The organism is Anaerococcus sp. C0059F3, from assembly GCF_056590475.1.
On record NZ_JBWPWE010000006.1, the window covers coordinates 57,672 to 115,342 of the forward strand.

General features: G+C 37.0%; 53 protein-coding genes, 1 pseudogene and 1 riboswitch (2 of these 55 cut by a window edge). Of the genes and pseudogenes, 42 read left to right on the plus strand and 12 right to left on the minus strand.

Annotated elements, in window-relative coordinates; genetic code table 11:
• A protein-coding gene (locus tag AC1EJ5_RS05160) for a sodium-dependent transporter (RefSeq protein WP_479814967.1) crosses the window boundary here: on the minus strand, nucleotides 1-1,220 show its 5' portion. Its footprint begins 97 nt before the window's first position; only the first 1,220 of its 1,317 coding nucleotides appear in the window; it begins with the start codon at nucleotides 1,218-1,220; its stop codon lies beyond the left edge, outside the window.
• 173 nt (nucleotides 1,221-1,393) lie between these two features.
• On the opposite strand from AC1EJ5_RS05160, the gene AC1EJ5_RS05165 reads away from it, so the two are divergent.
• The 3 genes from AC1EJ5_RS05165 (at nucleotide 1,394) to AC1EJ5_RS05175 (ending at nucleotide 6,646) form a co-directional block, all read left to right on the plus strand.
• Nucleotides 1,394-2,689, plus strand: coding sequence for an LCP family protein (locus tag AC1EJ5_RS05165; protein WP_223419158.1), 1,296 nt, complete (start codon nucleotides 1,394-1,396; stop codon nucleotides 2,687-2,689).
• Nucleotides 2,690-2,701: 12 nt separating this feature from the next.
• Nucleotides 2,702-3,715, plus strand: coding sequence for a type 2 isopentenyl-diphosphate Delta-isomerase (gene fni, locus AC1EJ5_RS05170; protein ID WP_479814969.1), 1,014 nt, complete (start codon nucleotides 2,702-2,704; stop codon nucleotides 3,713-3,715).
• Between the two features lie 129 nt (nucleotides 3,716-3,844).
• Nucleotides 3,845-6,646, plus strand: a complete 2,802-nt coding sequence (locus tag AC1EJ5_RS05175) for an InlB B-repeat-containing protein (RefSeq protein ID WP_479814971.1) — start codon at nucleotides 3,845-3,847, stop codon at nucleotides 6,644-6,646.
• 155 nt (nucleotides 6,647-6,801) lie between these two features.
• Here AC1EJ5_RS05175 and mgtA read toward each other — a convergent pair.
• A pseudogene (mgtA, locus tag AC1EJ5_RS05180) lies at nucleotides 6,802-9,333 on the minus strand (magnesium-translocating P-type ATPase).
• Between the two features lie 136 nt (nucleotides 9,334-9,469).
• Complete coding sequence (gene msrB / locus AC1EJ5_RS05185; protein ID WP_479814973.1) at nucleotides 9,470-9,907, minus strand: peptide-methionine (R)-S-oxide reductase MsrB; 438 nt, start codon at nucleotides 9,905-9,907, stop codon at nucleotides 9,470-9,472.
• Nucleotides 9,908-10,012: 105 nt separating this feature from the next.
• On the opposite strand from msrB, the gene AC1EJ5_RS05190 reads away from it, so the two are divergent.
• The 3 genes from AC1EJ5_RS05190 to groL all read left to right on the plus strand — a co-directional run bounded on the left by AC1EJ5_RS05190 (nucleotide 10,013) and on the right by groL (nucleotide 13,270).
• Complete coding sequence (locus AC1EJ5_RS05190; RefSeq protein ID WP_479814975.1) at nucleotides 10,013-11,233, plus strand: pyridoxal phosphate-dependent aminotransferase; 1,221 nt, start codon at nucleotides 10,013-10,015, stop codon at nucleotides 11,231-11,233.
• A gap of 125 nt (nucleotides 11,234-11,358) precedes the next feature.
• The gene (locus AC1EJ5_RS05195; protein WP_479814977.1) at nucleotides 11,359-11,643 is read left to right on the plus strand and encodes a co-chaperone GroES; all 285 of its coding nucleotides are present in this window, start codon (nucleotides 11,359-11,361) and stop codon (nucleotides 11,641-11,643) included.
• Nucleotides 11,644-11,653: 10 nt separating this feature from the next.
• Nucleotides 11,654-13,270: a chaperonin GroEL gene (gene groL, locus AC1EJ5_RS05200; protein WP_479814979.1), complete on the plus strand. Its 1,617-nt coding sequence runs from the start codon at nucleotides 11,654-11,656 to the stop codon at nucleotides 13,268-13,270.
• A gap of 569 nt (nucleotides 13,271-13,839) precedes the next feature.
• On the opposite strand, the gene AC1EJ5_RS05205 is transcribed toward groL, so the two are convergent.
• Nucleotides 13,840-14,760, minus strand: coding sequence for a lactate/malate family dehydrogenase (locus AC1EJ5_RS05205; RefSeq protein WP_479814981.1), 921 nt, complete (start codon nucleotides 14,758-14,760; stop codon nucleotides 13,840-13,842).
• Between the two features lie 180 nt (nucleotides 14,761-14,940).
• Between AC1EJ5_RS05205 and AC1EJ5_RS05210 the strand changes: the two genes are divergently transcribed.
• The 7 genes from AC1EJ5_RS05210 (at nucleotide 14,941) to AC1EJ5_RS05240 (ending at nucleotide 21,250) form a co-directional block, all read left to right on the plus strand.
• The gene (locus tag AC1EJ5_RS05210) at nucleotides 14,941-15,318 is read left to right on the plus strand and encodes a GntR family transcriptional regulator (RefSeq protein ID WP_479814983.1); all 378 of its coding nucleotides are present in this window, start codon (nucleotides 14,941-14,943) and stop codon (nucleotides 15,316-15,318) included.
• Nucleotides 15,311-16,405 carry a DUF1648 domain-containing protein gene (locus AC1EJ5_RS05215; protein WP_479814985.1) on the plus strand — a complete coding sequence of 365 codons (1,095 nt, stop codon included), beginning with the start codon at nucleotides 15,311-15,313 and terminating at the stop codon, nucleotides 16,403-16,405. Before AC1EJ5_RS05210 ends, AC1EJ5_RS05215 begins: the two co-directional genes overlap by 8 nt.
• 162 nt (nucleotides 16,406-16,567) lie before the next feature.
• Nucleotides 16,568-17,722 (plus strand): NAD(P)-dependent malic enzyme, encoded by a 1,155-nt coding sequence (locus AC1EJ5_RS05220; protein WP_479814987.1) that lies wholly within the window; start codon nucleotides 16,568-16,570, stop codon nucleotides 17,720-17,722.
• A 250-nt stretch (nucleotides 17,723-17,972) separates the two neighbouring features.
• Nucleotides 17,973-18,788 (plus strand): Cof-type HAD-IIB family hydrolase, encoded by an 816-nt coding sequence (locus tag AC1EJ5_RS05225; protein WP_479814989.1) that lies wholly within the window; start codon nucleotides 17,973-17,975, stop codon nucleotides 18,786-18,788.
• On the plus strand, nucleotides 18,781-19,572 hold the full coding sequence (locus tag AC1EJ5_RS05230; protein ID WP_223419188.1) for an MBL fold metallo-hydrolase: 792 nt from the start codon (nucleotides 18,781-18,783) through the stop codon (nucleotides 19,570-19,572). Before AC1EJ5_RS05225 ends, AC1EJ5_RS05230 begins: the two co-directional genes overlap by 8 nt.
• Entirely contained in the window at nucleotides 19,569-20,381 is an 813-nt protein-coding gene (locus AC1EJ5_RS05235) for a tRNA 2-thiocytidine biosynthesis TtcA family protein (RefSeq protein ID WP_479814991.1), read from the plus strand. The genes AC1EJ5_RS05230 and AC1EJ5_RS05235 overlap by 4 nt, the downstream gene beginning before the upstream one ends.
• Nucleotides 20,378-21,250, plus strand: coding sequence for an undecaprenyl-diphosphate phosphatase (locus AC1EJ5_RS05240; RefSeq protein ID WP_479814993.1), 873 nt, complete (start codon nucleotides 20,378-20,380; stop codon nucleotides 21,248-21,250). Before AC1EJ5_RS05235 ends, AC1EJ5_RS05240 begins: the two co-directional genes overlap by 4 nt.
• A 138-nt stretch (nucleotides 21,251-21,388) precedes the next feature.
• Here AC1EJ5_RS05240 and AC1EJ5_RS05245 read toward each other — a convergent pair whose 3' ends face one another.
• A complete protein-coding gene (locus tag AC1EJ5_RS05245) occupies nucleotides 21,389-22,402 on the minus strand; it encodes a threonine aldolase family protein (protein WP_479814995.1) in 1,014 nt (337 codons plus the stop codon).
• 232 nt (nucleotides 22,403-22,634) lie between these two features.
• Here AC1EJ5_RS05245 and AC1EJ5_RS05250 point away from each other — a divergent pair, with 232 nt between their 5' ends.
• From AC1EJ5_RS05250 to AC1EJ5_RS05295, 10 genes are all read left to right on the plus strand, one after another.
• Complete coding sequence (locus tag AC1EJ5_RS05250) at nucleotides 22,635-22,856, plus strand: FeoA family protein (protein WP_209774891.1); 222 nt, start codon at nucleotides 22,635-22,637, stop codon at nucleotides 22,854-22,856.
• Nucleotides 22,856-23,083, plus strand: coding sequence for a FeoA family protein (locus AC1EJ5_RS05255; RefSeq protein WP_209774890.1), 228 nt, complete (start codon nucleotides 22,856-22,858; stop codon nucleotides 23,081-23,083). Before AC1EJ5_RS05250 ends, AC1EJ5_RS05255 begins: the two co-directional genes overlap by 1 nt.
• Complete coding sequence (gene feoB, locus AC1EJ5_RS05260) at nucleotides 23,080-25,227, plus strand: ferrous iron transport protein B (RefSeq protein WP_479814997.1); 2,148 nt, start codon at nucleotides 23,080-23,082, stop codon at nucleotides 25,225-25,227. The genes AC1EJ5_RS05255 and feoB overlap by 4 nt, the downstream gene beginning before the upstream one ends.
• 37 nt (nucleotides 25,228-25,264) lie before the next feature.
• Nucleotides 25,265-25,414: a FeoB-associated Cys-rich membrane protein gene (locus AC1EJ5_RS05265; RefSeq protein WP_479814999.1), complete on the plus strand. Its 150-nt coding sequence runs from the start codon at nucleotides 25,265-25,267 to the stop codon at nucleotides 25,412-25,414.
• Nucleotides 25,415-25,505: 91 nt separating this feature from the next.
• Complete coding sequence (mnmL, locus tag AC1EJ5_RS05270; protein ID WP_479815001.1) at nucleotides 25,506-26,438, plus strand: tRNA modification radical SAM protein MnmL/YtqA; 933 nt, start codon at nucleotides 25,506-25,508, stop codon at nucleotides 26,436-26,438.
• Nucleotides 26,423-27,028 (plus strand): isochorismatase family protein, encoded by a 606-nt coding sequence (locus tag AC1EJ5_RS05275; protein WP_479815003.1) that lies wholly within the window; start codon nucleotides 26,423-26,425, stop codon nucleotides 27,026-27,028. The genes mnmL and AC1EJ5_RS05275 overlap by 16 nt, the downstream gene beginning before the upstream one ends.
• Before the next feature lie 9 nt (nucleotides 27,029-27,037).
• Complete coding sequence (locus tag AC1EJ5_RS05280) at nucleotides 27,038-27,382, plus strand: zinc ribbon domain-containing protein YjdM (RefSeq protein WP_479815005.1); 345 nt, start codon at nucleotides 27,038-27,040, stop codon at nucleotides 27,380-27,382.
• 851 nt (nucleotides 27,383-28,233) lie between these two features.
• A complete protein-coding gene (gene tkt, locus AC1EJ5_RS05285) occupies nucleotides 28,234-30,219 on the plus strand; it encodes a transketolase (RefSeq protein ID WP_479815007.1) in 1,986 nt (661 codons plus the stop codon).
• 105 nt (nucleotides 30,220-30,324) lie between these two features.
• The gene (locus tag AC1EJ5_RS05290) at nucleotides 30,325-30,906 is read left to right on the plus strand and encodes a DJ-1 family glyoxalase III (protein ID WP_308748932.1); all 582 of its coding nucleotides are present in this window, start codon (nucleotides 30,325-30,327) and stop codon (nucleotides 30,904-30,906) included.
• Between the two features lie 3 nt (nucleotides 30,907-30,909).
• A complete protein-coding gene (locus AC1EJ5_RS05295) occupies nucleotides 30,910-31,953 on the plus strand; it encodes an NAD-dependent epimerase/dehydratase family protein (protein ID WP_479815009.1) in 1,044 nt (347 codons plus the stop codon).
• Nucleotides 31,954-31,976: 23 nt separating this feature from the next.
• Here the strand turns inward: AC1EJ5_RS05295 and gltS are convergent, their stop codons facing one another.
• Nucleotides 31,977-33,155, minus strand: a complete 1,179-nt coding sequence (gene gltS / locus AC1EJ5_RS05300; RefSeq protein ID WP_479815011.1) for a sodium/glutamate symporter — start codon at nucleotides 33,153-33,155, stop codon at nucleotides 31,977-31,979.
• 145 nt (nucleotides 33,156-33,300) lie between these two features.
• Here gltS and AC1EJ5_RS05305 point away from each other — a divergent pair, with 145 nt between their 5' ends.
• The 13 genes from AC1EJ5_RS05305 to AC1EJ5_RS05365 all read left to right on the plus strand — a co-directional run bounded on the left by AC1EJ5_RS05305 (nucleotide 33,301) and on the right by AC1EJ5_RS05365 (nucleotide 43,413).
• Complete coding sequence (locus tag AC1EJ5_RS05305; RefSeq protein ID WP_479815013.1) at nucleotides 33,301-34,452, plus strand: glycosyltransferase; 1,152 nt, start codon at nucleotides 33,301-33,303, stop codon at nucleotides 34,450-34,452.
• Nucleotides 34,419-35,240, plus strand: coding sequence for a glycosyltransferase family 2 protein (locus tag AC1EJ5_RS05310; protein ID WP_479815015.1), 822 nt, complete (start codon nucleotides 34,419-34,421; stop codon nucleotides 35,238-35,240). Before AC1EJ5_RS05305 ends, AC1EJ5_RS05310 begins: the two co-directional genes overlap by 34 nt.
• The gene (locus AC1EJ5_RS05315; RefSeq protein ID WP_479815017.1) at nucleotides 35,230-36,198 is read left to right on the plus strand and encodes a YveK family protein; all 969 of its coding nucleotides are present in this window, start codon (nucleotides 35,230-35,232) and stop codon (nucleotides 36,196-36,198) included. Before AC1EJ5_RS05310 ends, AC1EJ5_RS05315 begins: the two co-directional genes overlap by 11 nt.
• Nucleotides 36,191-36,847 carry a tyrosine-protein kinase family protein gene (locus AC1EJ5_RS05320; RefSeq protein ID WP_223419221.1) on the plus strand — a complete coding sequence of 219 codons (657 nt, stop codon included), beginning with the start codon at nucleotides 36,191-36,193 and terminating at the stop codon, nucleotides 36,845-36,847. Before AC1EJ5_RS05315 ends, AC1EJ5_RS05320 begins: the two co-directional genes overlap by 8 nt.
• Complete coding sequence (locus AC1EJ5_RS05325) at nucleotides 36,847-37,263, plus strand: SH3 domain-containing protein (RefSeq protein WP_308749034.1); 417 nt, start codon at nucleotides 36,847-36,849, stop codon at nucleotides 37,261-37,263. The genes AC1EJ5_RS05320 and AC1EJ5_RS05325 overlap by 1 nt, the downstream gene beginning before the upstream one ends.
• An 81-nt stretch (nucleotides 37,264-37,344) precedes the next feature.
• Complete coding sequence (locus AC1EJ5_RS05330; protein ID WP_223419226.1) at nucleotides 37,345-37,665, plus strand: hypothetical protein; 321 nt, start codon at nucleotides 37,345-37,347, stop codon at nucleotides 37,663-37,665.
• A gap of 13 nt (nucleotides 37,666-37,678) precedes the next feature.
• On the plus strand, nucleotides 37,679-38,749 hold the full coding sequence (locus AC1EJ5_RS05335; RefSeq protein WP_479815019.1) for an ABC transporter ATP-binding protein: 1,071 nt from the start codon (nucleotides 37,679-37,681) through the stop codon (nucleotides 38,747-38,749).
• Nucleotides 38,749-39,633 carry a carbohydrate ABC transporter permease gene (locus AC1EJ5_RS05340; protein ID WP_479815021.1) on the plus strand — a complete coding sequence of 295 codons (885 nt, stop codon included), beginning with the start codon at nucleotides 38,749-38,751 and terminating at the stop codon, nucleotides 39,631-39,633. Before AC1EJ5_RS05335 ends, AC1EJ5_RS05340 begins: the two co-directional genes overlap by 1 nt.
• Nucleotides 39,634-39,636: 3 nt before the next feature.
• A complete protein-coding gene (locus AC1EJ5_RS05345) occupies nucleotides 39,637-40,455 on the plus strand; it encodes a carbohydrate ABC transporter permease (protein ID WP_308749037.1) in 819 nt (272 codons plus the stop codon).
• Between the two features lie 97 nt (nucleotides 40,456-40,552).
• Nucleotides 40,553-41,854 carry an extracellular solute-binding protein gene (locus tag AC1EJ5_RS05350; RefSeq protein ID WP_479815023.1) on the plus strand — a complete coding sequence of 434 codons (1,302 nt, stop codon included), beginning with the start codon at nucleotides 40,553-40,555 and terminating at the stop codon, nucleotides 41,852-41,854.
• 131 nt (nucleotides 41,855-41,985) lie between these two features.
• A complete protein-coding gene (locus AC1EJ5_RS05355; protein ID WP_479815025.1) occupies nucleotides 41,986-42,366 on the plus strand; it encodes an AlbA family DNA-binding domain-containing protein in 381 nt (126 codons plus the stop codon).
• A gap of 15 nt (nucleotides 42,367-42,381) precedes the next feature.
• On the plus strand, nucleotides 42,382-42,561 hold the full coding sequence (locus AC1EJ5_RS05360; RefSeq protein ID WP_479815027.1) for a hypothetical protein: 180 nt from the start codon (nucleotides 42,382-42,384) through the stop codon (nucleotides 42,559-42,561).
• Nucleotides 42,562-42,645: 84 nt separating this feature from the next.
• Nucleotides 42,646-43,413 carry an ATP-binding protein gene (locus tag AC1EJ5_RS05365; protein ID WP_479815029.1) on the plus strand — a complete coding sequence of 256 codons (768 nt, stop codon included), beginning with the start codon at nucleotides 42,646-42,648 and terminating at the stop codon, nucleotides 43,411-43,413.
• Between the two features lie 46 nt (nucleotides 43,414-43,459).
• On the opposite strand, the gene AC1EJ5_RS05370 is transcribed toward AC1EJ5_RS05365, so the two are convergent.
• From AC1EJ5_RS05370 to AC1EJ5_RS05380, 3 genes are read right to left on the minus strand one after another with little or no spacing between them, the layout of a single operon-like run.
• The gene (locus tag AC1EJ5_RS05370; RefSeq protein ID WP_479815031.1) at nucleotides 43,460-45,226 is read right to left on the minus strand and encodes an ABC transporter ATP-binding protein; all 1,767 of its coding nucleotides are present in this window, start codon (nucleotides 45,224-45,226) and stop codon (nucleotides 43,460-43,462) included.
• A complete protein-coding gene (locus AC1EJ5_RS05375; RefSeq protein WP_479815033.1) occupies nucleotides 45,216-47,084 on the minus strand; it encodes an ABC transporter ATP-binding protein in 1,869 nt (622 codons plus the stop codon). The genes AC1EJ5_RS05370 and AC1EJ5_RS05375 overlap by 11 nt, the downstream gene beginning before the upstream one ends.
• Nucleotides 47,068-48,267 (minus strand): ArsR/SmtB family transcription factor, encoded by a 1,200-nt coding sequence (locus AC1EJ5_RS05380; RefSeq protein WP_308749040.1) that lies wholly within the window; start codon nucleotides 48,265-48,267, stop codon nucleotides 47,068-47,070. Before AC1EJ5_RS05380 ends, AC1EJ5_RS05375 begins: the two co-directional genes overlap by 17 nt.
• Nucleotides 48,268-48,438: 171 nt before the next feature.
• A riboswitch (TPP riboswitch) is annotated at nucleotides 48,439-48,540 on the plus strand.
• Between the two features lie 129 nt (nucleotides 48,541-48,669).
• Between AC1EJ5_RS05380 and cytX the strand changes: the two genes are divergently transcribed.
• Entirely contained in the window at nucleotides 48,670-49,830 is a 1,161-nt protein-coding gene (gene cytX / locus AC1EJ5_RS05385; RefSeq protein WP_479815035.1) for a putative hydroxymethylpyrimidine transporter CytX, read from the plus strand.
• 49 nt (nucleotides 49,831-49,879) lie between these two features.
• On the opposite strand, the gene fic is transcribed toward cytX, so the two are convergent.
• Nucleotides 49,880-50,446 carry a protein adenylyltransferase Fic gene (gene fic, locus AC1EJ5_RS05390; RefSeq protein ID WP_479815037.1) on the minus strand — a complete coding sequence of 189 codons (567 nt, stop codon included), beginning with the start codon at nucleotides 50,444-50,446 and terminating at the stop codon, nucleotides 49,880-49,882.
• A 72-nt stretch (nucleotides 50,447-50,518) separates the two neighbouring features.
• Nucleotides 50,519-51,772, minus strand: coding sequence for a tyrosine--tRNA ligase (tyrS, locus tag AC1EJ5_RS05395; RefSeq protein WP_479815039.1), 1,254 nt, complete (start codon nucleotides 51,770-51,772; stop codon nucleotides 50,519-50,521).
• A gap of 384 nt (nucleotides 51,773-52,156) precedes the next feature.
• Here tyrS and AC1EJ5_RS05400 point away from each other — a divergent pair, with 384 nt between their 5' ends.
• Complete coding sequence (locus AC1EJ5_RS05400; RefSeq protein ID WP_479815041.1) at nucleotides 52,157-53,200, plus strand: hypothetical protein; 1,044 nt, start codon at nucleotides 52,157-52,159, stop codon at nucleotides 53,198-53,200.
• 66 nt (nucleotides 53,201-53,266) lie between these two features.
• Nucleotides 53,267-53,668: a lyase family protein gene (locus AC1EJ5_RS05405; RefSeq protein WP_479815074.1), complete on the plus strand. Its 402-nt coding sequence runs from the start codon at nucleotides 53,267-53,269 to the stop codon at nucleotides 53,666-53,668.
• A gap of 334 nt (nucleotides 53,669-54,002) precedes the next feature.
• Here AC1EJ5_RS05405 and AC1EJ5_RS05410 read toward each other — a convergent pair whose 3' ends face one another.
• Complete coding sequence (locus tag AC1EJ5_RS05410) at nucleotides 54,003-54,392, minus strand: pyridoxamine 5'-phosphate oxidase family protein (RefSeq protein ID WP_223419255.1); 390 nt, start codon at nucleotides 54,390-54,392, stop codon at nucleotides 54,003-54,005.
• 523 nt (nucleotides 54,393-54,915) lie between these two features.
• Here AC1EJ5_RS05410 and AC1EJ5_RS05415 point away from each other — a divergent pair.
• The 3 genes from AC1EJ5_RS05415 to metG form a co-directional block, all read left to right on the plus strand.
• A complete protein-coding gene (locus AC1EJ5_RS05415) occupies nucleotides 54,916-55,137 on the plus strand; it encodes a hypothetical protein (RefSeq protein ID WP_479815043.1) in 222 nt (73 codons plus the stop codon).
• 157 nt (nucleotides 55,138-55,294) lie between these two features.
• Complete coding sequence (locus AC1EJ5_RS05420) at nucleotides 55,295-56,374, plus strand: glycosyltransferase (RefSeq protein ID WP_479815045.1); 1,080 nt, start codon at nucleotides 55,295-55,297, stop codon at nucleotides 56,372-56,374.
• 120 nt (nucleotides 56,375-56,494) lie between these two features.
• Nucleotides 56,495-57,671, plus strand: partial view of a methionine--tRNA ligase gene (gene metG / locus AC1EJ5_RS05425; RefSeq protein ID WP_479815047.1) — the 5' portion only. It continues 770 nt past the right edge of the window; 1,177 of the gene's 1,947 nt are visible here — the first part of the coding sequence; it begins with the start codon at nucleotides 56,495-56,497; the stop codon falls past the right edge of the window.

Genomic DNA, 57,671 nt, shown 5'->3' on the forward strand with positions numbered 1-57,671 from the left:
TTTCCTTCTACGCTCTTGTTTACTTCGGCTAGGAGTTCTTCTTTTTTGATTACCCAGAACCAAGTGATGGCGCCGATTATTCCGCTGATTGGGAGGATGTAGATGGTTACTATGTCCATCCAAGGGCCCCATTTTGATATTGGTTCTATGAAGATACCTACTAGGTAAATTGTTGCAATTAGAGCAATTAGGACCATTTTTCTTTTAAGTTTCGGAAAGCTAAAAACTATGGCTTCAGTGATGGTTTCTAGCATGGATTGGATTGATGAAATGCCTGCAAAGACTACTGCTAGGAACAAGATTATCCCATATAGCCTTCCAAGGGGCATTTCTTTTAATGCTTGGGGTAAGACTACAAAGAGTAGTTTTGGTCCGCTTTCTGGAGAAAATCCATAGGCAAAACAGGCTGGTAGCATGACGAAAGCCGAGATCATAGCTGATAGGGTGTCGAGGCCCATGGTAATGGTTGATGCCTTGATGACGTCTTCATCGTCTGGCAGATATGACCCGTAGACTACCATTACAGTTCCAACTAGGGATAGGGAGAAAAAGGCCTGGCCCATGGCTGCAACCCAGGTTTTAACTTCCTTAAGCTTTCCTATATCCATATTAAAGATAAATTTATAACCGCCCATGGCTCCTTCTAGGAAAAACACTCTGATGGCGAGGATTAAAAATAGGATGAAGAATAGGGGCATGATAAATTTGTTGGTTTTTTCAATACCCTTTGTTTCGTAGGCTAGGGCAAAATAAACTAGGACCATCAAAATAAGATGAGGAAGGATTACCCTAAAGTCAGTTTCCGATATGGATTCAAACCAGGCTGCACTTTCTACAGTAAAAATCTCCCCTGTGATTGTGTCGATTAGGGCTTTTAGGACATAGGTAATTACAACAGCATAGCCGATTGATAAAAGACCTACACCTATCATTGGAAGCCACCTAATGATTTTGCCAAATTTTTCCATGTTTCTTTCTTTATAGGCTTCTCTATAGACAACCATTGGGCCTGACTTATATTTCCTGCCTATGGCGTTTTCTGCGGCAAGGCCTACCCTGCCAAAGATGAAAGCAAAAAGTAGGTAGGGCAATAAAAACGCCAAGCCTCCATTTGAACCTAGTTGATAGGGAAAGGCCCAAACGTTGGCAAGGCCCACAGCCGAGCCCACGCAGGCCATGATGAATCCCCATTTTGAAGAAAATTTATTTCTATTTTCCATAATAACTCCAATAAATATTTTTTTCACATTTGTGATGAATACTCTAATTATAATTAATTTTGGGAAATAATCAAGAAATTAGTGGCCTTTAGGAAATATTTTCTGGGAATATTTGTAAAAGCCTTTAAAGATAAGCAAGACTTAGGGTATAATGAATCGAGAAAAGGAAAATTATGAAGATAAAAAGATTTTTTGCCCTAATCTTTGTTTTTGCCCTATCTTTTGTAGCGAGCAAGTTCATCCTTGATTTTTTGGACCAAAGGACTAATGCACAGACTTATGCAAATGGTGGGACATTTGAAGATCAGGCTGTTAAGACAAGTAAAGATGAATATTTAATCCTAATGGTCGGTGTCGACCAGGCAGCAGGTGAGGAAGGTAACGAAGACTTCACCCGTACGGATACAATTATGCTTTTGAAAGCAAATGTCAAAGACGGGACAATCAAGCTCTTGTCAATCCCTAGGGACTCCAGGGTCCTTGTGAGAAATACCTACGACAAGGTCAACCACGCCCACGCCTTTGGCGGAATTGAGCTAACCCTCCAAAGTTTGAGGAATTTCCTAGGTCTTGATATAGACTACTATGTTCAGGTCAATTACCAGGCCCTAGTGAATATCGTTGATGCTATAGGTGGGGTTGATTATGAAGTGCCAGAGGGTGTAAACATCAAAAAATGGACTCTTGATATAAAACCAGGTATGAACCACTTTAATGGTACAGATACCATGTGGTATTTAAGGACCAGACATATTTACGATAATGGAGATATTGGTAGAGTCCACGCCCAACAAGACTTTGTCAAGGCCATGGTAGACCAGGCTGTAAAGAAATCTAGCCAAATGAATCTTTTGACTGTACTTTCTTCTTATATAAAGTATGTCAAAACCAATTTGCCAATGTCCGCTATGGTTAACCTAGTTAAGAGCATTCCAAACTTTTCATCTGATAAGGTAGAAACTTTTGTAGTTCCAGGAAATGGTGCTTATATAAACAACATCAGCTATTATATACCAGATGAAAGAGGAACTTGGGATATAGTTGATGAGGAATTTGGAGACTTCAAACTCAAAAAATGGACAGAAGCTGACTCAGGCCTTCCTGAATCAAACTACTCTTCTGTAAATTATGAAGCACCTGTGAATGTCTTCCCAAAAACAAACAATATAAATAATCAAACTTATCAACCAAATTATAATGAAAATTACAATAATAATTATGATTATGAGTATGAACACGAACAACCACAATGGGAAGAACCAGTCAAACAAAGTCCAAGCTCAAAACCAAGCCATAGGGAAAATAAGACAGAAACTCCAACAGAGACACCAGCTGAAACTCATGAAGCACAACCAACAGAAACACCAGCTTCTGAAAGTCACAAAGAACCAGCAGGAGATCCTGGAGTAATTGAGTACGAACCTGGATTAAGTATAGAACCACCGGCAGGTGGAGAAGGCGACGAATAGTTAGGAAAATTTATGATAAGCAAAAGACGTGAAAGAAAAGACGAACACATTGAAAATTACCTAAAAACATCCGACTATAACGACCCCTTATTTGGGGATATCTACCTTGACCACAACAGCCTATCAGATGTGAATTTTGATGAGATCGACACATCTATAGAATTTTTGGGCAGGAAAATATCCATGCCCCTTATGATAAACGCCATGACAGGTGGTGGAGAATTAAGTGCTGATATAAACGAAGATTTATCCTCAATCTGCAAAAACCTAAATATTCCAATGGCAGTAGGAAGCCAAACAATTGGCCTTGAAGACCCGGAGGCAGAGGAAAGCTTCTCCCTAATCAGAGAAAAAGACCTCTTAAGGATAGGAAATCTTGGCGCAGAAAGAAGCCTTGAAGACTTCAAAAATGCGGCAGGAATGATTAACGCTAACGCAATCCAAGTCCACCTAAACGTGGCTCAAGAGCTTTTTATGCCAGAAGGCGATAAGGACTTTAGGGGCTATTACGAAAATATAAAAAATATAGTCGCAAATATTGATATGCCAGTAATTGTCAAAGAAACTGGCAACGGCCTATCAAAAGAAGTTTGCCAAAAACTCATAGACGCAGGAGTAAAATACCTAGACGTGTCAGGAAGTGGCGGCACAAACTTCATAGAAATCGAAGATATGAGAGACTTTGTATCAGACTACAAGGAATTTTATGGATGGGGAATCCCAACAGCCAAGGCCATAATCGACGCAAGGAGCCTATCAGATGACGTCTTCATCATAGGATCAGGCGGAATAAAAAATGCTGTCGATATTGCTAAAGCCATTATAATTGGAGCCGACATGGCTGCAATAAGCGGTGAAGCCATAAGATACCTACTCCTAGGCAGCTACGAAGCATGCTTCGACTATCTAAAGGAAATCAACCACAGACTAAAAATAACCATGGCTCTTTTAGGAGTTAAAAATATAGAAGAGCTCAAAAAAGTGGACTATAAATTAACAGGCAGGCTAAAAGACTTGGTTGAATAAGAATTTAAACGGCAAAACCTTAATAAAAGGTGATGCCGTTTTTTTATTAGAATAAAAAACATAAAAGCCTTTACAAAGAGAGCGATTTTATAGTACTATTGAAATAGCAACTTAATTTAGGAGGATAATTTGAGAAAAGAAAAAACTTTGTCACTTATTTTGGCAGGTCTAATTGGCTTAAGTCAAATAGGTCTACTTATTAATTTTGATCAAAAAGCTTATGCTTCTATTGGTAAAGATAAAAGCGAAATTACAAGTAAAAGCGCTTATGCTTTGAGAAGTGGCAATCAAAGTGAAGAAAAAATCGACATTGATACCAATCTTAAAATAAAACTTCCAGAAATAACTAATTATCCAGAAGGAAAACTTGAAGAGACCAAGTGGATATTTACTATAAAAAATAATTCAAACAGGGACGTGTATTTGGGTGAGGTTTTAGCTCCAGGTTTCGATTATGACAAATCTCGAATTATTTCTAAAAATATTTTTATTAGAAGATTGCATATTAAGGCAAAAGATCTTTATTCAGAAAATCAGTTAAAAAATTCATTAATGGACGTTGAAATTACGGACCCTGAGGGAAAGACAGGGAAACTAGAAAAAAGAACGATGTATATTAGTAGTGCTGTTACTAAGTACGATATGATTGAATCAACGTTAAAGTTATATGAACCTTTAAGGATTCCAGCCCATAAATCATTAGATGTGGATGCTGATACTTTATTTTTTGGTACTGATTATGACAATCCATTTGATACAAAAAAATGGAGAAGAAAAGATGGTTTGACTGAAAAAGATAGTAAATTCCTTTTAAATGCTGATATAATTATGTCACTTAAAGCTAATCTTTATTATGACAGGTATGGTAAGGAGCCTATTAAAAAAGATGAGCTTCCAGAAGGTAGCAATTTCAACGACCAAGCCAGTGGAAGTTTTAAGTTTGAGGCCAAGGTTGGGGATTTGAGTTTTGGAGATGGAAGCAAGAATCCTTCTGAAATTTTGATTAAAAAACCTTCTAAAGAATTTGAAGTGGTGGCCGGAGAAGCTGAGGCTAAGACTGATGATACATTGAGATTTGTAGTTCCTGTGAAAATCTCTGATGCTAATGATGTTTTTAGAGAACCATTAACAAAGGCTGAGCAAAATCAATATCTGATTAATCCTAGCTTTTTAGTTGACAAGGAAGATGATGACGCTAGTCTTGAACAAGATTTTTATCTTAGGACAACAAAGGATGGCTCTCTAGTCCCTCTGGATAGAAAAGAAGTAAAAAAAGGAGGAAAATCTTATTATAAATTAAGTCTCTCTAAGCCTGACATTCCTAATTTTATGGAAGAATTTTATTTTGTTTATGATGTGAAATTTACAAATGATGAGAGGACCCATGGTCTTGATAAAAAGGTTAAGCTTGATTTTGATAATCCTGGAAAGGTTATAAAAACTAATACTGGTTTGACTATTGACCTAAAGGCTGCTTATCTTGAAGTGACAGAAGAATATCAAGTTAATTTTGATATGGCTAATCATGGCGAAATCAAATCGCAAAGTGTAAAAAAAGGCCAAAGACCAAGTGAGCCTTCAAAATCAGAGGCAGATGGCTATATTTTTGACGGTTGGTATGCAGATAGGGAAGGAACAAAAGTCTTTAATTTTGATGAACCTATCACAAAAGATACCACAATTTACGCTAAATGGGCCAAAGAAATAAAAATTAGCTATGAATTTATAAGCGGAAGCCCAGACAAAAAACTTCCTGATAATATCAAGCAAAAGCTTGAGGAATTAGAAGTGAAAAAAGTAAGGGAAGGTGAAGAGGTTAAGGCTCCAGAGAAGAAATTTGAAAAAGTCGAAGTTGAAAATGGTAGCTGGACCTTTGCAGGCTGGAATAAAAAAGAATTAGAAGTTTCAGAATCAAATAATAAATTTATTGGTACTTGGATTTTTGCCAAGAATGAAGAAACTGACCCACAAGCTGGCCATGGTAATGAGGATAGCAACAAAGATGAAGAAACCGATCCTTCAAAACCAGGAGAAGGAGTAGGAGAAAATACAGGTGATAAGGATGAGGAAAATGAAAATCCAGATAATCCTAAAAAGCCTGAATCCGGTGAAAATGAAGGTGAAGATAAAAAGGACGATGATAAGGACAAGCCAAGCGTAGATTCATCTGATAAAGACGAAGATGGACAAGGAAATATAGGAACAGATCCTAGCGATAAAAGGCCAAGTGGCAAAAAAGATGAGGATGAAGATGAAGATGCCACTAGTGAAAACGACAAAAAACCTAGCATAAAGCCAGTGGAAACAAAGGCTCCAAGCCAAAAGGTAATTAGGGTCAACACTGACATCTACAGTCCGATTCCAAAGGGCTATCAGAGAATTTACTTTAATCCAGGTAAGGATGGATATTTGAAATACAATCCAAGCTTTGATTATGGCGAAGTTATCGCCTTTGATGTAAAGGAAACTATGACTTTTGGACAGGCCAAGGCAGAAGACAAGGGCCTTGTTGTTCCGATTGCAATTCCAAAAGATAAGTCTTTGAAATTTACAGGTTGGAGTCCAAAACTCCAAGCAGATGGAGAATTTATAGAGGGCGTGAAGTACGTGGCCCTTTATGAAAAAATCGACAAGGATCAAGTAATTAGCGATGATAAAAAGCATAGGGAAAACTCTCATAAGAAAGGCCAAGTCCTTGTAAAATCTGATGAAATTAAGAATGATAAAGATAAAAAAGGACAAATCTTAATTTCCGATGGTGAAATTTCTCAAAAAGAAATTGCTAAAACTCAAAATTCTCTGCCAAATAAGGCAAAGGCACAAATAAAGGAAAGCAAAAACCCAAAAACTGGACTAGCTGGCCTAGACTTAGTTTCTGGAATTTTAATCTTATCAAGTGCTGGTTTATTCCTAAGCAAAAAATCCAAGTAAAAATCAAGCAAAATCTGTACTTGGATAGGTAATTGATTTTATTGGGCTGGCTAAATTTTTGCTTAGCTAAAAAGTTTTATAAAAATAAAAAATTTAAAGACGGGATTTGGGACCTCAAGCTTAAAATTTAGGCTTTGGGTCAATCCCGTCTTTTTTTATTTTCTAGAAAATGAATTGTTTTTGTAAAATTTTTTCTTTAATATTTCTGCTGTTATAGCATAGGCTAAAGATATGGCAGACATTGAAACCAAGACTTTAATTGGTAAGGCTCTCAAACCTAGATAAGTATTTATTGGGCTGTAGATGATTGCAATTAGGGCTAAGCTTACAAATATTATTGCAAGGATTAGGTTTTTGCTGACCTTGCTAGCAAAAATTGGCCTAGCGGTCCTCACAATGAGCATTACAATCATTGCAGAGATGACTGATTCTAACATCCAACCAGTTTGAAAAAGTCTTTCGTCGGCCTTAAATATTGAAAGCAAGACAAAAAATGTAAGGTAGTCGAATACTGATGATGTGATTCCAAAAATTACCATAAATTTTTTGATAAATGTCATATCCCATTTAACTGGCTTTTCTAGCCAAGTATTGTCAACAGAATCAGATGCAATTTGCAAGGATGGGAAGTCTGTAAATAGGTTGGTTAGGAGGATTTGCTTAGGCAAAAGTGGCAAAAATTTCAAAAATAGGCTGGCACCTGCCATTGAAAACATATTGCCAAAATTTGCGCTAGTGGCTATAAAGATGTATTTTAGGGTGTTGATAAAAGTCCTTCTTCCTTCTTTTATCCCGGCTAGCAAGACATTTAAGTTGTTTTGCAAAAGCACAATCGCCGCTGCATATTTGGCTGTATCAGCAGCTGTATTTACTGATATACCAACATCTGCTTGTTTGATTGCAGGCGCATCGTTAATCCCATCTCCCATGTAACCAACAATTTCACCAGCCTCCTTGTAGGCCTGATGATTTTTTCCTTTTGGTTTGGGCTTATTTCTGCAAAAATATCCACATCTAGGACTTTTTTATTAAGTTGGCTTATGGAGTAGGATTTTAGGTCTTTTCCTAATAAAATTTTATCGGGATTAAGGCCAATTTGGCTGCCAATATCTTTGGCAATTTCCTTATTATCACCAGTTATCATTTTTAGGGAAACTCCAAGTCTATCCATTTCACAAATTACATCTTTAACGTCATCTTTAAGCGGGTCTATAAAGAGGAGGAGGCCCTTAAAAATCATATCGGATGCCTTTTGATCATTGATATTGTCGCTATCGTCTAAAACCTTATAGGAAAGTCCCAATACCCTGTAGCCTTGGAGAGAATATTTATCAAAAAGGTCTCTTATTTAATCTTTTATTTCCTCGATAGGACCCTGGTTGCCGTCTGATTTTTCATAGGTCTTTGAAACTGCCAAAATATTTTCAAAAGCACCCTTGGTGACCATGATATTTTTCTTTGATGAATTGGAATTTTCCTCTACACCTATTGATAAAAGCTTGTTTTCAAAGGAATAGGGAATTTCAAAAAGTTTTTTGTAATTGGAAAAGTCAAGGGTAATTGCCTGTAAAATCGCTTCGTCAATAGGATTTTTGTAGCCTTCTTGAAAATATGAATTTATAGAAGCGAGCTTTATCAAATCATCGGACTTTTGACCTTGGTAATCGACGGCTTTGTCGACTTTGACCTTGCCAGTTGTGATGGTGCCGGTTTTGTCAGAGCACATAATAGTCATAGATCCAGAATTTTCTATAGAATTTAGTTTTTTGACAATTACGCCCTTATCAGACATTCTTTTTGCGCCTTTGGAAAAATTGACACTTATAATAGCCGGTAGCATTTGTGGAGTAAGACCAACTGAAAGGGCCAAGGCAAACATAAAGGATTCCAAAAATGACTCGTTTAAGATGATATTAAATAAAAATATTAAACAAATCAAGATAATTGTGACGTGGAGGATTAGGTTGCCAAAGTCTTTGATTCCCCTTTCAAAATCAGTATCTTCATCCTTCTGGCTTAGGGATGCGGTAATCTTTCCAAATTCTGAATTTTTTGCTAAATTTACAATTACAGCTAAGCCTGATCCGCTGATGACATGGGTGCCCATCCAAAGTGAATTTGACCTGTGGGATAGGCTGGTATCGGCGTCTAAAATATTGACGTTTTTCTCAACAGGAAAAGTTTCCCCAGTCAGGCTTGATTCGTCAGTTGCGAGGGAATTTGCTTCAATAATTAAACAATCAGCCGGTATCATGTCGCCTGTGCTGACCTTGATTATATCTCCTAGGACAAGCATTGAATTATCAATTTCTTGAAACTTACCATCCCTTAGGACTGTAGATTTTACACTTACACTCTATAGGAGTTTTTTAACCGCATCCTGGGCATGGCTTTCATTCATATAGCATAAAAGTGATGAAATCATTATAATAATTAAAATAATAAAGCCATCAGAATAATCTTTTGTGAAAATAGATAGGATTGCTGCAAAAATAAGTATCAGTGTAATTGGACTCTTAAATTGGCCTAAGAAGACCATGAATTTTGATGAAGACTTTTCTTCACCAAGTGTATTTTTTGCCGTATTTTTCAATTCTTTCTGCGGCTTCCTCGCTAGATATACCTTTTTTGCTTGTATTTAATTCTTTGAATATATCTTCTGTACTGTAAGACCAAAAATTTTTCATATGACCTCCATTTATATAGGCACTATATGTTCATGTGGGTGAATTTCAATCGTTTTTATTTGTTAAAACGACTATTAAATTACACTTATAAAGAAGAAATAAAATTAATAAAAAAAGGGACAACTGTCCCATTTTTCTATTTGAAAATTTTTAGGTATTGGCCGTAGCCTTCTTCTTCGAGTTTATCTTTTGGGATAAATCTCAAAGCTGCGCCGTTTATGCAATATCTAAGCCCTGTTGCTTCCCTTGGTCCGTCTGGAAAGACGTGGCCTAAGTGGCTGTCGGCTTCTTTGCTTCTAACCTCGATTCTTTTTCTCATAAGTTTGAAGTCGTCTTTTTCGGTAAGTTCTGTTCCCTCGATTGGTTTGGTAAAGGAAGGCCAACCGCAACCTGCATTGAACTTATCTTTTGAAGAGAAAAGTGCTTCGCCAGAGACTATATCAACATAAATCCCATCTTCATAAAAATCGTCATATTCTGATGAAAATGGCATTTCTGTCCCGCTTTCCTGAGTCACTTTGTATTGGATATCACTTAATTTTTTCTTTAAATCTTCTTTATTATATTTAGTCATAAAATCTCCTTCTTTTTTAAATTCTTACCCAATTTGCAGGGGAAAACCCAAGTCATAAGAAAAAAATTCGGTATAATAATATAAAACCTAGTAAAGGAGAAAAGTATGACAATGACTATCAAAAAAAGCGGAAATTCTGGTCCGGATCTCGCTTTTTCAATAAATGCCAAGGTTAAAGCTGCCCAAGCGAAGTTTGGCAAAGAAAACGTAATAAATGCTGTTTTAGGAACCTTAGCCGACGATGAGGGAAATATTATAGCCCTTGATTCTTTTTATAAAAGGCTTGAGACCATGGATAGGGGATTAATCGCATCCTATGCCCCAATCGAAGGGGAAAAAGCCTTTAGGGAAACTGTCCTCGACCTTCTTTTTGAAGATAATAGACCAGCTGCCTATATGGAAGTAGTTTCCACACCAGGTGGGACAGGGGCAATCAGAAATGGGATTTTTTCCTATGCAGACATAGGAGATCCTGTTATTTGCCACGATTATTTTTGGCAGCCTTACCAAAAAATGTGCATTGAATTTGATAGGGATTTTAGGACCTACAATTTCTTCACCAAAGACTTTAAATTTGACCTGGCTTCCTACAAAGCTTGCCAAGATGAGGCCCTAAAAGACCACGATAGAATGGTATCTATTATTAATTCTCCAGGCAATAACCCAACTGGCTATTCGCTTTCTGATGAGGAATGGGATGAGGTCATAAAAATTTCTAAGGAAGCTGTAGAAAAAGGCAAAAAAATCACCCTAATCATAGATGTGGCCTATATTGAATTTGCAGGTGATGGAGAACAGAAAAAATTCTTCAAGAAATTTGAGGGACTTCCTGAAAATCTCATGGTCTTAGTAGCCTTTTCTATGTCCAAGGCATACACAGCCTATGGTCTAAGAAGTGGAGCTGTGGTTGGGATTTCAAGTTCTAAAGAGGAAATTGAAGACTTTAAGGATGCCATGGCTGCATCTGCTAGGTGTAATTGGTCAAACGGGGTCCACGCTCCCCAGCTAATCTTAGTTGAACTTGCTAAGGATGAAAACAAGGGAGAATACGACAAGGAACTCGCATCTTTAAAGGCCATGCTTAAGGAAAGGGCAGATGTATTTGTAAAAGAAGCGGCTGATCACAAGATTAATATTATCCCATATTTTGGTGGGTTCTTCGCTTTTGTTCCAAGTGCCAGAGCCTTTGAGATTACAGAAAAACTTGAAAAAGAAAATATCTTCACCATCCCATCCGCCAAGGGAATAAGGATTGCCCTTTGCGCAACAAATAAAAAAGACGTGGTGAAATTAGTTGAAAGACTAGCCTTTTACATGGATAAATAAGACTTAAGCGAAAATACTCTTGAAAAAATAAATCCTATTAGTATACTATAACTAGGAGTTAGCAGTCAAAGAGTATGAGTGCTAACAAAAGCTATCATTATTTTATTTTCACAGGAGGAAATAATATGAACTTAAAACCAATCGGAGATAGAATTGTTATAAAAAAAGCTGAAGCAGAAAAAACTACAGCTTCTGGAATTGTCCTTCCAGAAAGCGCTCAAGAAAAACCACAATACGCAGAAGTAGTTGCAATCAGCGCTGATATAGAAAATGACGAAAAGAAAAAAGACAACCTAAAAGTTGGCGATAAGGTTATTTATTCACAATACGCTGGCACAGATGTTAAACTTGACGGTGATGAATTTATCGTAGTTAAATACAACGACATCTTGGCAGTAGTAGAAGGTTAAGGAGGAAAAAATGGCAAAAGATATTAAATTCGGTACAGATGCTAGAGACGGTCTCGAAAGAGGTATAGATAAACTTGCAAATGCAGTAAGGGTAACCCTTGGACCAAAGGGCAGAAATGTAGTTCTTGACAAGGCTTACGGTGCACCAACCATCACAAACGACGGTGTTACAATAGCAAGTGAAATTGAACTTGAAGACAGATTTGAAAATATGGGAGCCCAACTTGTAAAAGAAGTTGCAACCAAAACAAATGACGTAGCAGGTGACGGTACAACAACAGCTACAGTCCTCGCTCACTCAATCATCAAGGAAGGCCTAAAGAACCTTGCAGCAGGTGCAAACCCAATTGTTTTAAACAAGGGACTTAAAAAAGCAACAGACACTGTAGTTGAATATATCAAGGAAAACTCAAAAGAAGTTGAAGACAAGCAAGCGATCGAAAACGTAGGAACAATTTCTTCCCAAGATCACAACATAGGCAAGCTAATCGCTGACGCTATGGAAAAAGTTGGCAACGACGGAGTAATTACAGTTGAAGAATCAAAGACAACTGACACTTACCTTGATCTTGTAGAAGGTATGCAATTTGACAAGGGCTACCTATCACCATACATGGCAACAGACAATGAAAAGATGATAGCAGAACTTGAAGACCCATACATTCTATTAACAGATAAGAAGATTTCAAACATCCAAGAAATCCTACCACTACTAGAACAAATCGTTCAAGAATCAAGACCACTTCTAATCATAGCTGACGATGTAGACGGCGAAGCCCTCACAACACTTATCTTAAACAAATTAAGAGGAACCTTCAACGTAGTAGCAGTAAAAGCACCAGGCTATGGCGACAGAAGAAAGGCCATGCTTGAAGATATAGCCATCCTTACAGGCGGCAAGGTAGTGAGTGAAGACCTAGGAATGGACCTAAAGGAAGCTACAATTGACATGCTTGGATCTGCTAAAAAAGTCAAAGTAGACAAAGATAATACAACAATCGTAGAAGGCAAAGGCGACAAGGCTGCCCTAGCTGAAAGAGTTGAAAATATAAGAAACCAAGCAGGCAAAGAAGAAAGCGAATACGAAAAAGAAAAACTTCAAGAAAGACTTGCTAAACTTGCAGGTGGTGTTGCAGTAATAAATGTAGGTGCAGCCACAGAAACAGAAATGCAAGAGAAAAAATACAGAATTGAAGACGCCCTATCAGCAACCAGAGCGGCTGTTGAAGAGGGAATTGTAGCAGGTGGTGGAGTAGTCCTAGTAGGAGCAATTGATAAGGTAGAAGAACTTAGAGAAAGTCTAATAGGCGACGAAAAGACAGGTGCCCTAATCATAGAAAGAGCCCTAGAAGCCCCACTAAGACAAATAGTAGAAAACGCAGGACTTGACGGATCTGTAATAGTAGAAAAGGTTAAAAATAGCGACAAAGAAGAAGGCTACGACGCCTACGAAAATAAATTCGTAAACATGTTCGAAGCAGGAATCGTAGAACCAACAAAAGTAACCAGATCAGCCCTACAAAACGCAGTAAGCGTAGCAGGAATGATCCTAACAACAGAAGCCGCAGTAGCAGACATCCCAAAAGAAGAACCACCAATGGCAGCACCACAAATGCCAATGTATTAAGAGGCAGGCCCGTGCGGCCCGTAGAGCACCCTCCATGGAATGGTTCGCAGCGAAGTGAGAAAGAAGAGAGGCGCTTAGAGGGCCCCTGCGGAGCAGTCGAGCTTTAGCTCGATAGCCACCGCGGCTGAAGGAGCGGCCTCCACGCGAAGCCCTAACCCCATTTGTGTAACAAATGGTTGGTAGGACTGGTGCAGAGGCTGAGTGGTCGAGCGAAGCGAGAGAAAAAACCAGGAGATTAACTCCTGGTTTTTTAATGTTATAATTTGTCTTTATTTTAAATTATAGGAATTAAAAGAGTATAATAATTATGTTATCATCGCTCTCATTAGCATGAGAGGAGGTGAGTTCATGTGGAGAGTAATTGATTTCATTCTTGACGTTGCAGTACAAGTACTTGGTAACTACTTGTATAAATGGCTAAACGACAAGATTAATGATGATAACTAGCCAATAAAAAAGACGAGGCCCAATCCTCGTCTTTTTTTGGTAGTCCATGTAAAGTAATTGATTTCATGGTATTATTAATATACCCACTATTTGTGGATTTTCAACATTAGTAGATTTTGACTTTACTTATATTTCTCCCTATTAGCCTTCAAAACTTTTTCGGAATGTTTTAGTCTTTCTAGTTCTTCTTCTGTTAATTTTAGTTCGATGGCTTTTTCCATGCCGTTTTTGCCTAGGACGCATGGGGTGGATAGGTAGATGTCATTAAGGCCGTACATGCCTTCCATTAGGGTTGCTACTAGTATTACTTTTTTCTTGTCGTTTACTATGGCGTCTATCATGGAACATACTGTATTTCCAATGCCGCACTGGGTGTGGCCCTTGCCATCTATTACCCTCCAAGCCCTTTCCCTTACGAGGTTTTCAACGTCATCTCTTGAAAAGCTTGCTGGATTTTGTTTTAGGTATTCGTCAAATTGAAGGTTATTGATAAAGATATTTGACCAGGCTACAAATTGGCTTTCGCCATGTTCGCCAAGTACAACTCCCCTTACATCTGCTGGGTCGATTTCTAAAAGCTTGCAAAGGGTGGTGTTTAGCCTTGTTGTATCAAGTGCTGTACCAGATCCTATGACTCTTTCTTTTGGAAATCCACTTGCCCTGTAGACAAGATCTGCCATTAAATCGCAAGGATTGCCCACAACTATGAAGATGCCATCAAAACCAGCTGCCACGATTTCCTTAACATAGGCTTCTGTGGCGTCTTTGAACATTTCGTATTCTTCAAGTCTGTCGCGGATGCCGTCAAGACTGCCTGTGGCGGTTACGATTATGTCCCTGTCTGCCATGTCCTTGTAGGCTCCCCAGCTCATTTTTACATAATGTGGGTAGAAGCTTGACGCATCTTCAATATCCATGGCTTGGGCCTTGGCCCTTTCTTCGATTATATCATTGTATTTTATGTCAGAAGCTATTCCCATTCTTGCTGCTGTGTAGCCAACTGCAAAGCCTACAGCTCCTGCACCGATTATTCCTAATTTCATATTTTCACCTCGTCAATATTATAACCCAGAAACAAGAAAACGCATAATTTTTTAACAAAGTCCTTTAAACTTTGTCAGGTAATCCGATTTTTATAAAAATAAAAAAATTTTAAAAAAACTATTTACATCTTGCTAGTATTGTTATATAATATATATAACATATAGGACAAAGGAGGACTCATGTTTTTAGAAATTGATTTTAAATCTGACTTGCCTATCTATGAGCAAATCAGAAGGGGGATAATTATAGGTCTATCCAAGGGCCAAATAAAGCCAGGTGACAAACTACCTTCTGTAAGGGAGATGGCGGAAAATATTGGGATTAATCTCCACACTGTAAACAAGGCCTACAAGCTTTTGGAGGCCGACGGTGTCTTAACCATGGATCGTAGGTTTGGAAGTTTGGTTAGTGGGGAAAATCATCCTATGAAAGATTTTGACAGTGAGGAAATGGCATCAGAGCTTGACCTTTTAATTGCTATTGCCAGGCTAAAGGGCCTTAGCGAGGAAGAATTTATATCTAATATTAATAAAAAATGGGAGAATAAAAATGACTGAAGCAAGATTTATAGCAATAAATTATACATTTGTCCTTGTAATGGTTGGTATAATTCAGGTCTTTGTCCAGACTTTTTCTAAAAAAGGCTACACACTTGGAGTTTCTGTCCCAAAAGATGTAGGAGAGACAGAAACAATGAAGCAAATTCTGATAGATTATAAGATAATGACTCTGACTTTGACAATTTTTCTTGGTCTTGTCCAGTATTTTGCCTCCTACCTTACAGAGTCAGTTGGCATAATTACACTCATCTTTTTTATAAGTATTGCCCTTTTGTCTGTACCTCTAATAATTTATAATAAAAATCTCAAAAATATGACACAGGGGCTAAGCCAAGACAAGAGGAAAATCATCGCTATCGACAACAATGAAGGCAAGGCAGACTTAAGGAAAATAATGGCCATTGCCTACGGAGCATCTCTTTTATTAATAATAGGAGTAAGCTTATTTTTGTTTATAAACTACGATAAAATTGCCGATAAAATCATTATGCACACTGATTTTGAAGGAAATGTTACAGATATGAGGGATAAAACCTACCTCAATGTCTTTTATCCAAGCCTAATAAGTGCCGCAATGCTTTTGATGTTTTATTTTATAAACCTTATGGTTATCAAGGTGAGACCAAGAATCTCAAAGGAAAATCCAGAAAAATCTCTTGCTAATAATAGAAAAGCCAAGAAAGCTTGGACCTATTACTTAGGTCTAAATGCCTTTGTAATGACCTTGCTTTTTGAAATCGGAGTTAATTTCCTAGCCCTAAAAAATATTAGCCTACCTTTGTATATCTTAACTGGTCTTACAATAATATTATCAATCGGTGGTGTGATTTACCTTGGAATCAAGGTCGGCACTGACGGTTCAAGACTTGATAAGATGGAAGATTTTTCCTTTGAAGAAGATGACAAGTATTGGATTTTGGGAGCTGGTTTTTATAATAATCCCGATGATCCAGCAATTTTTGTGCCAAAAAGAGTGGGAGTTGGCTATACAATTAATATAGGTAGGCCTTTGGGAAAGTTTATATTAATTATAACCTTTGCCATCCTTATCTTTTCTCTAGTTTCCATGTTTATATTTAAATAAAATTCTAATTTCCTCCTTGCGTGTAAAGCAGGGAGGACTTTTTATTCAATAATTCATTTCCTACCAGGAATTATTCGTCTTGTTAAATATTTCATATAATTTTTCACAAATCTATGTTATAATTAGGGAAGAAAAGGATTTTATAGATAGGGAGGAAATCTTATGGACGTTTATCAAATAGCACTCAAAAAACATGAAGAATGGCAGGGCAAGGTTGCAACAGAGGTTAAGGCAAAGGTCTTAAATGCAGAAGACCTAACCTACGCCTACACACCAGGCGTGGCAGAGCCTTGCAGGAAAATCCACGAAGATGAAGCCAAGGCCTATGTCTACACCTCAAAGGCAAACACAATCGCAGTTGTTTCTGACGGTTCAGCTGTTCTTGGCCTTGGCAATATCGGACCAAAGGCAGCCATGCCAGTTATGGAGGGTAAGGCTGTACTTTTTAAGGAATTTGGCGATGTAAATGCAGTACCAATCGTTCTTGACACCCAAGATGCCGACCAAATCATAGAGACAGTTAAAAATATTGCCCCAGGTTTTGGAGGGATCAATCTCGAAGACATTTCTTCACCAAGGTGCGTTTATATAGAAAACAAACTCAAGGAAATCCTTGATATTCCAGTCTTCCACGACGACCAACACGGCACAGCCATTGTAACTGTGGCAGCTTTGATAAATGCCCTAAAGATTGTAAATAAAAAGGTAAGTGACATCAAAGTAATAATTTCTGGAGCAGGTGCGGCAGGCTATTCTATCACCAAACTTCTTCTAGATTTAGGAGTTAAAAATATCATCGCCTGTGATTCAAAAGGCACAATCAACAAAACCCACCTTGAAGGCTCAAACCCTGTTAAGGCCGAGCTTGCAAAGATAACCAACAAAGACAACCTTGTTGGCAGCCTCAAAGAAGCCATCAAGGGATGCGATGTTTTTGTTGGAGTTTCTGCCCCAGGTGTTATTGACGAGGCTGACATAAAAAATATGGCGGCTGATCCAATTGTCTTTGCCATGGCAAATCCAGTGCCTGAAATCGATCCAGCCCTCGCCAAGGAAGCAGGTGCTGCGGTTGTTGCCACAGGTAGGTCAGATTTCCCTAACCAAATCAACAACGTCCTAGCCTTCCCAGGTATTTTCAGAGGTGCTCTAGATGCCCACGCAGAAGAAATCACAGACTCCATGAAACTTGCCGCAGCAAAGGCTCTTGCAAATCTTGTAAGCGAAGAAAAACTATCAGCCGACTACGTAATTCCAGGTGCTTTCGAAGAAGGCGTTGCAGATGCAGTAGCAAAAGCTGTAAAGGCTGAAATCAAGTAGACAAAACTTTTAAAACAAGAAGGGAAATGTTCGGTTGAAATTTCCTGACACATTTCGTCACCCCCCAGCGCCCTTTCGACGACCGGAGGGAGGAGAAATCTTATAAAGCCGAGACTATGTAAAATATCGATGTTCAAATATCAGACCACCCCAAACTTGGGGTGGTTTTTATGTCCCTTTTTAAATTGAATATAGGCCTAAAACTAGTAAAATAATAGGAGTTTGAGAGAAGAAAAAGAAAGTGGATTTAATGAAAAAAGATATAAAATTAATAGCATTTGACATAGACGGAACAATTATTACCGAGGATCTCAGAGTCCTTGAAGAAACCAAAGAAATAATTAAAGATTTAAAGAAAAAGGGAATCCAAATCGTCCTTTGCACAGGAAGGACCTTTAACGGTTTTTACTGGATAAGGGAAGAGCTGGGCCTTATGGACTTTGATGATTATTCAATCACCTGCACAGGTGCCTTTGTCAGGCAAAACGCCACAGGCAAGGCCCTTATCAAAAAGACTTTATCACCAGACCAAGCACAGCAAATAGCTGCCAAGCTTGATGACGACAAGATTGACGTCACTATCCACACTAGGGACATCCTCTATAACAAGGCAAGAAAGCCAAATAAATATTTCCTAATAGATAAGTATAAGATGAGGATGCCTTGGCTTAGGTATGAGAACATGGAAGACATCCACGACGACTTGGCCAGGGTTTGTTTTGAAAGTGACATTAAAACCCTTGATGAATTTGAAAAAAGACACAAGGATGACTTCAAAGAAGACTATAAGTATATGAGAAATGACCCAACCATCATTGAAGTCTTAAACAAAGATGCTGGTAAGTCTGAAACCCTAGCGGAATTTGCGGATATGCTTGAGATCAAAATGGATGAGATTATGTATTTTGGCGACGGGGCAAATGATGTCAAATCCTTAAAGGCTGTGGGAGTCGGAGTTGCTATGGGCAATGCTGGCGAAGTTACAAAAAAAGCCGCAGATTTCGTAATCGGCACCAACGACACACCTGCCATTGCAGAATTTTTGAGAGAATATTTTAATGACTAAATTTGTAGTTTTATCGTCAGGATCTTCTGGAAATTCAGTTTTTATCGAACATGACGGGACAAAAATTTTGGTTGATGCTGGCTTTTCTGGCAGGCAAATCGAAAGACTCCTCGAAAGTGTTGGCGAATCGGCAACAAGACTTGACGGAATTTTCCTAACCCACGAGCACGCCGACCATGCCAAGGGTGCGGCAGTTCTTGCCAAGAGGTTTAAAATCCCACTTTATGCCAACAGGGGGACATGGAAGGCTATCCTTCCAAAGACCAAGAATTTCAAGGAAGAGCTCATAGGAGAATTTAAGTCCAACGAGTTTTTAAATTTTAAATCCATGGATATTTATCCGATTTCAACCTACCATGACGCCAACGAGCCGGTAGGTTTTATACTTTACTTAGGCAACAAAAAAATTACACTGCTCACAGATACAGGTGTGATTGACGATAAGATTGCCTACCAAATCAAGGGGTCTGATATTTATTACCTAGAGGCCAACCACGACCTTGAGGCCCTAAAAATTGGACCTTATCCCTACAATTTAAAACTCAGGGTCATGGGCAAGATGGGCCATTTGTCAAACGACCAGGCCGCAGAAATCCTAGGTGATGCCCTAGAAGGCAGGGGAGAAGCTGTTTTTCTTTCCCATTTGTCAACCACAAACAACACCGAAGAATTATCCAAAATCACAGTCGAGACCTATCTCAAAGGCCTAGGCCTTGACACCGACAAGGATATATCGCTTGAAGTGTCCAAAAGATACGAACCATCAAGGAAAATAATACTATGACAGACATAAAAGAAATTGAAAAATCACTTATAAAAAAATATAGAAAAGAGCTTTGGTCGCCCTTTATCAAAGCGGTCAAGGAATTTAATTTAATCGAAGAAGGTGATAAGGTAGGAGTTGCCATATCTGGTGGCAAGGATTCACTAATCTTAGCCAAACTTATCGAGGAACTTCACAAACATTCACCGGTCAAATTTGACGTAGAATACCTATGCATGAACCCTGGCTACGACGAAGAAAATTTGAATTTACTAAAAGAAAATCTCGCCTATCTTAAAATCCCAGCCAAGATTTACGACTCTAGAGTCTTTGATATTTCAGAGACCTTGGCCGATGGGGGCAATCCTTGCTATCTTTGCGCGAGGATGAGGAGGGGCTTTCTCTATGCCAAGGCAAAGGAACTTGGTTGTAACAAATTAGCCCTTGGCCACCACCTAAACGACGTAATCGAAACTATCATGATCAACGTCCTCTATGCGGGCAATTACAAGACTATGAAGCCAAAACTTACCGCCCAAAATTTTGATGACATGCTCTTAATCAGACCTCTTTATTACCTGAGGGAAGATGACATCATCAGGTGGAGGGACTTTGCGGAATTAAGGGCCCTCGATTGTGCCTGTACAGTCACCAAATCAAGCGAATCCCACACCAGAAAAAAGGTTAAAGAACTTATAGCAGACATTAGGAAGGATAATCCAAATGTGGAAATGTCTATCCTAAGATCATCAGAAAATGTCAACTGCGACATGGTCCTAGCCTACCAAATAAAGGGCGAAAAACACTCATTCATGGAGGAATTTAAATGATAATAGACCTAATCAAGGTACTAATCCTTTCTATAGTAGAAGGGGTTACAGAATTTTTGCCCGTTTCATCAACAGGCCACCTTATCCTTGTAAACCAATTTGTAAAACTCGAACCAGAAGGCTTTTCAAACGCCTTTAACGTAATCATCCAGCTAGGAGCCATCCTATCTGTAGTTGTCCTTTACTTTGAAAGGCTCAACCCTTGGACAAAATCAAAGATTAGACTTCCAAAAAATTACGAAGAATTAAACCGTCAGTCAAAGGCATATTTTATCCTAAGCCACCCAGATAAGAAAACCATTAACTTGTGGCTAAAAGTCATTGTAGGAGTCCTTCCAGCCATGGTCCTAGGCCTCTTATTTGACGATTTGATTGACCAATACCTTTTTAATCCAATGACCGTAGCAGCCATGCTCCTTGTCTGGGGTCTAATAATAATTTTCGTTGAAAAGAGAAATAAAAATATCAAATACGAATCTTTGGCAGACGTCCCATACACAACAATATTGATGATAGGATTTTTCCAATGCTTGGCCATGGTTCCAGGCACATCAAGATCAGCCGCCACAATCATCGGCGCCATGGTCCTAGGCTTATCTAGGCCTGCCGCTGCAGAATTTTCCTTCTTCCTAGCCATCCCAACCATGCTAGGAGCGACACTTTTAAAACTCGTCAAAAACCTAGGAGGATTTTCGGGAAACCAATGGTTCTTAATCCTAATCGGCATGGTCCTATCCTTTATAGTAGCCTTTGTAGTAATCAAGAAATTCCTAGCCTACGTCAAAAAACACGACTTCATCCCATTTGGAATCTACAGGATAATCCTTGCAGTAGTGGTCTTTGCCTATTTTCTAATAGTAAATAAATAAGAATAAACAAAAAACGGTATTTTTGACCTGAATTCCTCCATCCGCATCCCGGATTTTGGTTTTTAGGTCATTATTACCGTTTTTTTATTTCTATAAATTTTATCTTTACAAAGGAAGGGCTTATTATATATTATAAAGCTAAATTTCTTCCAAAAATCCCTTGATTTCCTCTTCTTTTGTTCTGAAAGTAGTTACAAGTCTTATAATTTTTTTGTCTTCTTTTTCTCCGGTTATTTCAAATTGTGCGATTTTTTGCCATTTTTCAAGTTGGTTGTCATCCAAAATTACAAAAATTTGGTTGGATTCGAAAGGATAGGCCAGGTCGTAGCCTTTTTCATCAAGGCCATCCGCTAAAATTTTTGCCATTTGGTAGGCTTTTTTGGATCCTTTTAGGTAAAAGTCTTGGTCTTTAAAGACTGTCTCCCACATAATTCCAGAAATGAAGCCTTTGGCGAGCATGGTTCCTTTTTGTTTGATGAGGTTATTCATATCTTTTTTTAATTCGTCATTTACTACCACTAGGGCTTCGCCAAATAAGAGGCCTGCCTTGGTCCCGCCAAGATAAAAGATGTCACAAAGCTTGGTCAAATCTTTTAGGCCGTAGTCGCATTTTTCTGATGCGAGGGCGGCTGCCATTCTTGCCCCGTCTATGAAAAGATAGAGGTCATTTGCCTTGCAATAGGCGCAGATTTCTTCGAGGTCTTTTTTCTTATAGAGAGTGCCTACTTCTGTGGTGTTTGAAATGTAGACCTTTTTAGGAACTGTCATGTATTCGGTTGTGAATTTTTTATGGCAATTTTCTATGGACTCTCTGGAAAGTTTGCCGTCTTCTGTGTCGATTAGTTCGATTTTAAGGCCAGTCGCTTCGATAGATCCTGCTTCGTGACCCTCAATGTGGCCTGTATTGGCGGAAAGGATTGAATCTTGTTGGCGCATGCCAGCTGCAGCCCCAATTATATTTGCTCCTGTACCTCCTGGGAGTAAGTAAATGTCTACATTTTCATCTCCTAGGGCTTTTTTTATGAGTTTTCTGGCATTTTCGCTATGGGGATCTGTCCCGTATCCAGGATTTTTTTCGTCTATGGCTTCTTTTAGGGCATCGAGGATTTGAGGATAGCATATTGAGTTATAATCATTTACAAAAAAATACATATTTCCCTCCTTTTTTTGAGTGCTTGCTACCAATATTATATCAAAAATTGTTTAAAAAATTAAAATAATTATATTATAGAACGCTTTCCAGCAGTATATGAAAAGAGATTGCCAAAATATAACAATAATTATTATCAAATAGTATTGATATTCATTATCCCCTATGATATCATATAGCTATAAAGAGAGGTTTTGACTCGATTTACATATATATGTGTGGAAAGGAGATTTTATGCCTATCACATTATGTAGTATTGGTGACTTAGTCGAGGTCATCAAAATAAAAGGTGACGATAAAGTCATCAAACACTTGCAAAACCTAGGTTTTGGCAAGGGACGACAAATTAAGGTACAAAGCTTTGACGGAGTTAATTACATATTTTCTATTGATGATAATAGGTTCGCTCTAAACAAAGATTTGGCAAAAAAAATTATAGTTAGAGAGGTTCAATAATGAGTTTTTTGAATGAAGTGCCTATAAAAAGCACTGTTAGGGTAACCAAGGTGGGCGGAGATGGCCCTACCAAGAGGAGAATTATGGATATGGGTATTACAAAAAATACTGAAATCTATATTAGAAAAGTAGCTCCTTTAGGAGACCCTATACAAATTAATTTAAGAGGATACGAACTAAGCATCAGAAAAGATGACGCAAAGAATATAAGTGTGGAAAAGATATGACATTTAGAGTAGCTTTAGCAGGTAACCCTAACTCAGGGAAAACCACCCTTTTCAACGCCCTAACAGGCTCAAATCAAAGGGTAGGTAACTGGCCAGGTGTTACCGTAGATAAAAAGGAAGGTCTTTTAAAAGGCCACAAAGACATTATTATTGAAGACTTACCAGGAATTTATTCCCTATCTCCATATACTATGGAAGAAGTTGTTTCTAGGGAATACCTCCTTAACGAAAAACCAGATTTAATCATCAACCTAGTTGACGGATCAAACTTGGTAAGAAACCTATACCTTACAAGCCAATTATCAGAGCTTGGTATTCCAATGCTTATATCCCTAAACATGATGGATATAGTTAGAAGCAAGGGAGATCAAATTGATGTTGATGCTTTATCTAAGGAAATAAATGCGCCTATAGTCGAAACTATAGCAGCTAGGGAAAAAGGTATTGACGAATTAATCAAAAAAGTCTTAGAGCTTGTAAAGGGCGGAGAAAAACCAAATACTATGGTTTTCGATGATGAACTTGAAGAAGCTTTAGGAGCAATTTCAGAAGACTTAAAACCAATAGTTGGCCAAGATTTTTCTAGGTATTATGCAATAAAGGCTTTTGAAAATGATGATGAATCAATGAACCACATCACAATTCCTAGTGATATTTTAGCAAAAATCGAAAAAATTAGATACGATTTTGAAGCAAAAGAAGACGATGATTGCGAGTCAATCATTACTACAGGTAGGTATGAGAATTTAGCTGAACTTTCTGAGAAGGTTCTAGTGAAGGCTCCTGTAAAACCATCTATAACAGATAAGGTTGATAAGATTGTAACTAGTAGAATCTTAGGTCTACCAATCTTTGCCCTTGTAATGTTTTTGGTATTTTTCGGTGCAGTTTATGAACATTCACCAGGAACTATGGGTACTGATGCAGTTAACGGCTTCTTTGAAGATACACTTACACCAGCAGTTGGTGCTTGGATGGAAGGAGCTAATATAAACCCAGTTCTCCAATCATTAGTTACTGACGGTGCACTTGCAGGTGTGGGAGCAGTACTTGGATTCTTACCACAAATGATGGTTCTATTTGCTCTATTATCAATACTTGAAGATATAGGTTATATGGCAAGGGTTGCCTTCATCATGGACAGACTTTTCAGAAGATTTGGTCTATCAGGTAAATCATTCATCCCAGCCATGGTTGCAACAGGATGTGGTGTACCAGGTGTCCAAGCATCAAGAACAATCGAAAATGAAAGAGATAGAAAGATTACAATCATGACAGCTACTTTCATGCCTTGTTCAGCAAAATTACCAGTAATTGCCCTAATCGTAGGTGCATTTTTCCCAGAACATCGAGCCTTAGTATCATTCTCATTCTATGCGATTGGTATAGCTTCAATTGTATTTTCTGGTATTATCTTAAAGAAATTTAAACAACTTGCTGATGAACCAGCACCATTTATCATGGAGCTTCCTCCATACCACGCACCAAGAGTAAAATCAGTTTTAACTGACGTTTATAACAAGTCTAAGGCCTATGTTAAGAGAGCAGGAACAATAATCTTCCTATCATCTATCATAATTTGGTTCTTAACAAACTTTAACTTCAGATTACAATTGATTGAAGAAAACTCAGAAGGATCAATCATAGCTGTATTAGGTTCTGTAATCGGTGTTATCTTTAGGCCAATAGGATTTGGAAGCTGGCAATCTACAGTTGCAACAATTTCAGGATTCGTTGCAAAAGAGAACGTAGTTTCTACAATGGGCGTTGTTTTAGGCCTTGGTAGTGATGTTGCAGAAGATACACCAGAATTGCTTCAAGCTTTCGGCGCTGCAATAGGAACACCAGTTGCAGGTTATTCATTCTTACTATTTAACATGCTTTGCATGCCATGTTTTGCAGCAGTAGGTGCTATCAAGACAGAAATGGATGACAATAAGTGGACAGCAATCACTATTGCTTATCAAATGGGCTTTGCCTATATAGTAAGCTTCATCTTCTACCAACTAGCAAGCTTCTTTGCTTATGGTAAATTTGGAATAGGCACAGTACTTGGAATAGTAGCTCTAATATTCTTCATCTACATGGTTATTAGAAAACCATACGTAAGAAAGAATATCGAATACGATAAGTCTTTAGCATAAGAGGAGAAATATTTCTCCATAGAGAAAGAAGGAAATAATGAACTTACAATCATGGATTCTCCTAGTAGTCATACTAGCAATTTGTACTTATATAGTATATACTAAATTTGTAAAGAAAAGTGACTCATGCGGATGTGGAGAATGCTCAGCTTGTTCTAGCGAGGATAAGAAATCTTGCTGTGATTAATATTTTATAAAATGTATAAAGTAAAAGGCTCTACACCCGTAGGGTCTTTTATTTTAGGGATTTTTGGACCTTTAAGGGGTATATTTATCCTATGAGGATAGAAATTAACAAGAAACGCTACAGGGATTTTGATTCCTATATGAAGGAAAAATTTAATAAAAAAATCATCAAATTGCCCTTAGATGGCGGTTTTACCTGTCCAAATAGGGATGGAACTATATCTAAAGAAGGCTGTATTTTTTGCTCAGAGGCAGGCTCTGGTGAATGGACTTTTGGGAAAAAATCAATTAGAGAACAAATTTCTCACCAAAAGGCGAGGCTCTCAAAAGAGGGAAGACCAGAGGCCTATCTTGGATATTTTCAAAATTTTACCAACACATATGGAGATCTTTCAAGGCTTAGAAAACTCTATTATGAGGCTTTGAGAGATGATGATATAATAGGCCTTGCCATAGCGACCAGGGCGGATTGTTTGTCTGATCAAGTCCTTGATTTATTAGAAGAAATCAATAACAAATATTTTCTCATAGTTGAGCTTGGTATGCAAAGTGTAAATGATAGGACCCTTGCATTGATAAATAGGGGTTACGACCATGTGACGTTTGACTCTGGCCTTAAGAAACTAAAGGCTAGGGGAATCAAAGTTCTAGTCCACATGATTGTGGGTCTACCCTTTGAAGGCTATGATGATTATATTAAGACTATTTCCTATATAAATGAAGCAGCGCCATGGGGGATTAAAATCCATAACCTCTATGTAGAGGAAAATTCCAAGTTAGAAAAGTTTTACCAGGAAAATAAGCTCACTTATGGTATGGATATGGATGAATATGTTAAAATAGTGGTAGAGATTCTTAGGAAACTAAGACCAGAGATTGTCATAAATAGATTGACAGGCGATGGGATAAATGATAAAATCGCCTTTCCAATCTGGTCTAAAAACAAGGCTAAGATTTTAACCAGCATTGATAAAATAATGAAAGATAAAAATTATAGACAGGGGGATTTATGGAAAGAAGAATAGATAAGAGATTTTTTACAAATGCACTTAGCGAAGACGGAACCTATACAGCTAAGGATAGGTCACTACTTTTGGTAGTTGATATTCAGCCAAAGCTCATGGTAACCATGGAAAAGGGCGAGAGGACAACCAGAAATACTGTCGGCCTTATCAAGGCTTTTAAAAAGTACGGTATGGCTGTTCTTGCAACAGAGCAATATCCAAAGGGCCTTGGCAGGTCTGATGAGGAAATTTTGGCAGAAATTGAAGGGGATAAGATATTTGCAAAGACAAGTTTCAACGCCCTAACTCCAGAAGTTTACGAATTTATCAAGGAAAATAAAATCGAAAAAGTCTTTGTGACAGGGGCAGAAGGCCACATTTGTATCTATCAAACCATTAGAAGCCTTTTAGATATGGGCCTTGATGTATTTTACGTTGATGATGCGATTTCGTCTTATTCTGATGAGCTTAAGAAAATTGCCAGAAAATCCCTAAGAGATATGGGAGCTGTCCTTGTAAATACAGAGCTAGTTCTATTTGACCTGGCCGTTGATAGCAAGGACCCAAATTTCAAATTTGTTTCAAACTTAGTAAAAGAATTAAGAAAGTAGGAGGAAAAAATGACAGATTTACCTAAATGCCCATCTTGTGGTGAAAATTATACCTATAAAGACGGACATATCTATGTCTGTCCGATTTGCTTCCACGAATGGTCCGACAAGGAAGAAGAGGCCGTAGAAAAGGCTAAAGTTACCAGAGATGCTGTAGGCAACATTCTAGAAGATGGCGACAATGCAAGTGTTGTAAAGGATTTGAAATTAGGATCTGAAACAATAAAGCAAGGTGCCAAGGTGACTAACATAAAAATTTTGGAAAATCCAGTAAATGGCCACGATATAGACGCCAAGGTGGAAGGCTTTGGGTCATTATATTTGAAATCTTCTGTTATAAAAAAGGTTAATTAACAAGACTACTTTGTAATACAAAGTAGAAAAACTCTCTCTCAATCTACCGCCAAGTAGGTTTGGGGGAGAGTTTTTTGTTTTATTATCCAAGATAATTTACTTTATTTTGTAAGTAAATAGATGATTAAATATTTGTTACAGTTGAATCTTCGGAATAAAGGGGACCCCAAGGGAACGTTTCGCACGTTCCCTCATCGGGTCCCCTTTAAAACCCCTTCCGTTACACCCTCCGGGCGACCCCTCTCGGGGGATAAGGTGTTTGCCTTTGGCAAACTATTGATATAGCAGTTCCGCTGTTTATGCTGAACTATTTTCTAACTTTTTTGACATTCAGTCGGCTAAAAATCTCAATCTAGTCAGACTTGTGTTGTGCTTTTAATTCTAGGTAACAGTATTTATTACATTTTAATTTTTAGGTAGCTGTCAGTGAGATTTTCTTTACGCCTTCTTCATTTACAAAATTTTTGGTCTCAAGATTTTCACTTATGTAAATATTATATTTATCAGGTTCGTTTGGATTTGTTAAACATTGCTATATAAGCAATTGGCTATAATAAAATATTTTAATTTACTAGATGTCATCCCGATAGAAGGAGCGAGCATGACCCTCGGCAGTTGGAGAGGAATGACGAGGGTTCTTATGAATTAGGGACCAGAATATTCTAAGGGATTTTTTTCTCCTACAATACAAACAAATCTTATAGATTCCAGATTAATAGCAGAATATATTTTTTTATTTTTGTTAATTTTTTGCTAACTTTTACGTTTGGAATAAGTGTCTTATAAGAGTATAATAGGCTTGAAATTTACTAACGTTTTCTTGGAAAAAATTTGTTATCAAAGGAGATTTAATGTTTAACAAAGATGATTTTAAGGCGGTTAATGCCGTTAGAACCCTTTCCGTTGCTCAAATAGAAAAGGCTAATTCTGGCCACCCTGGCCTTCCTATGGGGGCTAGTCCTATGGCTTATGCCTTATTTAACAAGGTTTTAAAGGCAAATCCTAAAAATCCTTGCTTTTTTGACAGGGATAGGTTTGTTTTATCTGCTGGTCATGGATCTGCTATGCTTTATTCACTTCTTCATTTGTCTGGTTATGACATTTCTATGGATGATTTAAAAAACTTTAGGCAAATCGGATCTATTACTCCAGGTCACCCAGAAGTTGGGATGACTCCTGGTGTTGAGGTTACAACAGGCCCACTTGGCCAAGGTATAGCCCAGGCTGTAGGTCTTGCTGCAGCTGAAAAGCATTTGGCTGCTCTTTATAATAAGGAAGATTTAAAACCAATCGACCACTACACCTACGTTCTTTGCGGTGATGGCGACCTTATGGAGGGCGTTTCCTATGAGGCAATGAGCCTTGCAGGTCATTTGACACTTGACAAGCTAATTATCCTTCATGATTCAAACGACATTTGCCTTGACGGCGATCTTGATACATCTTTTTCTGAATCTGTAAAAGACAGGGTCCTTGCCCAAAATTGGGCCTATGACAGGGTCGAAGATGGGGAAGACTTAGAAGCAATCCTTTCTGCAATCGAAAAGGCCAAAGAAAATGACAAGCCAACCTTAATAGAAGTTAAAACTGTGATTGGTTTTGGCTCTGTAAACCAAGGAACTAACAAGGTTCACGGTGCACCAATAGGAGCTGAAGACTTTGAAACAGTTAAAAAAGCCTATGACTGGAATGCTGAAGATTTTGTAATCTCAGATGACATTTACCAAACTTTCGAAAATGGCATTGGAAAACGTGGCAAAGAAGCCAACGACGCTTGGGATGGCCTTATGAAAGAATATGGTGAAAAATATCCAGAAGACTATAAGGAATTAATGGCTGGAATCAACAGAGAATTACCAGAAAATTTCCTTGACCAAGTTAGAAAATATTCCCACGAAGATAAGGCTCTTGCGACTCGTGCTTCAGGTGGTGAAATCTTACAAGATTTAGCCAAAGTTTCTAGAAATATTTGGGGAGGATCGGCTGATCTTTTCTCATCAAATAAGACAAATATCAAAGATTCCAAGGCCTTTAGAGACGAATCTCCAGAAGGCAGAAATATTTGGTATGGTGTTCGTGAATTTGCTATGGCAGCTATTGGTAACGGAATTATGGCCCACGGCGGAACCTTCCACCATGTGTCAACATTCTTTGTATTTGCTGATTATCTCAAGGCTGCAGTTAGGCTTTCAGCTCTTTCACACTTGCCACTTTCTTATGTGATGACCCACGATTCTGTGGCAGTTGGTGAAGACGGCCCAACCCACGAACCAATCGAGCAACTTGCAATGCTTAGGGCTATACCAAATACTGTGGTTATTAGACCGGCAGACGCAAACGAAACCAGACTTGCTTGGAAGGTCGCTCTTGAAAGCAAGGATAGGCCAGTAGTCATTGCCCTTACACGTCAAAATGTGCCAAATCTTAAGGAAACAGAAGGGCTTGAGTCAATTGACAAGGGTGCCTATATCATAAAAGATAGTGAAAATCCAGAACTAATCCTAATTGCAACAGGATCAGAAGTAGCCCTTGGTCTTGAAGCTGCAGAAGTTTTAGAAAAAGAAGGCAAGGCTGTAAGAGTAGTATCAATGCCATCTATGGAATTATTCAAAGAACAAGATGCAGATTACAGAGAGAAAATATTGCCATCTGCAATTAGAAATAGGGTTTCTATAGAAATGGGAACTTCCTTTGGTTGGGGAGCTTTCACAGGTCTTGACGGCCTAAGCATCTCAATAGATAGATTTGGTATATCAGGTCCAGGTGGGGATGTTGCTAAAAAACTTGGTTTTAATGTAGAAAACATAGTTAAAGAAATCAAGGATAAATTCTATTAAATAGGTAATATAAAGAAAAATCTAAGCTGTGGTCCCCTGGACCATAGCTTTTTTGCTAGAAAATGTATATAATAATAGAAAAGAGTCTTATGAAAGAAGGATTTTATGAAGATATTAGAATTACTTGCAGACGGCAATGAAACAATAGAACTACTTACAGTTGTGGACTATCTTAGAAGGGCAGGAATTGAAATTGACATGGTTTCAACCACTGGCTCAAAAAAACTAAGAACCAGTCATGGAGTTAACTACCAAGCTGACTTTCTCCTAGAAGAGATAAATCCAGCGGACTATGACGGAGTCTACATACCAGGCGGTACTGCTGGTGCGGAAAGTCTTAGAGATAATGAAAAAGTTATTGAAATTGTAAAAGATTTTGATAAGGCAAATAAATTAATAGCAGCTATTTGTGCAGGCCCAATTGTCCTTGATAGGGCAGGAGTTTTAGCAAATAAAAAAGCGACTTCCTTCCCAACTATAAAAGCAGAACTTAAAAACATTGGCCAGTACATTGACGATGAAATAGTTGTGACAGATGGGAACATCACCACAGGCAGGGGAGCTGCTGTGACAAACTATCTAGCCCTTAGACTTGTGGAAATTATCAAGGGTGAGGAAGCAAAGGAAGAGATAAAATACGGCACCCAACACTCAGCTGTTGAAAAATACTTCGATATAAGGTTTTAATCTATGAAAAATGTCAGAAAAATATTTATCCTAGGTGGGGCAAATCTTTTTGGGAAAACCACAATTAGCCATGCCCTGGGCCTTGGCTATGCGGTTAAGGCAGTAGATCTCATCAAGCCAAGAGAATTTGAAAATACAAAGAATCTTGAATTTATATTAGCAGATTTTTTTGCCCTTTCTGATGGTGAGGCCATTAGCCTGATGGAAGATTGCGATAGCTTTATCTATGCAGGTGGGGTTTCTGATTTGACTGTGCCAAGAAAACCTGCTGGAAAATTTTTCTATGAAAAAAATGTTCTCCCAACTGGCAGAGTTGCAAGACTTGCCAAAAAGGCTGGTATCAAAAACTTCCTTATATTGGGAGATTATAGGACAGAGATAGGTGAAAAAAATGAAGTCCTAAGGAAAAATTCCTACCACAAAGAGCCTTATATCCAAACTAGGCTCATGCAAGAAATGATCGCAAATTTTGAGGGCGAACCTTTTATGAATGTATCTGTCCTAAGGCCAGGCCTTGTAATAGGAAAGACTGATAAATCAATACTCGGAGCCTTAATTAACCTTGCTAGCGTTAATGATAAAATACCGGTCACAGCTGGAGTAATTCCTTTAATATCAGCTGAGTCCCTAGCTAAGGCAGCGATTTACGCCCTTGAGCTAGAAGGTGATAAGAAGACCTACGCAGTTTCAACTTCAAAGATTTCCTACAGAGAGTTATTCAAGCTAATTATTGAAGTTATGGGAGAAACTGACGAGAAGACCTTGGTTGATAAGACTTTTGAAGACCTCCTTCCAGCCTACGAAAGAGATGCTAAGCTCACTGAAAAAAGAGGTCTTGAGCATGGCATTAGCCAGGTAAATATGCTAAGGGCAATGACCATAGATTTAAGTTTTAAATCAGACTTTGACCTAGGAAAAGAAGATTTAAATGATAATCTTAAGGAAATGATTAAATTTTACTTAAATGAAGATCAAGAATTAACCGAAGATGAAAAATATAATGAAGCAGAAAATATTATAGAAAATCCTGCAAATAAAGAAGACTGAAATTTGAAATTTCAGTCTTTTCTTTAGGCAAAATGATTTATAAAAAATGTTATTACTATTGGATTTGTAAAATTAACTGCGATGGCGAGAACTATTGGGAAGATAAACATCGCCAGGTCTGCTGGGCCTTTTTCCTCGATAATAGCCTCCATATTTGCCATGGCATTTGGAGTTTGACCAAGGCCAACCCCGCAGTGGCCTGCCACCATAACAGCAGCATCGTAGTCACGACCTAAGATATTAAAGGTCACAAGGCTGGTATAAAGAGCTATAAAAATTGCCTGGGCAATTAAAATGATAAGCATAGGTCCAGCAAGACCTAAAATTGCCGAAATATTTAAATTAATAAGGGCTAGGGATAAAAATAGGCTTAGGGAAATATTTCCCACTAGGTCGATATTATCCATATCGAGTGGTTTTTTGAGGGAATCGTAGATATTTCTCACAATGAGGCCTCCAAATTGGCAGCCCACATAGTAAGGGAAATTTACGCCGGTTTTAGCCAGGATTTTGTTGATAAAAGTACCGAGAAAGGCAGCTAGACCGATAATGATAATGGCCTTAGTCAGGGTTTTCTGGTTGGTTAAACTTTTTATATCAAACTTATTTTCCTTTGAAAGAGATCCCTTAGTTACAAGTTTATTTTTGCTGATCAAACGTCTGGCTGTAGGACCACCCACAAGAGATCCTGCCAAAAGGCCAAAGGTTGCGGCGGCGACTCCTATTGTAATATTTGATTCGGCTCCCATTTCTTCCATGATTTTACCAAAACTTATGGCAGAACCAATCCCACCAGTCATTGAAGTTGATCCCATGGCAATGCCGTGAAGGGGGTTGATGCCAAGGACTTTGGCAAGGCTAACCCCAATTATGTTCTGGAGGGGTAGAAGGATTATAATTGCTATTGCAAGTTTTATTCCAAGAGATCCTGATTTTTTGAGCATGGCAAAGGATGCTGAAAGACCTATGGCTGTGAAAAATATATTCATGAAGAAATCTTGGAGGATTTTGTCAAATTCAAGCTTTGCAATTCCGCTTTTTTCTAAAATCAAAACCAAAATTGAAATTATTAGGCCACCAATAACAGGGCTAGGTATAAAAAAAGTTCTTAAAAAACTAAATCTATCTTTTAAGAAATTGCCTAGGATAAGGGCAAAAATGGCGAGTCCCAGGCTTTGTAAGATGTCTAATTCTATGGTCATACTTTCCTCTTTTTCCTGATTTTCTGGATAAAATCCAAATATTTAGCCTTATTATATTTTTTTTTGCAAAAATAACAATATTTCTGGTCTTTTTCTTGAAAAGTCAATGCATTTTATAATATAATAATAAGATAGGAGAGAAGAGATGAAATTTTTATTTTACTTATCAGGATTTGCCTTATTTTACGCAATGATAGGCTATCCAATAGTGCTTCTCATTTTAGAAAAGTTTATCAAAAGGGAAAACGACCAGGATTATACATATAAGCCTTTCGTTTCTGTGATAATTTCTGCCTACAATGAAGAAGATGTAATTGAAAAAAAGCTAGAAAACATCATACAAACTGACTATCCTTCCTATGAGGTCATTATTGCAAATGACGCTTCTAATGACAGGACAGTTGAGATTTGTGAAAAATTTATAAAAGACCATCCAGATTACGACATCAAGGTAAATACAGTAGTTAACCACCTTGGCAAGACCAACGCCCAAAATGAGGCGGTTGAAGCTGCTAAGGGCGAAATTATTGTATTTTCAGATGCTAATTCTATGTTTAAACGAGATGCCATTGACGAACTCGTTTCATATTTTACTGCTGATGACATTGAATATGTTTGCGGGTCCCTAATCTATATGGAAGATGTTGATGTATCATCTGCTGTGGCAGAAAATACTTACTGGAATTTCGAACTTAAATTAAGAAAAATCGAGTCAAATATAAAGACTATTGTAAATGGCAATGGAGCAATTTATGCCGTTAGAAAGGCCGATTATAGGCACATAGACCTGGTAAATAGCCACGACTATGAATTACCTTTATACGCCGGCCTTAACCACAAAAGGGCCCTTTACAATCCAAAAGCAATTGCAGTTGAAAAAGCAGGACAAACCACAGCTGACGAGTTTAAGAGAAAGGTGAGGATGCAAAGAAGAATTCTTACTAATATCTTTACAAATCTTAGAAGGCTAAATATTTTTGACTATGGTTGGTTTTCATTTTTCCATTTTGGCCACAAGACTCTAAGGTACATGCAGGCATTTTTCCATATAGTGTTATTTATAGCCAACCTGGCAGTTTTAAATGAAGGAATCTTTTATAAGCTATTTTTCCTAGGTCAAGTAGCTTTTTATACCCTCGCTGTAATCGGCCAATTATCAAAGTCAAAAAGCAAGATTTTCTACTTCCCAAGGTATTATTGTGCTATGATGCTAGCCCAAATCCTAGGCGGTTACAAAGAGCTTAGGGGAGGTTCGAAGGCCACTTGGGAGAAGGCAGAGACAACAAGAAAGCTATGAGAGTTGAAGTTTTAATCTCCGCTATGAATGTGGAGGATATAAATTTTTATAAGAAATTTAACCTGGAATGTGACGCTCTTATCATAAATCAGGCGGGTAAAAATGCCTACCAAGAAGTCTATGATGAGGGCAAAAAAATCAGGATGATAACAACAGACACAAAAGGCCTTGCCCGTTCAAGAAACCTCGCCCTCTTAAATTCGACAGCAGATATAGTAATTTTTGCTGATGACGATGAGGTTTTTGAAGCCGGATATTTAGAAAGGGTTAAAGATGGATTTATAGAATATCCAGATGTTGATTTTTTCGTCTTTAAGACTATAGTTTACCAGGATGGCAAGGAAATAGTAAAAGTCCAGGAAGAAAAAAATCTAAGCTTCTATAATTGCTTGAGATATGGATCTGTACACTTTGTTTTTAGAAGAGAAGCCCTTGCCAGGGCCAACCTCTACCTACCATTAATGTTTGGAGCAGGAACAGAATTAGGGTCTGGTGAAGATTCTATTTTCATCCTATCTGCCATTAGAAAAGGGATAAAGGTAAGGACTAACAAAAGCCTAATTGCCAAGGTTTATAACGATGATTCAACCTGGTTTGAAGGATATAATGAAAAGTATTTCTACGACAAGGGAGCCCTAGCTAGGGCACTTTTCCCAAGATTGTACAAACTATATATAGGGTATTTTCTGTATGCGCACCCGGAAATGCTTAGAGAGATAAAAAAAGATAGGGCAAGAGAAATCATGCTTGAGGGTGCAAAAGATTTTGGAGGATATAATGGAAAATAGAAAATCGAAGTTTACAGCCTTTTTATCATCTATTATAGCCGGCATTATTGTGGCCATGGTTGTGTATTTTGGCCTAAATTTTGCAGGTTATAAGGAATATAGGGCGTCTGCTAAACTTGTAACAACATCAGTAGAAAATTTAAATGAAGAAAACCCTGCGGCAACTTTTGCAGGAACCTTAAATTCTAAGGCAATTAAGGCAAGAACCTTGGAGAATTTAAAGATAGATTGGCCTGAATCTAAACTTGATTCTAAGTTAAGCCTAACACCAATTGCATCTTCACCAATTATTGAAATATCAGTAACTGATACCAATAAATCAAGGGCAGAAGACTTGGCAGATGAGTATGCAGACCTATCTGTGACAGTTATAAATAATATCTACAACACAGGGGCAAATGTTATGGAATATGCCTATCAAAACGCCAATGTTGTCGATAATACAATTAAGTATGCAACTTATGCAGGACTTGCAGGATTTTTAATTTACCTAATTATTTCTCTAGTTAGTGTTAGTCGCCATAACCACAAGCTTAAGAAAAATAAGGCAAAAGACTACAAAAAAGAAGAAAAAAAGGCAAAAAACCAGGTCAAAAAAAACAAAGAAGAAATTGAAGAAGAGGAAATTCTAGAAGAGGACGTGGACTTTGAAGGAGATGATGATTTTGATGAAAAAATCGAAGAAGAAAGTCCAGAAGTCCTTAAAGACCTTGAAGATGAGATAGAAGTCAAGGAAGAAACTAGACCTCTTGAACAAGTAAGTGAAGAAGCTGGCGAAGATTTTGCCGCTACAAGAAAAATCGACAAGGCCGACATAGACAAGGCAAGACAAATCGACGAGGCTAAGGCAGAAGAAGTAGACAAGCTAGATGAAGTTATTGAGGAAGAAAAAGGTGGCAACAAGCTTGAGATTCTAGGCAAACTTCCAAAATACCAGAGAGGAGCCCTAGATGTTTAGAAGAAAAAAAGTTGACGAAAAAAGAGAAATCCTCCTCCAAGCCTTTTATAATCTAGAAGATAAGCTAACAAGGAACCTAGGCGTAGACGACGTTGTAATCGCCTTTACAGCCACAGATGATAGGACCATGAAAATGGATTCAATCTACACTATGGCAGGTCATTTGGCCGAAGAAGACGAAAGAGTCCTTGTGATAGATGCTAACTTAAGGGCAGATGAACTTGAAGAAATGAAGGGTTTTTACAACAAAAGAGGTTTTGTAGATTGCCTTTTAGGCGATTTTAGAGCAGACGATGTTCTTGTTAGAGAAAGCGACAACCTTCACCTCCTTATGACAGGTAGGGTTTCTGAGTATGAAGATATGTATCTTGAGCCATCAACAATTACAAATTTCTTTGCAGATTGTAAGGATAGGTACGACTATGTCTTTATCAATACTAAGGAAAATATCGGCATAGCTGAGGCCAATGTATTCTGTGGCTTGGCAGATAAGGCGATAATATTTAGTACAGAAGAAAATTTAAATTCCTACCTCCTTGAAGAATCAACCAGCCAACTTGAAAAGGCCGGTGCTGATATTAAGGGAGTTATAATTTCAGACTATGTTTACGATGATAGTGAACTCGATGACCTTTTTGGAGGTAAATAATGAAAAAAATTAGCGCAATTTTAGCTTTAGGACTTATATTAAGCTTAACAGGCTGCAAGGATGATCCATATACCTCAGTAAGACATCCAGAAAATTCTGGAACTGAAGTAGCAGACGAAGTTAAGCCAAGTGAAAGTACTGATGAAAACAAAAAAGAAGAAGAAAATTCTGACCAAAGAAAAGTAGGAGAAAAAGAAATAAGTGACCAAGTCAAGGAAGAAATAGCCGATGGAGTTGAATTTAGAGTAGAAGACACTGTAAATATGCGCCTTGCCCCATCAGAAAACTCTGCTATTGTTGCCGAAGTTGGCCCAGATGATGAAATCCTAAACCTAGGAGAAACTGAAGGCTGGACTAGGGTTACAGTAAATGGCAAGACTGGTTATATCAGATCAGATCTTTTAATCAAAAATTAAAGAAAAGGGTTGTTTATTAACAACCCTACTTTTATGCCATATTTTATAAAGATATGTTATAATACAAGTAGAGAGGTTTAAATGATTGATATAATAAAAAATATGTTTATGCCAATCTTTGCGGTAGTTGCTGTAATTAGCCTAATTGACTTTCTTCTGGAAGCAAGAAAGCTTTCCGCCTATGTAAGTGCAGTCACAGGCATTGTTGCGGCCATCTCCTTGGTTATATCTATAATAAATCCAAACAGCGATTTGTTTATGCAATTATATTTATTGTTATTTTTATTATCCATATCGCTTGTGATTTTGGCCCTACAAAAGCAAATAGATGCTTTTACTGTTATTGGTATAGCCCTGATGGTTGTAATGTTGTACCTACTATTGAGATTTCCATTAATATGAAAAAGAGGAATATATGATTAAAATCAAAAACTTAAAGAAAATTTATGACAACGGTTATGAAGCTCTAAAATCTGTCAACCTTGACATAGAAGATGGGGCCTTGGTCACACTTCTAGGTCCAAGTGGTTGTGGTAAGTCCACAATCCTAAATATCATAGCTGGTATTTTGGATCCAACAGCTGGAGATATAGAATTTGATGGTGAATCAATCGTCAACAAACACCCAAAGGACCGTGATATAGGCATGGTTTTCCAAAACTACGCCCTTTATCCACACATGACTGTTCTTGAAAACATCATCTTTCCCCTAGTTGTAGGTGAAAATAAGATAAAAAAAGAAGAAGCTATCAAGATTGCCCAAAAATACATGGAATTAACTTATATTACTGATATTCAAAACAAAAAACCAAAGGAAATATCAGGTGGCCAACAGCAAAGAGTGGCTATAGCAAGAGCTTTAGTTAAAAATCCAAAAACTCTTTTACTTGACGAACCTCTTTCAAACCTTGATGCAAGATTAAGGCTTTCTATCAGAGAAGAGATTAGAAATATAGTAAAGACCGTTGGAGTTACAACAATTTTCGTAACCCACGACCAGGAAGAAGCCCTATCAATTAGCGATTATATCGCCCTAATGGATAAGGGAGTCATCCAGCAATACGATATTCCACAAAATCTTTATCTTGAACCAGCAAATCTTTTTGTGGCAAAATTTATCGGCAACCCTATTATCAATATCTACGATGTTGAAAATAAGGGGGATGGTTTTGTAAATGGCGATTTAATAATTGAAAAAGAAAAATTAGTAGAAGGTAGAAAAAAATCTGACCTAAGCGGAAATACCTATCAGGTTGGTATTAGGCCTGAGCATTTCAAACTCGACACCAATGGCAATTTAGAAATCAATGTAGAATCTCGTGAGATGATTGGTAGGTATATGATCCTACACTTTACTCTAAACGGACAAGCTTCAAGGATGGTAGTTGATTCTGCCCTTGATATCAATCCGGGCGATAGGATTAAGATCTCAATCGACCACAAGTCAATCTACCTCTTTACAGAAGATGGGGAAAGGGTCTACTAATGAAAAAGAAAATGACCTACAGGGCAGAGACCACCAACAAGGCCTGGCTCTTCCTTTTACCAGCCCTGTTTTTTATACTAATCTTTAACGTTTATCCTTTAATTAGGACCTTTTATATGGCTGTCCACAGCAATAATATCCTAAACCCACAATTTGTTGGTTTATCAAACTTTCCGGCAGTTTTAAATGACAAATTATTTAGGATGGCCATGAAAAACACCTTAATATATTCAATAACAGTTGTGCCTTTATCTTTGATAATTTCAATGTTTATAGCCTTGATTTTAAATCAGAAGATTATAGGAAACAAGTTTTTTGAGACAATCTTTTTTATACCTTACCTAACCAGTGTTATCGCTGTAGGTATTGTATTTAGGTATTTATTTAACGGCCAATATGGTTTTATCAACCACATGCTTTCCTTTATTGGAGTCGGACCTATAGAATTTTTAAACAATCCTGACTACAATATGCTAGCAGCCATTATCTTTGGTGTTTGGAACGGCCTTGCCTTTAATATCATCGTAATCCTTTCAGGTCTACGAGGTATTGACAAGGATTATTACAAGATAGCTGACACTTTTGGGGCGACAAGTTGGGAGCAATTTAAGAAAATCACTCTCCCACAGCTTACAAATATAATTACCTTTTTGTTTTTGACAAGCTTTATTTCAAGCTTTAAGGTTTATAACCAAATTTTCGCCCTCTTTAATGGTAAGGCGGGTGTTGGAAATAGGCTAATTACCGCAGTATTTTATATCTACAAAAAATTCTACGTAGAATACCGCTACGGCCACGCCATGGCGGCTGCTGTGATTTTGTTTTTGTTCCTCTTGGTTCTAACCTTTGTCCAAAGAGCAATCATAAGGAAGTTAGCGAGGTAGGAGATGAAAAAGATTTTAAAAGGCCTAGCCTTCATATTTATAATTATAATGGCAGCTGTGACTCTTTTTCCATTCCTCTATATGATCTCATCAGCTCTTATGAGCTTTGGAGAAGTAACAGCTATTCCACCAAAACTTTTGCCGGCAGCACCTCAATTTGAAAACTTTAGGGAAGCCATGAAGGCCGCTCCCTTTGCAAGGTATTTCGTAAATACAGTATTTGTTTCCTTGATAAATACCCTCGGTACCCTAGCTACAACAGTTTTAGCAGCCTTTGCCCTAAACTTTATGAACTTTAAGGGCAAAAATATGCTCCAAAACTTTATGCTAGCCCTCTTGATGGTGCCATTTGAGATAATTATCTTTACAAACTACTCAACAATAGCCAAACTTGGCCTTCTTGATACCTATGTTGCCCTTATAATTCCTTTTATGGCGTCAGTATTTTATATTTTCTATCTAAAAGAATTTTTAAAATCTGTTCCAATGGAATTTTATAATGTGGCCAAGGTTGACGGAGCAAGCGACTTTGAATTTATAAGAAAAGTTATGATTCCAATGTGTAAGCAAAATCTTTTCACCATTGGATTATTAAACTTTATTACTGGTTGGAACTCATTCTTGTGGCCAATCCTTGTTACAAATACAAAGAACATGAGACTTATTTCAAATGGTCTTTCAGCCTTTGCCACAGAAGCAGGTCAATTAATCCATCTGCAAATGGCAGCTTCAACCATTACAATCCTTCCAATTCTAATACTTTACTTTATCTTTAGGAAGCAAATCCTAAGGGGAGTATCTTTTGGAGGAATTAAGGGATAAAAATTGATTAAATTATATTTTAAGGGTATATATTTAATGTAAGAATAATAAGTTTGCTTTTATGGGAACTTAGGAAAAAATATTTAAAGGGGAAGAAATGAAGAAAAAATTAACATTACTTGCAGCCTTAGTCCTATCTATAGGAATGTTTTCAGCTTGTGGCAACAATGCCGACAAGAAAGAAGAAGCTCCAAAAGAAGAAGCTAAGGTAGAGGAAAAAGCAGAAGAAACAAAAGAACCTGCCAAAGAAGGTCAAACAGAGGTAGTTTTCTGGCACGCAATGGGCGGTGGCCAAGGCGAAGCTCTTGAAGGCCTTGTAGCAGATTTCGAAAAAGAAAACCCAGATGTTAAAATCACCCTACAACACCAAGGTGGTTATGGCGATCTTAACCAAATCCTAGTTGCAACTATGCAATCTCCAAAAGACCTACCAACTATTACTCAAGCTTATCCAGACTGGATGCTTCAATTTTCTGAAGCTGGTATGGTAGCAGACCTTACAGATAGAGTTAAGGGCGAAGATGGAATTGCAGATTACGAAGACATCTTCCCAGGTGTAAGGGATGAAATCGAACAAGATGGCAAAATCATCGGTATTCCATTTAACAAATCAACAGAAGTTCTATGGTACAACCAAGACCTATTTGATGAACTAGGTCTTAAAAACCCAACAAGCTTTGAAGAGCTAAAAGAAGTTGCTAAAAAAATCAAGGCAGAAAAAGACATTCCTGCTTTTGGTTGGGACTCACTTTCAAACTTCTATGTAACTTACCTTAAAAACAAGGGCATAGAATTTGGTCCAGACCTTGACGTAACTTGCCCAGAATCAATCGAAGCTATTAAATATTACCTAGACGGTATCAAAGAAGGTTATTTTAGAATTGCAGGAACTGACCAATACCTATCAGGCCCATTCGCTAACGAACAATTAGCAGGCTACCTTGGATCAAACGCTGGTGAAGTATATGTTAAAGAAGGCGTTGAAGGCAAATTCAAATACGCAGCCCAAGCATATCCAGCAGACAAGGCAGTTCAACAAGGTACAAACATCTATATGTTTGACGGTGCTTCTGATGAAGCAAAAGATGCAGCCTTTAGATTCCTAAAATACGTATCAAGCAAGGAAGCTCAAATCAAATTTGGTCTAGCAACAGGCTATATGCCAGCTAGAAAGTCAGCTGTAGAAGATGAAAGCTATAAAAACGCTGATTCTGAAATTCCAAAAATCCTTGGAACAGCAAGTGAAAAACTATTCTCAAGACCACTTGTTCCAGGAAGCCAACAAGCTTACAACGACATTGCAAGCAAACTTGAAGAAATCTTATCAAACCCAGATAGTGATGTAGAAGCAGAAATGAAAGCTTTCGCACCACAATTTGAAGCAGATTTCGCACAATAATTAAGAATTAAGAAAAACTCCCGGCCTGGGAGTTTTTTTGTTGGGAAATTATCACAAATCCATATTTTTATCAATAAAAAGATAAAATATGATATAATTAATTATAATATTTGCCAGAGAGGAGGGATACTTTGAACTTAAAATACTATCTTGGAGAAACAAATCTATATGATAAAAAAGAAAAATTAGAAATAAATAAGCCAAAGTCTTGGTTAAAATCTGTGTCAGCCTTTGCTAATGGTAGAGGTGGGAAGCTAATATTTGGAGTTAAAGAAGATAATACAATTCTTGGACTCAGTGACTATCAAGATGTTTCCGAAAATATTTCTGAAATCATAAAAACTAAAATGAATCCGAATCCGGAATTTGATATGGAAATAAAGGAACTTGATGGAAAAGTTATATTGATTTTAAGTGTATTTACTGGGAAGAATACACAATATTTTGTAGTTGATGGAGGAAGCAGAACTGCTTATAAAAGAGTAGGAAATCAAAGTGTCCCTGCAAGTTGAATTGATCTTTTTAATTTGTCTTTAAAGGGAGAACATATAAGTTACGATTCACTTGAGTCAAAGAAAAAACTAGAAGATGTAAGCTTTAAGGAACTTAGAATCGAGTACAAAGAAAGAACGGGAAAAGATTTTGAAGAAAAAGATTTAAAATCTTTTGGACTCGTAAATGACGAGAATAATTTAACCATAGCATGAGCTTTATTTGGAGACTATTATCAAGTTTATCAGTCAAGGGTATTTTGTACTAGATGGAATGGGCTAACTAAAGCTAATGGGAGAATGGATGCCTTAGATGATATAGAATTTGAAGGCAACATTATTTATCTTTTAAAAGCATCTTTAGACTTTGTGAAGAGAAATTCTAAAAAGATGTGGAAAAAAGGTCCGGTCTATAGAATAGAATATCCAGAATATCCAGAAAGGGCAGTCCAAGAAGCTCTAGTCAATGCATTAATTCACAGAGATTACTCAGTAATTGGCAGTGAAGTCCATGTTGATATCTATGATGACAGGCTGGAAATATATTCTCCTGGAGGAATGTATGAAGGTACATTTATTCAAGATATCAATCCACTAGATGTATCTTCATCAAGAAGAAATCCAATTATAGCGGATGTATTTGCTAGGATGGATTTAATGGAAAGACGAGGATCTGGACTTAGAAAGATTATCGAAGCTTATGAAGTGGAAGAAAATTATAATGAAGAATTAAAACCAGTCTTTAAGTCAACAGAATCTTCATTTACTACAATTTTAAAGAATTTAAATTATGATACCCAAAATGACACCCAAAATGACACTCAAAATGGTACTCAAAATGACGGTCAAAGTGAGGGTGAAAATGATGGTAAAAAGTTAAAACCAAATGATAGACGAAATAAGATAGTGAAACTTATAAAAGAAAATTCAAAAATAACATCACTGGAGCTTTCTAGTATATTATACGTATCCGTAAGTACAATTAAGAGAGATTTAAAAATTCTCACAGATGAAAAAACAATCGAGTATGTAGGCAGTGCTAAGGATGGGTATTGGAAAATCAAATAAGCAAAGAAAAACTCCCAGCTTGGGAGTTTTTTTGTTGGAGATTTTACTATTCAAAATACTGGGCTTGGGCCTTGTAGAGTTTGGAGTAGAGATTGTCGTAGGACATTAAATTCTCGTGGCTATCGTAAGCTTGAGCTTTTCCGCCGTCTAGTAATAGAATTTTATCGGTAAATCTTGATGAGCTCATCCTGTGGGAGATGAAGATGGCAGTTTTGCCCTCGGTCATCTCGTTAAAGTGCTCATAGATTTTGCTTTCTGCAAGGGGGTCTAATGAAGCTGTTGGCTCATCTAGGATTAGAAAATCTGCATCTTGGTAGAGGGCACGGGCTATGGCTAGTTTTTGCTTTTGGCCAAGAGAAAGGTCGGTTGCGTCTTCGTAGATGTCCTTATTTAAATAAGTATTAATCCCACGAGTAAGTTCTTTTATCTTTTGGTCTAGGTCTAGCTGTTTTATAATTTCATCAGTTTTATTTTCGCTAAAAGCCTTATTTGCAATAATATTTTCCTTGATTGTAAAAGGCATAATTGAAAAGTCTTGGAAGACTCCGCTGATTTTCTCATAAAGAGATTTTTTGCTGATTTTTTTGATATTCACACCATTATAAAGGATTTCTCCGCTATCAATATCGAAAAATCTCAATAGAAGCTTAACAATAGTTGTCTTTCCAGCGTTATTTACACCTACAATCGAGATTTTCTCGCCCTTGTTTATCCTAAAAGACAAGTTGTCAATAATTTTCCTATCAGATCCTGGGTAGGTAAAGGTCACATTTTTAAATTCAAGGTTTTGGAAATCTTCTGCTATTTCCAAATTTTCTTCCTCATCAGAATCTAGGACGTAGAAGTCATAGAGGGGCTCAAGATTTGCTAAACTCATAATAAAGCCAGCTAGTTCTGAAAACATGGTCTGAAAGGAAGTCATGAAGTTTTCATTCGCCCCAATAATTGCTGAAAAGGATCCGAAGGAAATTTGTGGGCCGTAGGTGGTTGAGAGTGTCCTCATTGCCACATAGGTATAGGAAACAAGTCTTAAAATTGATTCTAAAAAGATTTTTATAGCTCCCATGTTGGCCTCAAAGGCAAACTTATCTTCAAATCCATCCATCATTTGATCTAAGTATCCTTGTGTTTTAGATTGAAGCATTTCTCCCAGGTCAAAGACTCTTATTTCCTTTTGGTAGTGGGGACTTGCCATGAGGGAGAAATAATAGGAAAATCTCCTGTTTACATTTACAATCTCTAAGTCAAACTTGCTGGTGTAGGAAGACTCTTTGCCATTTACAAGTATTATTAAAAAGGAAATTAGAATTGAAAAACCAACCAAGTAAGGGGAGAAGGATATGATTACAAGGGCTGTTCCTATCATGGTTGCCACGCTTGTTATTATATCCTTTAGGCATGATAGCAAGTTGTGGATAGCTCCCATATTAATTGCAGCATTAGCCTTTTCCTTAAGATCTAGGGTGTGAGGATTTTCTATGTTTTGGTAGGTTAAATCCATGGCTTTTTTGGCAAGTTCAAAGGTCAAATAATCATTGATTCCCTGGCGCCTTACAAATTCTTCCCTACTTAAAAGCCTTTCAAGACTTTCTATGAGGATTTTCCCTACAATTAACAAGACTACAATTTTTATAAACTGGTCAGCTGGACTCGGGTCTGTGATTTGATTAATGAAAATCATTGGCACGAAGACATTAATCATGGTAGCTGCAGCCGGCGCTAGGGCGTTTAAAATAATTACCAGTATATAAAGAGGATCGTTTTTTGCGGTGATTTTTATGAAAAGGCCTAGGGCCTTTAATTTATTTTTCATTCTTTTCCTCCAGATAGTATTTTCTTTGAGATTCGTACATTTCATTATATAGACCATCTTGTTTTAAAAGCTCGTCGTGAGTCCCGTATTCTGTTATTTTCCCACCATCAAGGAGCATGATTTTATCACAAAATCTGGTTGATGCTAGTCTGTGGGATATGAAAATTAGGGTTTTGTCCTTGCTGATTTCATCAAGATCCCTATAAATTTTCTCTTCTGCTAGGGCATCGAGGGCCGCTGTTGGCTCATCCATGATTAATGCTCCTGCATCTTTCTTATAAAGAGCCCTTGCGATTGCAAGTTTTTGGTTTTCCCCTCCAGAGAAAAGTGTCCCGTCGTCGTGGATATTTCTTGTCATCTGGGTGTCAATGCCTTTTGGTAATTGGTCAAGCTTATATCCTAAACCTGCTTTTTTTAGTGAATCTATAACTCTTTCTCTGTCGATATTTTCATCAGTTGCTGCCACATTTTCTGCAATGGAAACTGCGAGGGGCTCTACATTTTGTAGGACTGTTGCAAAGGCAGCATACCTTTCCTTAAGGTCAAGGTCATTAGCGTTTACCCCGTTAATAAAAATTTCTCCTGATGTTGGCTTATAAAGGCCTAAGATTAGGGAAACTATAGTGGATTTGCCTGCACCATTTACACCAACAATGGCAACTTTCTCCTTTTCCTTAATAGTAAAAGACAGATTTTCTAATACATTTACATCAGATAGGGGATAGGAAAAAGATACGTTTTTAAATTCGATTGACATCGGTCCAGTAATTTTTTTATCACCTACATCTGACTTAAGATCTACCCTAATCATATCAAAGCCATCTGCCACATAGAGAAGGTTTGACCTGGTTTGGGCTATATTTATCACAAGAGTTAAGACAACATTAGAATAAATTGCAACTGATGTGATAAGGAGGGTTAGGCTTTTAAGGGTAATTTGATCTGCTAAAATTTTCCCTGTTAGGAAATAATAGCAAAGGGCTTCTACACCCACGATAAGGACTGCAAGGACAGGGGATAGGTACATTTCAGGCTTGATAAATTTTCTTGATATCTTAACCACATCTCCTACAAGGGGCTTAAAGCCTTCTATAAACCTATCCTTGAAAGAAAATACCCTAATATCTTTGGCAAAACGAAAGTCGGATGCTTCTTTGTAATAGGCGTCGGTTTTTCTTTTTACCTTGTTTAATTCGCCCATGTGGGAGTGTCTGTACTTGTCTGTATAAGTCCTAATTGCCAGTTGAATTAGTATCGAAATTATGGCAAGGATAAAAATTAGGGGAGATAGTCTTGCCATAATGACAGAAATTATTACAAAGGAAAGGATATTTGCCAAAAGCTTATACATATCGTGATAGATTCCCTCAAGTCCTGTGACATTGTTAGAAAAAGGTTCAAAACCTCTGGAAAATTCAGCCATAAAGAGAGAATTTTCCCCAAGACCGTAGTCCATTTCCATAATAGGACCAGAAGCCTTGATGAAGGTAGATAACCTAGTACCCATATAAGTCGAGTAAGTTCTACGCTCAATCTGGTTTGAGACCATGGAGCAGATAAAAATTATTAGGGCATAGGCTATAATAGTCAAAATCATTGTCCTAAGGTCGGTATTTTTGTTTATGAGATCTACCAAATAATACATAATAAAGGCCTGGATTACTGGAATTAGGCCTGCAGTAATAGGATAAACCATTAATGATAATTTTATTTTTATATTATCCTTAAAAGGCTCATAGGCCATTTTTAGAAGGTCAAAATTTGAAAGCTTATCAGCTCTTAGATATGATTTTATGACCTTATCGTCCTTTAAATTTTGGGCGAGATTTTCTTTTAGGTTTTTAAGATTCTTTTCCATAATTTTCCTCCTTTATGTCCTTAGAAAATTCGGTTAATTCTTCTATTACTTTTTCAAAACCAGGACGTCTTAAATAATAATAAGTCTTCCTGCCCTCGATATAGGCACCAATAAAGCCACAAACGTGGAGCTGGCTTATGTGGTAAGAGAGAGTGGCAGGTGTTATATAAAGCTTGTCAGAAAGCTCTTTTGCGTAGTAATTTTTTTCCTTTAAGAGATCTAGGATGTCAATCCTTGTTGGGTCTCCTAGGATTTTTAGGTATTGGCTTATGTATTTTAGCTTATTTTCTTTTTCGACAAAGTCTTTATTTGAGTAAATTCCAAATTTGATAAAGGCATCATCGTAATCTTCTGATATAAATTGAATCATAGTCATATTTGGTGCAAGGATTAGACCATAGATGTTAAAAGGCTCATCTCTTTTGCTTAAAAAACTTGCTAAGCCAACTTGGTCTATTACTTCACTTACCTTTTTGTAGTCATCTTTTTTTATTTTTTTAAAATGGTCCATGAATTCGTCTTGAATTTTTGGGAAATTATTTTCTAAAATTTGGCAAATTTTTTCTAAAAGAGGATAAAGTCTATCGTAGATAGATTTTTTATTGGAAAAAGACCTTAAAAGTGCCATAGAAAACTTATCTTCGTAGGGTAGACTAGCTATTAAGCTTAGAAAGTCTGATTTTAAAGCTTTTTTTGACCATTCTTTTATAGTTGTAGATTTTAATTCTGGATCATCTATGTCAACACCTATATATCTTAAAAAAGATAGGTTGAAGACAAGGTCAAAGAGCTCATAGGAAAAGTCTTCAATAGATGTAACATTGATATTTTGGAAAACTCCTGCCATAAAAGGCAAATAATTTCCATCGTTTTCTGTAAATATGTAAAAAAGATTTAAAATATCTTCGTTTTGGTCATTGAAAAATTCCTCTAGATGGGGAAGGGTTTCCTTTTTTATACTCCTAATAAAATCTGTATAGGACTTGTTGTTGTAAAAAGCAGTATCTATTGAGGTTAAATTCATATCCTGGGAGTAATTAAAACCTGGGTAGGAATCCTCGAAAGAGAAAAAGTTCTTATTATTGGCAGCTAGGTAATTTGTGTAAAGGTAAATCAAAAGTCCTGCTTCATTTACAAGTAAGGGCTTTTTTATGAGCTTAAAATTATAGAAATTAGGTTTCATTGTATATCCTTTCTTAGAATTGTATCTAATAAATATTTTTATCTTAGATTTCTATTAACTTAATTATAAGATAAATCACATCTAACATCAATAGCCTTGTGTTCGATATTAATCTAATAATAATTTTGGAAAAAATTTTCCTTGACAAAAATTTGGGAAAGATTTAAAATATAAGGCATACAAGGGAGTTCTTAAAAGATCTGAGAGGAGGCCTAGCCTCGACCTTACCTGATTTGGATAATGCCAACGTAGGGATGTATATTTTTTATGCATATTTTTTTTGAACTTATAGGGCAAGCCTTGGCTTGTCCTTTTTTTGTAAATAAGAAAAAGGAGAGATTATGAAAGAGAAGATAAATTTATTTGGAGACAGAAATCTCCAAGAGAAGGAAGGAGAAGAAAATGAAAAAAACTTCTAATTTTGAAAACGGCCTGATTTGGTTTGGGGCAGGAGTTTCCATAGCAGAAATTATTACCGGAACATATTTCGCGCCTTTAGGCTTTAAAAAAGGTCTTTTGGCAATGCTAATCGGTCACGCTATCGGTGCAATCTTATTATATATGGCAGGTCTTATAGGCGGTAGGACAGAAAAATCAGCAATGGAGACTGTAAAAATGTCCTTTGGACAAAAAGGCGGATTATTTTTTGCGCTTTTAAATGTCCTCCAACTTGTAGGATGGACTGCTATTATGATCTACGATGGGGCTATTTCAAGCTCCCACGTTTTCTCTACAGGCCACATAATCTGGGCCCTTGTAATTGGAGCCTTGGTCTTAGTTTGGATAATGGTAGGCATTTCAAATCTTGGCAAACTAAACACAGTTTCCATGTCTCTTTTATTTATCCTAACAATCCTACTTTCTTTTAAGGTATTTAAGGGAGTAAACTTCAATTCAGAAGCGGCAGCCGATGCCATGAGCTTTGGTCTTGCCATAGAACTTGCTGTTGCTATGCCACTTTCCTGGTTACCTTTAATATCTGATTATACAAGAGAGGCAGAAGACCCAAGAGGAGCAACCCTCACATCAACTGTTATCTATACACTTGTTTCTATGTGGATGTATGTAATAGGTATGGGTATGGCCCTAGTCACAGAAGAAAGTGATATAGCCATGATCATGGTGAAATCAGGCCTAGGCCTTGCCGCCATGGTAATTATTATATTGTCAACAGTAACAACCACCTTCCTTGATGCTTATTCAGCAGGTATATCCGCCGAATCTTTGTCAAAGAAGGTTGACGGCCAAAAAATCGGAATCATTGTTACAATAATCGGCACAATCGGGGCAATAATTTACCCAATGGACGACATAACCGAATTTTTATACCTAATCGGTTCAGTCTTCGCACCAATGATAGCTATCCAAATCGCAGACTTCTTTATTTTGAAAAAAGACGTCACAGAATCTAGAATATATTATAAAAACATGGTAATTTGGTTAATCGGTTTTGTTGCAAATAGGGTATTTCTAAAGATGGACCTACTTATAGGTTCTACAATTTCATGTATAATCGTAGTGATCCTTGTAAAAGTTTTGGCTGAAAAATTGATAAAAGATTAAAGAAAAAGACGAGTAATTCTCAATTGAGATTCTTACTCGTCTTTGTTTTTTATTCGATTTCTCCTATAGGAATATCATAGAGGTCTTCGTAGAGGTAGGACTTGTCGATGCCCTTCATGAAAACTTCCCTGTCAGAAATCTTATCTGTAAGGACGGATTTTAAAAGATGTTTGATTTCAAGTGTGTTTACAACCGATCTTTCCATGGCGGACAGGTAAGCAAACTTGTCAATCTTGTCCCAATCGATGCATTTACCTAGGTTTTTCTTTAGGATTAAATCAAGCCAAATCCTTGTCGCCCTGCCGTTTCCCTCTCTAAAAGGGTGGGCGACATTCATCTCAACGTACTTATCAATAATTTCATCAAAAGTTCTTTCTGGCATTTTTTCTATTATTGCAAGGTTTGATTCAAGGAAAAGCAAGGGTGCAAAACGAAAATTCCCCTTGGAAATATTTACAGTCCTAATTTTGCCAGCAAAGTCAAATACATCTTGGAAAAGATAGGCGTGGATGTCATTTAGGCCTTTGAGATTACCTATCTCAAAATTTCCTAAAACTCCTAAATCCCAAAGCTCTTTGGCTCGTTTTTTACTTAAATATTCTTCGCTTCTATTCATTTTATCACCTAAGATTATTATACAAGATTAGATAAAAAAATCCCCCAAAACTCAGGTTTTGGAGGAAGATCCTTAAGCTAATTCCACCTTGTGGAAGTTTTTCTTGCCTTTTTTAATTATTATTCTATTATCTTCAAAAATTTCTTCTGTGACTTCAAAGGCTGGGTCTGTGATTTTTTCATCGTTGATTGATACGCCGCCTTGTTGGACAATTCGTCTTGCTTCGCCATTTGACTTTGTTAGCCCTACTTCTGTCATGAGGGCTAAAAGACCCTTTGGTAAGTCAGATGCAGAAATTTGTGTTGTTGGCATGGCTGATTCATCACCCTTGCCAGAGAAAAGCGCTTTGGCTGCATCAAGGGCAGCATCTGCTTCTTCCTTGCCATGGACAAGTTTAACTACTTCGTAGGCTAGGATTTCTTTTGCCTTGTTGATTTCTGCTGCTTCTGTTGCTGATCCTAGTTTTCTACATTCAGCTGTAGGTAGGAAGGTAAGTTGAAGTAGGAATTTCTCAACGTCCCTATCATCGACATTTCTCATGTATTGGAACATTTCAAATGGACTTGTTTTTTCCTTATCAAGCCAAACTGCCCCTTTTTGGGATTTACCCATCTTAACTCCGTCTGCAGTTGTAAGTAGGGCAAAGGTCATACCGTAGGCGTCGCCTTGTTCGTGTTTTTTAATTAAGTCTACACCACCGATGATGTTTGACCATTGGTCAGAACCACCCATTTCAAGGGTTACACCATTTTCTCTGTACATTTTTAGGAAGTCATAAGATTGTAAAAGCATGTAAGAAAATTCAAAAAATGTTAGACCACCAGCTGCCATCCTGTTCTTGTAGGCATCTTTTTTAATCATTTCATTTACCAAAAATTCGCTTCCCACATCTCTTAAAAATCCAACAAAATTAAGGTCTAAAAGCCAATCTTTGTTATTTAACATTTCAGCTCCGCCCTCATCAGAGAAGTCTAAAAATCTTTGGAATTGCTTGTAGAAGCACTCTGCGTTGTGGTTGATTCTTTCTTCTGTCATTACCTGACGCATGTCGCTTCTTCCTGATGGGTCGCCGATTAAGGTTGTACCGCCACCGAGAAGGGCAACTGGCCTGTGGCCGTAGTTTTGCATACGCATCATTACCATGATTTGGATAAGGTGGCCAACAGTTAGGGAATCTGCTGTAGCGTCAAAACCACAGTAGAATTTCACAGATTCTGTTGCAAGTTTCTTCTTTAATTCTTCTTCGTTTGTGGCTTGCTCGTAGTAACCACGGTCAAAAAGCTCATCAAAAACATTATCGTATTCTTTTTCGTAAGTAAATTTCATAATTTATCCTTTCTTATAATTTGCTGTAATTTCTATATAAGTGAGAAATCCTATAAAATAGACAGTTCTAGGCCAAAATAGGCACAAAAAAAGAGCATAAAAGCGCAAAGACTTGCGGTACCAGCTTTTTTTTATACTCGTTGCCAAACACAGGCAGTTTGGCTTGCCTTAAACAAAATGAAAGTGTAATTTCAAAAAAGCCATCCCAGGCCTTTCCTACTCGAATTCATTGTAAGTTTTTATTTCTATAGGACTATTTAACACTATGGACGAACTTTTGTCAAATAAATCCCACTTTATTGTGGTATTTAATTATTGAAACTACAGATGGGGGGGTAAAATGATATTAAGGAAGCACAAGAAAAAATTTAGAAAGGAGAAATCATGAAAAAGAAATTTTTGGCAGGAGCTCTTGCCCTTGTATTTTTGATGCCAAGTGCAAATGCCTTCGCCAAGGAAGAAAAAACAGCGGATGAGATCCAATTTAAGGGAGATTATACCTATGAAGACGGCATGTATTTGCCAGCCCTACATTATTTTGGAGTGACAAAGGGTAGACAAGTCCATCCTTTTGGTGGTAGCAAAGTAGGAAAGATTAGCAAAAAAGAGAAAGAAGAGGTTCTTCAAAGGCCAAAGGTTAAGAAATTAATGGCCCTTTATAACTCCTATTATCAAACCATCATAAAAATCTACCAATATGGGGACAAACACATGGATAGGTGGAAGGAAGTAAAGACCATGACCAATCCTGTTTTTGGTAAATTTACCAAAAAGAATTGGGTAGATATATATGAAAATGGGGCAAAGACACTCCAACTTTGTCGTGATTACTTCAATTCTTTGGGTCTTTCCGATAGCGATTTTACAAGTGAAAAGACTTTAAAGATGATATATAAACCTGAGCTTAGCTTTGAGAAAATTGAGTCTTGTGGGGCAGAAGATACAATTGTTTTTAACCAAGGAATTTCAAGTGCTAAACTAGATGCCCAATCTAGGGAACTTACTGATGCAAATGGCGGAAAGTTAGTAAAGAAACTTGTGGAAAATCTTGATGGATATGAGCTTGGAGAGCCAACAGAGGTCTTGGGCAAGTCGAAATCAGGTGCCTATGATCAGAGACTTTTTGTGGAAATTTATTTAACTAAGGATGACTCACAAATCCTCTTTCAGATGGCAGGCAAGGATGAAGAAACCTGGAGCGATTATTCCTTGAAAGATAAAAAAATCTCTAATTTCTATGGCCAAGAAATGCTACTTTCTTCCTATAAAGAGGGAGGTTTATATAGGGCAGAGTTTAAAGATTTGGATAATGAATACTTGGTAGAATCCTCTGGTATTTCTGAAGACGAATTTTTGGTGATTTTAAGGTCCTTTATAGCCAATATTAGAAATGTTTCAGCCTTATCATCTATGAAATTAGAATTCTAGAAATATCTTTCTAGGTTATCAGAAGAGATAATAAACTGGGCATCTCCTGCCTATAAATTTATAGAAATCGACGACAAATTTGCTACAGGCTCATCAATTATGCCCCAAAAGAAAAATCCTGATATGGCGGAATTAGTTAGGGGGAAAAGTGCAAGGATAATTGGAAATATGAACCAGGCCTTTGTAATGATGAAGGCTCTGCCCCTTTCCTATGCAAAGGATATGCAGGAAGACAAGGAATTTATCTTTGACTCCATAGATACAGTAAAATCTTGTCTAAAAATAATGGCTGGGCAAATCCAAAGTCTTACTGTAAATAAAGAAAAAATGCTACAGGCATGCAAGATTGGATTTTTGAATGCGACTGACCTGGCAGATTATTTGGTAAAAAAGCAAGTCGCCTTCAGAGACGCCCACCACATAGCAGCAAGGCTTGTAAAATACGCCATAGAAAAAATCACACCTTAGAAGACCTTGACCTAGCTACCTATAAAAAAGAATCAGATCTTTTTGAAGAGGATGTTTACGAAGCCATTGACCTAAAAACTTGCCTAAAAAATAGGAAATCCCAAGGTGGGCCTGGTCCAGAAGAAGTCTTAAAGCAAATCGCTTATGTAGAAGGAAAAATTAATAAACTTTGATCTTATAGGGTTAAAATTGGAATTAATTGTAAGGATAAAATTTCAGAAATTGATAAAACCTGGTCTTTATTGCAAAATAATTATATAAATAAAAAAGTTTGGTGCACGAGAGATAATCTGTGCACCAAACTTTTTTGTAGAACTATTAATAAATATGGGAATTAAACTTCTAATAATTTTCCTGCTATTGGACCTGAATCAAGGGTATAGATTTTTTCTATATCTATGATTACAGCAGCCGCCTTTGGCATTACGCCAGCCTTTTCCTTGGCTAGGTTCATATGCTCATCATCTGTATAAGATTTGGCTGTACCAACAATCCTAAAGCCCTTGTTGTCTTCTCTTTTGACAAAAGCAATAGCAACCTTGCCGTTATTTTTAATATTGGCGTGGTGCTTGCCATCTGTATTTTCGCAATAGATGAGATGTTCATCATCAAGAACCCTCATAGTTCTCTTTGGTCCTATATTAGGGTTGCCATCCTCATCAACAGTTGCCATATAAGCAAGCTGCTCACCTATTAAATCTTTTATTTCTTGGGTTAATTTCATATTTTCACCTCTTATATATTATTTTCACTTATAGGATAGCATATTTGGGGAGAGTTGTCAATAATGATTATCATTATTAAACGATAAAAACAAACACAATTGTAGTATTAACATCTCAAGCATGGCTACAAATAAAAAATGAGGACTATAAGATATTTGATAGAAAAAAAGACGAGAATAATTTTTCTCGCCTATCAATTATGGATTATAATAAAACCAATTTTAATATGAAGTTATAAAGTTTTTGTCATAATTAGCCTTAGCCTAAGCCTTATACTTATTTAAAAGCATTTCATATAAATTGGAATTAATTTTCTTTGAAGTTTCCAGTATCAATTTCGCATATTTTTCATAAGGTAAATTTAGGTCATATAAAATTATGGATTTTTGGTAGACCATGATTGGGGAAATCGGATTTTTATTATTTGCCCTTAAAGATTTATTTATGTAATAAAGGGCCAGGTAGGATTTGTCTAAGATATAATAAGTACTTGCCATATCGTGGTATAAAACAGCAGAACCTATGGATAGGCTTGTAAATATTTCAAAATTAGAAAAAGACGGAAAGACTTATCTGCTCTTATCAGACGGGTTGTGGACTCATTATATAGTTGATGTGGAAGAAAATAAAAATTCCTACCAATTAAATGGGATAAATGCTAAAGATAGGTATTTTTTCTACAGTGATGATAAGTTTGTTATATCAAATGATCATGAATCTTATATAGGTAAAGTAAGAAAATAAGGTCGAAAAGACAAATTTCACCTATAATTTTTGAGACTTTTGTATTTTAAGTTATAATACTTGAGAGTTTAAAAAATTAACTATGGATTGATAGTAAAAATTTTATTGGGATAATTATTATAAGTGAAAGAAGATGATTTGGAGAATGAAGGTTTAGATGATTAGAGTAGTGCATGTTCTGGGAGACTTGTCTGTAGGCGGCGTAGAGAGTTTTATTATGTCGATTTACAGAAGGATAGATAGGGAAAAAATACAATTTGATTTTATAGTGCATAAGTTAGAAAATGATGCCTATCGTGAGGAGATAGAAAGACTTGGTGGAAGGATTTTTATTTTAGACAGGCTTGATTTTAAAAACCCCTTAAAATATATAAGGGACTTAGATGAGATTTTAGAGAATCATAAGGAAATTTCTATCCTTCATTGTCATTTTAGGGGAACAGAGGCCCTCATTCTAAAAAAAGCAAAAAAACACGGCCTTATGACCATTTCTCATAACCACGGCGCCCAAAAATATTCTAAATTTAAAAGCCTTATAAGAAGTATTTTCAAAAAAGATGTGATAAAATATTCTGATTTGAAATTTGCTTGTTCAGATGAAGTTGGTAATGAGTTTTATAGTAAGGGAAATTTTATCAAGATAAATAATGGTATAGATGTTGAGAAATACAAATTTGATGAAGATATCCGCCAAAAAATAAGAAGTGAATTATCCCTTTCTGATAAGTATGTTCTGATAAATGTAGGTAGCCTTTCAGATATAAAAAACCAAAAATTTTTAATTGGGATAATGCCAGATCTTTTAGAGAAAAATTCTGATATTAGATTGGTTTTAGTAGGGGATGGACCTAAGAAAAATGAACTTAAAGATTTATCCAAGGACTTAAGTGTCAAAGACCAAGTTATTTTCCTTGGAAATTCTGATAGGGTAAATGAGTTGCTAATGGCATCAGATATATTTTTATTTCCTTCTCTAAGAGAAGGCCTAGGCATTGCTGCCGTAGAAGCCCAAGCAAGCGGATTAGTTACCTTGCTATCGACAAATGTTCCAAGAGATACAGGGCTAACAAGTAGTGCAAGATTTATTGACCTGGATAGGGAAAAGTGGATTGACCAAATCCTTAATAATAAATTAGATAGACAAGACAATATTGATCAGATAAGAAGCAAGGGCTATGATATAAGCGCTAGTGCAAGTGAGCTTTCCAGGATATATAAAAACTTAAGTAAAAAATAAATACAGTATTTTCAAAGTAAGCCCAGCTTCTGCTGGGCCTTTTTGTTTTTCAAGTCAAATTTCGATTTTTAGGGCTTTTGAAGTATGATAAAAGGAGAATTATTTTTAGGAGATGACTAGATGACTAATAAGAAACCTTATTATATTACAACACCAATATATTATCCAAACTCCAATTTACATATAGGAAATACCTATACTTCTATAATTGCAGACGTTTTAAAAAGGTATAAGACTCTTTTAGGCTACGACGCCTACCTTGTAACAGGTACTGACGAGCACGGCCAAAAAATTATGGAATCTGCCCATGCCCACGGCAAGGAACCACAAGAATTTGTAGACAAAATTGCAGCTGAAACCATAAAACTATGGGAAAAGCTTGATATTAACTACGATACTTTTATAAGATCTACTGGTAAACAACACGAAAAAGATGTAGTAGATATTTTCAACAAACTTTACGACCAAGGCGATATTTATAAGGGAGAATACAAGGGATATTACTGCACACCTTGTGAAACTTTTTGGACTGAAAGCCAGTTAGAAGATGGCAAGTGCCCTGATTGTGGTAGGGACGTTAATTACCAAGAAGAGGAAACTTATTTCTTTAGATTATCAAAATATGCAGATAAACTCAAAGAATTATTCAAAGACCACCCAGAATTTCTTGAGCCTGCTTTTAGGCAAAAGGAAATGCTAAATAACTTTATAAACAAGGGACTTGAGGACCTTTCTGTAACCAGGACTTCCTTTGATTGGGGAGTTGACGTGCCATTTGATAATAAGCACGTAGTTTATGTTTGGATTGATGCTCTTTCTTGCTATCTATCTGCCATTGGTTACGGAGATGATAAGGAGAAATTTGAAAGATATTGGCCAGCCAGCGTTCATTTAATCGGCAAGGACATAGTGAGATTTCACACTATAATTTGGCCTGCACTTTTAATGGCCCTTGACCTTCCACTTCCAGAAAAAGTTTTTGCCCACGGTTGGATTTTGTTTGAAAACGACAAGATGAGCAAGTCCAAGGGTAATATTATGTATCCAGAGCCACTTGTAGAACTTTATGGCAATGACGCCCTTAAATATTTCATGCTTAGGGAATTTAACTTTGGATCTGACGGGGACTTTTCATCAAAGAAATTTATGGAAAGATATAACTCAGACCTTGTAAATGACCTCGGTAACCTTGTTTCAAGAACAACTTCAATGATTTCAAAATACAATGGTGGAGTAATCGAAAAAGGTACTGAAGAAGGCGAATTTGATGATGAATTAATCGCCCTTGCCAAGGAAA

Excerpts from the sequence above, each read along its gene's own strand:
- AC1EJ5_RS05165 (WP_223419158.1), top strand. The coding sequence starts at position 1,394 with ATGAAGATAAAAAGATTTTTTGCCCTAATCTTTGTTTTTGCCCTATCT.
- fni (WP_479814969.1), top strand. The coding sequence starts at position 2,702 with ATGATAAGCAAAAGACGTGAAAGAAAAGACGAACACATTGAAAATTAC.
- msrB (WP_479814973.1), bottom strand. The coding sequence starts at position 9,907 with ATGACTAAATATAATAAAGAAGATTTAAAGAAAAAATTAAGTGATATC.
- AC1EJ5_RS05190 (WP_479814975.1), top strand. The coding sequence starts at position 10,013 with ATGACAATGACTATCAAAAAAAGCGGAAATTCTGGTCCGGATCTCGCT.
- AC1EJ5_RS05195 (WP_479814977.1), top strand. The coding sequence starts at position 11,359 with ATGAACTTAAAACCAATCGGAGATAGAATTGTTATAAAAAAAGCTGAA.
- groL (WP_479814979.1), top strand. The coding sequence starts at position 11,654 with ATGGCAAAAGATATTAAATTCGGTACAGATGCTAGAGACGGTCTCGAA.
- AC1EJ5_RS05205 (WP_479814981.1), bottom strand. The coding sequence starts at position 14,760 with ATGAAATTAGGAATAATCGGTGCAGGAGCTGTAGGCTTTGCAGTTGGC.
- AC1EJ5_RS05210 (WP_479814983.1), top strand. The coding sequence starts at position 14,941 with ATGTTTTTAGAAATTGATTTTAAATCTGACTTGCCTATCTATGAGCAA.
- AC1EJ5_RS05215 (WP_479814985.1), top strand. The coding sequence starts at position 15,311 with ATGACTGAAGCAAGATTTATAGCAATAAATTATACATTTGTCCTTGTA.
- AC1EJ5_RS05220 (WP_479814987.1), top strand. The coding sequence starts at position 16,568 with ATGGACGTTTATCAAATAGCACTCAAAAAACATGAAGAATGGCAGGGC.
- AC1EJ5_RS05225 (WP_479814989.1), top strand. The coding sequence starts at position 17,973 with ATGAAAAAAGATATAAAATTAATAGCATTTGACATAGACGGAACAATT.
- AC1EJ5_RS05230 (WP_223419188.1), top strand. The coding sequence starts at position 18,781 with ATGACTAAATTTGTAGTTTTATCGTCAGGATCTTCTGGAAATTCAGTT.
- AC1EJ5_RS05235 (WP_479814991.1), top strand. The coding sequence starts at position 19,569 with ATGACAGACATAAAAGAAATTGAAAAATCACTTATAAAAAAATATAGA.
- AC1EJ5_RS05240 (WP_479814993.1), top strand. The coding sequence starts at position 20,378 with ATGATAATAGACCTAATCAAGGTACTAATCCTTTCTATAGTAGAAGGG.
- AC1EJ5_RS05245 (WP_479814995.1), bottom strand. The coding sequence starts at position 22,402 with ATGTATTTTTTTGTAAATGATTATAACTCAATATGCTATCCTCAAATC.
- AC1EJ5_RS05250 (WP_209774891.1), top strand. The coding sequence starts at position 22,635 with ATGCCTATCACATTATGTAGTATTGGTGACTTAGTCGAGGTCATCAAA.
- AC1EJ5_RS05255 (WP_209774890.1), top strand. The coding sequence starts at position 22,856 with ATGAGTTTTTTGAATGAAGTGCCTATAAAAAGCACTGTTAGGGTAACC.
- feoB (WP_479814997.1), top strand. The coding sequence starts at position 23,080 with ATGACATTTAGAGTAGCTTTAGCAGGTAACCCTAACTCAGGGAAAACC.
- AC1EJ5_RS05265 (WP_479814999.1), top strand. The coding sequence starts at position 25,265 with ATGAACTTACAATCATGGATTCTCCTAGTAGTCATACTAGCAATTTGT.
- mnmL (WP_479815001.1), top strand. The coding sequence starts at position 25,506 with ATGAGGATAGAAATTAACAAGAAACGCTACAGGGATTTTGATTCCTAT.
- AC1EJ5_RS05275 (WP_479815003.1), top strand. The coding sequence starts at position 26,423 with ATGGAAAGAAGAATAGATAAGAGATTTTTTACAAATGCACTTAGCGAA.
- AC1EJ5_RS05280 (WP_479815005.1), top strand. The coding sequence starts at position 27,038 with ATGACAGATTTACCTAAATGCCCATCTTGTGGTGAAAATTATACCTAT.
- tkt (WP_479815007.1), top strand. The coding sequence starts at position 28,234 with ATGTTTAACAAAGATGATTTTAAGGCGGTTAATGCCGTTAGAACCCTT.
- AC1EJ5_RS05290 (WP_308748932.1), top strand. The coding sequence starts at position 30,325 with ATGAAGATATTAGAATTACTTGCAGACGGCAATGAAACAATAGAACTA.
- AC1EJ5_RS05295 (WP_479815009.1), top strand. The coding sequence starts at position 30,910 with ATGAAAAATGTCAGAAAAATATTTATCCTAGGTGGGGCAAATCTTTTT.
- gltS (WP_479815011.1), bottom strand. The coding sequence starts at position 33,155 with ATGACCATAGAATTAGACATCTTACAAAGCCTGGGACTCGCCATTTTT.
- AC1EJ5_RS05305 (WP_479815013.1), top strand. The coding sequence starts at position 33,301 with ATGAAATTTTTATTTTACTTATCAGGATTTGCCTTATTTTACGCAATG.
- AC1EJ5_RS05315 (WP_479815017.1), top strand. The coding sequence starts at position 35,230 with ATGGAAAATAGAAAATCGAAGTTTACAGCCTTTTTATCATCTATTATA.
- AC1EJ5_RS05320 (WP_223419221.1), top strand. The coding sequence starts at position 36,191 with ATGTTTAGAAGAAAAAAAGTTGACGAAAAAAGAGAAATCCTCCTCCAA.
- AC1EJ5_RS05325 (WP_308749034.1), top strand. The coding sequence starts at position 36,847 with ATGAAAAAAATTAGCGCAATTTTAGCTTTAGGACTTATATTAAGCTTA.
- AC1EJ5_RS05330 (WP_223419226.1), top strand. The coding sequence starts at position 37,345 with ATGATTGATATAATAAAAAATATGTTTATGCCAATCTTTGCGGTAGTT.
- AC1EJ5_RS05335 (WP_479815019.1), top strand. The coding sequence starts at position 37,679 with ATGATTAAAATCAAAAACTTAAAGAAAATTTATGACAACGGTTATGAA.
- AC1EJ5_RS05340 (WP_479815021.1), top strand. The coding sequence starts at position 38,749 with ATGAAAAAGAAAATGACCTACAGGGCAGAGACCACCAACAAGGCCTGG.
- AC1EJ5_RS05345 (WP_308749037.1), top strand. The coding sequence starts at position 39,637 with ATGAAAAAGATTTTAAAAGGCCTAGCCTTCATATTTATAATTATAATG.
- AC1EJ5_RS05350 (WP_479815023.1), top strand. The coding sequence starts at position 40,553 with ATGAAGAAAAAATTAACATTACTTGCAGCCTTAGTCCTATCTATAGGA.
- AC1EJ5_RS05365 (WP_479815029.1), top strand. The coding sequence starts at position 42,646 with ATGGATGCCTTAGATGATATAGAATTTGAAGGCAACATTATTTATCTT.
- AC1EJ5_RS05370 (WP_479815031.1), bottom strand. The coding sequence starts at position 45,226 with ATGAAAAATAAATTAAAGGCCCTAGGCCTTTTCATAAAAATCACCGCA.
- AC1EJ5_RS05375 (WP_479815033.1), bottom strand. The coding sequence starts at position 47,084 with ATGGAAAAGAATCTTAAAAACCTAAAAGAAAATCTCGCCCAAAATTTA.
- AC1EJ5_RS05380 (WP_308749040.1), bottom strand. The coding sequence starts at position 48,267 with ATGAAACCTAATTTCTATAATTTTAAGCTCATAAAAAAGCCCTTACTT.
- cytX (WP_479815035.1), top strand. The coding sequence starts at position 48,670 with ATGAAAAAAACTTCTAATTTTGAAAACGGCCTGATTTGGTTTGGGGCA.
- fic (WP_479815037.1), bottom strand. The coding sequence starts at position 50,446 with ATGAATAGAAGCGAAGAATATTTAAGTAAAAAACGAGCCAAAGAGCTT.
- tyrS (WP_479815039.1), bottom strand. The coding sequence starts at position 51,772 with ATGAAATTTACTTACGAAAAAGAATACGATAATGTTTTTGATGAGCTT.
- AC1EJ5_RS05400 (WP_479815041.1), top strand. The coding sequence starts at position 52,157 with ATGAAAAAGAAATTTTTGGCAGGAGCTCTTGCCCTTGTATTTTTGATG.
- AC1EJ5_RS05410 (WP_223419255.1), bottom strand. The coding sequence starts at position 54,392 with ATGAAATTAACCCAAGAAATAAAAGATTTAATAGGTGAGCAGCTTGCT.
- AC1EJ5_RS05415 (WP_479815043.1), top strand. The coding sequence starts at position 54,916 with ATGGATAGGCTTGTAAATATTTCAAAATTAGAAAAAGACGGAAAGACT.
- AC1EJ5_RS05420 (WP_479815045.1), top strand. The coding sequence starts at position 55,295 with ATGATTAGAGTAGTGCATGTTCTGGGAGACTTGTCTGTAGGCGGCGTA.